The 57671-nt window shown below is 54.3% G+C and carries 48 protein-coding genes and 2 pseudogenes (1 of these 50 running past the window's edge); 15 read left to right on the top strand and 35 right to left on the bottom strand.

All coding sequences use genetic code 11. From position 1 onward, the window contains the following. Positions 1 to 521: the 5' portion of a hypothetical protein gene (locus CFLAV_RS24700; RefSeq protein WP_150107580.1), read on the bottom strand. It extends 640 nt beyond the left edge of the window; the window shows 521 of its 1161 coding nt (coding positions 1–521); the start codon lies at positions 519 to 521; the stop codon falls past the left edge of the window. A 273-nt stretch (positions 522 to 794) separates the two neighbouring features. After that, positions 795 to 1076 carry a hypothetical protein gene (locus CFLAV_RS35750; RefSeq protein WP_040550053.1) on the bottom strand — a complete coding sequence of 94 codons (282 nt, stop codon included), beginning with the start codon at positions 1074 to 1076 and terminating at the stop codon, positions 795 to 797. Positions 1077 to 1171: 95 nt separating this feature from the next. Here CFLAV_RS35750 and CFLAV_RS24690 point away from each other — a divergent pair, with 95 nt between their 5' ends. Further along, a complete protein-coding gene (locus CFLAV_RS24690) occupies positions 1172 to 1408 on the top strand; it encodes a hypothetical protein (protein ID WP_007417596.1) in 237 nt (78 codons plus the stop codon). A 122-nt stretch (positions 1409 to 1530) separates the two neighbouring features. On the opposite strand, the gene accD is transcribed toward CFLAV_RS24690, so the two are convergent. The 4 genes and pseudogenes from accD to CFLAV_RS24675 all read right to left on the bottom strand — a co-directional run bounded on the left by accD (position 1531) and on the right by CFLAV_RS24675 (position 4210). Further along, positions 1531 to 2478, bottom strand: coding sequence for an acetyl-CoA carboxylase, carboxyltransferase subunit beta (gene accD / locus CFLAV_RS24685; RefSeq protein WP_007417595.1), 948 nt, complete (start codon positions 2476 to 2478; stop codon positions 1531 to 1533). 101 nt (positions 2479 to 2579) lie between these two features. Further along, positions 2580 to 3092, bottom strand: coding sequence for a ComF family protein (locus CFLAV_RS24680; RefSeq protein ID WP_150107579.1), 513 nt, complete (start codon positions 3090 to 3092; stop codon positions 2580 to 2582). An 18-nt stretch (positions 3093 to 3110) separates the two neighbouring features. After that, a pseudogene (locus CFLAV_RS37925) lies at positions 3111 to 3323 on the bottom strand (double zinc ribbon domain-containing protein); the annotation flags it as partial. Beyond that, entirely contained in the window at positions 3320 to 4210 is an 891-nt protein-coding gene (locus CFLAV_RS24675) for a CPBP family intramembrane glutamic endopeptidase (protein ID WP_007417593.1), read from the bottom strand. The gene CFLAV_RS24675 and the pseudogene CFLAV_RS37925, both read right to left, overlap by 4 nt. Before the next feature lie 147 nt (positions 4211 to 4357). Between CFLAV_RS24675 and CFLAV_RS24670 the strand changes: the two genes are divergently transcribed. Then, positions 4358 to 5215 (top strand): serine/threonine protein kinase, encoded by an 858-nt coding sequence (locus tag CFLAV_RS24670; protein WP_040550052.1) that lies wholly within the window; start codon positions 4358 to 4360, stop codon positions 5213 to 5215. A 16-nt stretch (positions 5216 to 5231) separates the two neighbouring features. Here CFLAV_RS24670 and CFLAV_RS24665 read toward each other — a convergent pair whose 3' ends face one another. The 7 genes from CFLAV_RS24665 to CFLAV_RS24635 form a co-directional block, all read right to left on the bottom strand. Continuing rightward, positions 5232 to 5594 (bottom strand): hypothetical protein, encoded by a 363-nt coding sequence (locus CFLAV_RS24665; RefSeq protein WP_007417591.1) that lies wholly within the window; start codon positions 5592 to 5594, stop codon positions 5232 to 5234. Positions 5595 to 5699: 105 nt separating this feature from the next. Then, entirely contained in the window at positions 5700 to 6197 is a 498-nt protein-coding gene (locus tag CFLAV_RS24660; RefSeq protein ID WP_007417590.1) for a hypothetical protein, read from the bottom strand. Positions 6198 to 6255: 58 nt separating this feature from the next. Then, positions 6256 to 6528 (bottom strand): hypothetical protein, encoded by a 273-nt coding sequence (locus CFLAV_RS24655; protein ID WP_150107578.1) that lies wholly within the window; start codon positions 6526 to 6528, stop codon positions 6256 to 6258. A 212-nt stretch (positions 6529 to 6740) separates the two neighbouring features. Further along, complete coding sequence (locus tag CFLAV_RS24650; RefSeq protein ID WP_040550051.1) at positions 6741 to 7160, bottom strand: hypothetical protein; 420 nt, start codon at positions 7158 to 7160, stop codon at positions 6741 to 6743. A 65-nt stretch (positions 7161 to 7225) separates the two neighbouring features. Next, positions 7226 to 8218: an endonuclease/exonuclease/phosphatase family protein gene (locus CFLAV_RS24645; RefSeq protein ID WP_007417587.1), complete on the bottom strand. Its 993-nt coding sequence runs from the start codon at positions 8216 to 8218 to the stop codon at positions 7226 to 7228. 32 nt (positions 8219 to 8250) lie between these two features. Next, positions 8251 to 8541 carry a YceK/YidQ family lipoprotein gene (locus CFLAV_RS24640; protein WP_007417586.1) on the bottom strand — a complete coding sequence of 97 codons (291 nt, stop codon included), beginning with the start codon at positions 8539 to 8541 and terminating at the stop codon, positions 8251 to 8253. A gap of 142 nt (positions 8542 to 8683) precedes the next feature. After that, entirely contained in the window at positions 8684 to 10753 is a 2070-nt protein-coding gene (locus CFLAV_RS24635) for a CBM96 family carbohydrate-binding protein (protein ID WP_007417585.1), read from the bottom strand. A 316-nt stretch (positions 10754 to 11069) separates the two neighbouring features. Between CFLAV_RS24635 and CFLAV_RS24630 the strand changes: the two genes are divergently transcribed. Further along, positions 11070 to 11714 (top strand): hypothetical protein, encoded by a 645-nt coding sequence (locus tag CFLAV_RS24630; protein ID WP_007417584.1) that lies wholly within the window; start codon positions 11070 to 11072, stop codon positions 11712 to 11714. A 94-nt stretch (positions 11715 to 11808) separates the two neighbouring features. Here the strand turns inward: CFLAV_RS24630 and CFLAV_RS24625 are convergent, their stop codons facing one another. Further along, positions 11809 to 12222: a DUF2267 domain-containing protein gene (locus CFLAV_RS24625; RefSeq protein ID WP_007417583.1), complete on the bottom strand. Its 414-nt coding sequence runs from the start codon at positions 12220 to 12222 to the stop codon at positions 11809 to 11811. A 333-nt stretch (positions 12223 to 12555) separates the two neighbouring features. On the opposite strand from CFLAV_RS24625, the gene CFLAV_RS24620 reads away from it, so the two are divergent. Together CFLAV_RS24620 and CFLAV_RS24615 are read left to right on the top strand one after the other, a co-directional pair. Next, positions 12556 to 13812, top strand: coding sequence for an acetate/propionate family kinase (locus CFLAV_RS24620; protein ID WP_007417582.1), 1257 nt, complete (start codon positions 12556 to 12558; stop codon positions 13810 to 13812). Between the two features lie 95 nt (positions 13813 to 13907). Then, positions 13908 to 16280, top strand: a complete 2373-nt coding sequence (locus CFLAV_RS24615) for a phosphoketolase family protein (RefSeq protein WP_040550071.1) — start codon at positions 13908 to 13910, stop codon at positions 16278 to 16280. A gap of 52 nt (positions 16281 to 16332) precedes the next feature. Here CFLAV_RS24615 and CFLAV_RS24610 read toward each other — a convergent pair whose 3' ends face one another. Beyond that, complete coding sequence (locus CFLAV_RS24610; protein WP_007417580.1) at positions 16333 to 17028, bottom strand: DUF4230 domain-containing protein; 696 nt, start codon at positions 17026 to 17028, stop codon at positions 16333 to 16335. A gap of 163 nt (positions 17029 to 17191) precedes the next feature. On the opposite strand from CFLAV_RS24610, the gene CFLAV_RS24605 reads away from it, so the two are divergent. Beyond that, positions 17192 to 17629, top strand: a complete 438-nt coding sequence (locus CFLAV_RS24605; RefSeq protein WP_007417579.1) for a hypothetical protein — start codon at positions 17192 to 17194, stop codon at positions 17627 to 17629. 301 nt (positions 17630 to 17930) lie between these two features. On the opposite strand, the gene CFLAV_RS24600 is transcribed toward CFLAV_RS24605, so the two are convergent. The 3 genes from CFLAV_RS24600 to CFLAV_RS24595 all read right to left on the bottom strand — a co-directional run bounded on the left by CFLAV_RS24600 (position 17931) and on the right by CFLAV_RS24595 (position 19125). Next, positions 17931 to 18140: a hypothetical protein gene (locus CFLAV_RS24600; protein WP_007417578.1), complete on the bottom strand. Its 210-nt coding sequence runs from the start codon at positions 18138 to 18140 to the stop codon at positions 17931 to 17933. Between the two features lie 291 nt (positions 18141 to 18431). After that, the gene (locus tag CFLAV_RS35205; protein WP_007417577.1) at positions 18432 to 18635 is read right to left on the bottom strand and encodes a hypothetical protein; all 204 of its coding nucleotides are present in this window, start codon (positions 18633 to 18635) and stop codon (positions 18432 to 18434) included. A 133-nt stretch (positions 18636 to 18768) separates the two neighbouring features. After that, a complete protein-coding gene (locus CFLAV_RS24595) occupies positions 18769 to 19125 on the bottom strand; it encodes a hypothetical protein (RefSeq protein WP_007417576.1) in 357 nt (118 codons plus the stop codon). Between the two features lie 627 nt (positions 19126 to 19752). Here CFLAV_RS24595 and CFLAV_RS34655 point away from each other — a divergent pair. From CFLAV_RS34655 to CFLAV_RS33085, 3 genes are all read left to right on the top strand, one after another. Continuing rightward, a complete protein-coding gene (locus CFLAV_RS34655) occupies positions 19753 to 20826 on the top strand; it encodes a hypothetical protein (RefSeq protein ID WP_007417575.1) in 1074 nt (357 codons plus the stop codon). Continuing rightward, positions 20823 to 27164: a carboxypeptidase-like regulatory domain-containing protein gene (locus CFLAV_RS37020; RefSeq protein ID WP_007417574.1), complete on the top strand. Its 6342-nt coding sequence runs from the start codon at positions 20823 to 20825 to the stop codon at positions 27162 to 27164. The genes CFLAV_RS34655 and CFLAV_RS37020 overlap by 4 nt, the downstream gene beginning before the upstream one ends. A 412-nt stretch (positions 27165 to 27576) precedes the next feature. Beyond that, complete coding sequence (locus CFLAV_RS33085; protein ID WP_050785941.1) at positions 27577 to 30948, top strand: sulfatase-like hydrolase/transferase; 3372 nt, start codon at positions 27577 to 27579, stop codon at positions 30946 to 30948. 42 nt (positions 30949 to 30990) lie between these two features. On the opposite strand, the gene CFLAV_RS24565 is transcribed toward CFLAV_RS33085, so the two are convergent. The 7 genes from CFLAV_RS24565 to CFLAV_RS33080 form a co-directional block, all read right to left on the bottom strand. Then, entirely contained in the window at positions 30991 to 31611 is a 621-nt protein-coding gene (locus CFLAV_RS24565; RefSeq protein WP_007417571.1) for a LamG domain-containing protein, read from the bottom strand. Next, positions 31608 to 31787 (bottom strand): hypothetical protein, encoded by a 180-nt coding sequence (locus CFLAV_RS35740; RefSeq protein ID WP_007417570.1) that lies wholly within the window; start codon positions 31785 to 31787, stop codon positions 31608 to 31610. Before CFLAV_RS35740 ends, CFLAV_RS24565 begins: the two co-directional genes overlap by 4 nt. A 185-nt stretch (positions 31788 to 31972) precedes the next feature. Next, positions 31973 to 32311 (bottom strand): hypothetical protein, encoded by a 339-nt coding sequence (locus CFLAV_RS35190; protein ID WP_150107577.1) that lies wholly within the window; start codon positions 32309 to 32311, stop codon positions 31973 to 31975. A gap of 160 nt (positions 32312 to 32471) precedes the next feature. Further along, positions 32472 to 32852 (bottom strand): STAS domain-containing protein, encoded by a 381-nt coding sequence (locus tag CFLAV_RS24545; protein WP_007417568.1) that lies wholly within the window; start codon positions 32850 to 32852, stop codon positions 32472 to 32474. 18 nt (positions 32853 to 32870) lie between these two features. Then, positions 32871 to 33320, bottom strand: a complete 450-nt coding sequence (locus tag CFLAV_RS24540; RefSeq protein ID WP_007417567.1) for an ATP-binding protein — start codon at positions 33318 to 33320, stop codon at positions 32871 to 32873. After that, positions 33317 to 34474 carry a PP2C family protein-serine/threonine phosphatase gene (locus tag CFLAV_RS24535; protein ID WP_007417566.1) on the bottom strand — a complete coding sequence of 386 codons (1158 nt, stop codon included), beginning with the start codon at positions 34472 to 34474 and terminating at the stop codon, positions 33317 to 33319. The genes CFLAV_RS24540 and CFLAV_RS24535 overlap by 4 nt, the downstream gene beginning before the upstream one ends. Further along, positions 34471 to 38781, bottom strand: coding sequence for a response regulator (locus CFLAV_RS33080; RefSeq protein WP_007417565.1), 4311 nt, complete (start codon positions 38779 to 38781; stop codon positions 34471 to 34473). The genes CFLAV_RS24535 and CFLAV_RS33080 overlap by 4 nt, the downstream gene beginning before the upstream one ends. 327 nt (positions 38782 to 39108) lie before the next feature. On the opposite strand from CFLAV_RS33080, the pseudogene CFLAV_RS37920 reads away from it, so the two are divergent. Together CFLAV_RS37920 and CFLAV_RS24525 are read left to right on the top strand one after the other, a co-directional pair. Next, a pseudogene (locus CFLAV_RS37920) lies at positions 39109 to 39198 on the top strand (hypothetical protein); the annotation flags it as partial. A gap of 147 nt (positions 39199 to 39345) precedes the next feature. Further along, on the top strand, positions 39346 to 40071 hold the full coding sequence (locus tag CFLAV_RS24525; protein ID WP_007417564.1) for a DUF2459 domain-containing protein: 726 nt from the start codon (positions 39346 to 39348) through the stop codon (positions 40069 to 40071). An 85-nt stretch (positions 40072 to 40156) separates the two neighbouring features. Here CFLAV_RS24525 and CFLAV_RS33075 read toward each other — a convergent pair whose 3' ends face one another. Genes CFLAV_RS33075 through CFLAV_RS24515 form a run of 3 tightly spaced genes read right to left on the bottom strand, consistent with a single transcriptional unit; the run spans position 40157 to position 41078 of the window. Further along, a complete protein-coding gene (locus CFLAV_RS33075) occupies positions 40157 to 40465 on the bottom strand; it encodes a hypothetical protein (protein ID WP_160164654.1) in 309 nt (102 codons plus the stop codon). Positions 40466 to 40495: 30 nt separating this feature from the next. Continuing rightward, positions 40496 to 40768: a hypothetical protein gene (locus CFLAV_RS33070; protein ID WP_050785939.1), complete on the bottom strand. Its 273-nt coding sequence runs from the start codon at positions 40766 to 40768 to the stop codon at positions 40496 to 40498. 10 nt (positions 40769 to 40778) lie between these two features. Beyond that, on the bottom strand, positions 40779 to 41078 hold the full coding sequence (locus tag CFLAV_RS24515; protein WP_150107575.1) for a hypothetical protein: 300 nt from the start codon (positions 41076 to 41078) through the stop codon (positions 40779 to 40781). Between the two features lie 156 nt (positions 41079 to 41234). Here CFLAV_RS24515 and katG point away from each other — a divergent pair, with 156 nt between their 5' ends. Both katG and alr read left to right on the top strand, forming a co-directional pair. Next, complete coding sequence (katG, locus tag CFLAV_RS24510; protein WP_007417560.1) at positions 41235 to 43427, top strand: catalase/peroxidase HPI; 2193 nt, start codon at positions 41235 to 41237, stop codon at positions 43425 to 43427. Positions 43428 to 43729: 302 nt separating this feature from the next. Beyond that, a complete protein-coding gene (gene alr, locus CFLAV_RS24505; protein WP_007417559.1) occupies positions 43730 to 44932 on the top strand; it encodes an alanine racemase in 1203 nt (400 codons plus the stop codon). 151 nt (positions 44933 to 45083) lie between these two features. On the opposite strand, the gene CFLAV_RS24500 is transcribed toward alr, so the two are convergent. The 4 genes from CFLAV_RS24500 to CFLAV_RS24480 all read right to left on the bottom strand — a co-directional run bounded on the left by CFLAV_RS24500 (position 45084) and on the right by CFLAV_RS24480 (position 48032). Beyond that, positions 45084 to 45488: a hypothetical protein gene (locus CFLAV_RS24500; protein WP_150107574.1), complete on the bottom strand. Its 405-nt coding sequence runs from the start codon at positions 45486 to 45488 to the stop codon at positions 45084 to 45086. Positions 45489 to 45813: 325 nt separating this feature from the next. Then, positions 45814 to 47193 (bottom strand): hypothetical protein, encoded by a 1380-nt coding sequence (locus CFLAV_RS24490; RefSeq protein ID WP_007417556.1) that lies wholly within the window; start codon positions 47191 to 47193, stop codon positions 45814 to 45816. A 16-nt stretch (positions 47194 to 47209) separates the two neighbouring features. Next, a complete protein-coding gene (locus tag CFLAV_RS24485) occupies positions 47210 to 47458 on the bottom strand; it encodes a hypothetical protein (RefSeq protein WP_007417555.1) in 249 nt (82 codons plus the stop codon). Positions 47459 to 47477: 19 nt separating this feature from the next. Continuing rightward, a complete protein-coding gene (locus tag CFLAV_RS24480; protein WP_007417554.1) occupies positions 47478 to 48032 on the bottom strand; it encodes a redoxin domain-containing protein in 555 nt (184 codons plus the stop codon). A gap of 441 nt (positions 48033 to 48473) precedes the next feature. On the opposite strand from CFLAV_RS24480, the gene CFLAV_RS24475 reads away from it, so the two are divergent. Then, on the top strand, positions 48474 to 49853 hold the full coding sequence (locus CFLAV_RS24475) for an FAD-binding oxidoreductase (RefSeq protein WP_007417552.1): 1380 nt from the start codon (positions 48474 to 48476) through the stop codon (positions 49851 to 49853). Between the two features lie 198 nt (positions 49854 to 50051). Here CFLAV_RS24475 and CFLAV_RS34365 read toward each other — a convergent pair whose 3' ends face one another. Then, on the bottom strand, positions 50052 to 50408 hold the full coding sequence (locus CFLAV_RS34365) for a YXWGXW repeat-containing protein (protein ID WP_083809127.1): 357 nt from the start codon (positions 50406 to 50408) through the stop codon (positions 50052 to 50054). A 473-nt stretch (positions 50409 to 50881) separates the two neighbouring features. Between CFLAV_RS34365 and CFLAV_RS24470 the strand changes: the two genes are divergently transcribed. Beyond that, positions 50882 to 52486, top strand: coding sequence for a leucine-rich repeat domain-containing protein (locus tag CFLAV_RS24470; RefSeq protein ID WP_160164653.1), 1605 nt, complete (start codon positions 50882 to 50884; stop codon positions 52484 to 52486). 221 nt (positions 52487 to 52707) lie between these two features. On the opposite strand, the gene CFLAV_RS33065 is transcribed toward CFLAV_RS24470, so the two are convergent. Then, positions 52708 to 56145 carry a fibronectin type III domain-containing protein gene (locus tag CFLAV_RS33065; RefSeq protein ID WP_007417549.1) on the bottom strand — a complete coding sequence of 1146 codons (3438 nt, stop codon included), beginning with the start codon at positions 56143 to 56145 and terminating at the stop codon, positions 52708 to 52710. A 202-nt stretch (positions 56146 to 56347) separates the two neighbouring features. Next, positions 56348 to 57671, bottom strand: a 1324-nt coding sequence (locus CFLAV_RS24460; RefSeq protein ID WP_237712455.1) for an immunoglobulin domain-containing protein, incomplete at its 5' end; no start/stop codon positions are given.

Here is a 57671-nt window from a genome sequence, read left to right as displayed (position 1 = left end):
GTCGTGCCAAAAACGCTGGGACGAAGCTGGACTCCCACTTGGCCCAAGGTTGGATTTGGCGTGGCTGCGGCCGTGAGCGGGCCATTTGGTCCGGTCAATCGACCAGGTGGCGCAGTCAGGACTGGGGAAACCTGTCCTGTCGGGGAAAAAGCAACTGCACTGTTGCTTAAATTGAGGGCCAACTGGCTCAGAGTTTGACCATTACCTGAAACGAATGTCCCTGGAGTAATTACCCCTCCTGTGGCAGTAGATATCATTCCTGTGGCCGTAGACCCTTGGAGTTGTGCCAACAATGCACGAAGCTCATCCGCATCATTCTGAAGGTCCTGTAGGACGATTCCATTGGTTCCAGCAAAAATGCCATTAGTTGCAAATAAGTTTAGGTTTGAGCTTACCAGCATGCTGTTAGTTATGCTGTTGGTGGTAGTTGTCGCACGGGCGACGGAAAATGGGCTCTGGACGGTTTGAGCCCAGATAGCCAGCGAAGTCAGGGACAAAAGGGTGGTTAGCAAAGTCTTCATAAATTTCCCGTGATTTGGGTATCCATAGGCAGCAGAATTGGTTTTCAACCCCATCTAAAACAACCAACTCCATAACAGGCACTTTCTCCATGGGGTGTTTCCTGTAAACTTCCCGGAACTGGGATCGAGCGGGGTTGAACCTTGGGGTTCGATGTATATACCGAACGCCAAAGTTAATTTCCGGAATGGGAAAGAGAACCGGAATGAAAGCAGGCAATTAGTTTGGTGGTAATGGAGACTGAAAAAGCCATGGCCTTGGGATGAGGAAATTCATTAGCCATTGGGAGCAGGGTGCTTTTGATTTGAGGCGGCGTTGTCGGCCAGGGCTGGCAGGATTCCATTGGATCGGGCGCGCTGGCTTGAGCTTTTTGTCCTTCCGGACGGGCACCACGCCAGCGTCATTCCCCACTCACAGATCCACTTTGGGATATGCTCGTGGCTCACTCCTTGTCGGGAAGAAAAATCTGCTGCGCCATCGCACTCCTCCCAACGGAACGCTGCCAGCCTTGCCTCAAACCAAAATCCCTCCTGCCATTCGGAAATTTCTTTCGGCATTCGGTATAGGGATGGGGCGTGTAGGCAAAACACCGACTGGCGATTCAGCTAAAGTCGGATTGTTCCGAGACTGAACAAAAAGTATTTCAGACAGAGTGAAAAAATACCTGGTATTTACTTATTACGTTGGCCGCCCCCTGGGAGGGGTGAAGGATTTTCTGGACGCTTTCGAAACAGTCGAGGAGGCGCTGGAAAACATCCTTGATGAGCGCAACAGGTACTATCAGATTGTGGATCGAACAAACATGAAAACCGTCAAGGAGGGGTTGGCAATGTTCAAGCGGTTTTCGACTGAGGGTTTTCGGGCCGAGGACTCGGGATTTGAAAAATAAGTTCCGTCAGAAAAGGAGCGGAGGCAAATCTTGATCCTTGAGATTTGCCCGAGAGCACTTTGTGAGTGATGAAAATGTTTGGGAACTGACCAAGGGACAGTTCCCGTGTCGACTAACGAGTTTTAAGCAGCGCTTTTCTTTTGCCCTGCCAGCATAAAATCCATGTAGGTAATTAATTGATTTTTCATCTCCTTGCGCGGGACGATGGCGTCGATGAGTCCACGGTCGAGGAGGAATTCAGCGGTTTGAAAACCGGGAGGCAGCTCGGCTTGGGTTGTATCTTTGATAACACGAGGACCGGCGAAACCGATCATGGCGCCGGGTTCAGCAATGATCAGGTCGCCGACGCTGGCGTAGCTGGCCATAACTCCGGCAGTCGTGGGGTGAGTCAAAACGCTGATGTAGGGGAGCTTGCTTTTGGCATGATAAGCCAGAGCACCGCAGGTTTTGGCCATCTGCATGAGGCTGAACATGCCCTCATACATACGAGCACCACCACTAGTGGAAATGATAATAACAGGCAAACTTTTTTCCGTGCCACTCTCAATAAGCCGGGTCAACTTTTCACCCACCACTGAACCCATGGAACCGCCAAGAAAGCTGAAGTCCATAACCCCCAAGGCAACTCGATGGTTCCCGATGCGAGCAATGCCGGTAATAACGGCATCTTTCTGACCGGTCGATTTTTGGTATTCCGAAAGTTTTGAAGCGTAGGTTGCCACACCGGTGAAGCTGAGAATGTCCTTGCTGGTCATTTCAGCATCCATTTCCTCAAAGGAGCAGGTTTCCACGAGCGAGTGGACTCGTTCACGAGCACTGATGGAAAAGTGGTGTTGGCAGTGAGGGCAGACCTTCAGATTCTCGTCCAGCTCCTTATCGAAAACCATCGTGCTGCATTTCGGGCACTTGGTCCAGAGACCTTCAGGAATCTCCCTTTTCTTGGATTTTCCGGAGCCAATCTTGGGCTTCTTGGCAAAACTAGTGCTGCCGGTGGTTGCGGCAGGCGGCGTGACGGCCGGTTCGGGAGCGTCGATGCCCAGGGACTTTTTGTTAAATTGAGTGGTCGCCATTTAGGAAATCCGTGAGTTAAGGGTTGAGGGATGCGAACAGGCACGCCAGATACTTCTGAGCTGCATCATCAAAGTTGAATGACAATTGGTCATTTTAAATTCTAAAGTCCACGGGCCACGGTCCAAACACATATATCCGCAACACCCGCAGGCTTCAATAGCTTGGCACAAGCACTGGTAGTTGCGCCAGTGGTAAAAACATCGTCCAGAATCACCAGCTTTTTGCCATTTAGGCCTTGAGTGGAACGCAGGCTGAAAGCTTTTCCGACGTTGGCCATGCGCTCATTACGGCTGAGTTGGGTCTGTGTTCGAGTGGGTTCGACTCTCTGGAGGAGCTTTTTGTTCACGGGAATGCCCGTGGCGAGTGAGAGCCGGGCGGCAAGACGTTCCGCTTGATTAAACTCACGTTCATGCTGCTTGGCGGGATGCAAAGGAACTGGAATAATCATGTCCCATTGCTCCTGAGTGAGGATTTTTGCCGCCTGTCGGATGAGAAGGTCGGCCAGAAATGCCTCAAACCACATATGGCGCTGGTACTTATAACGGTGAACAATGTCGAGAACCATTCCTTCCGCAGTGACGGCAGAGCGGGCAGTTCGGAAATGAAGTTCCATTTCCTTACAGTTATGACACTCAAAGGTTGTGGTAATATCCCCTTCATACGGCAACCCGCATCGTGCGCAGAATGGTGGTTGGATAAAGCGAACCTTTTCCCAGCAAAGCGGACCAACGAAACCCTCGGAAGCGGAAGCGCGTTCAGCGCCACAAATCTGGCAAACTTCAGGGTAGACAAAACTGAGACCGGCATCAAGCCACGGTTTTAAGGATTTGAGAGTGGAGATCATGCCGGGTTCTTTGGTCGCTTTTGGGGGAGTAGCTGCTGGAGAACTAAAAATGCACCCAACAAAACGATCAATGCCAGCCAGCCAGTAGTTGGATTCTCACTACCCCAAAACCAGACGTTAGAACCTGGAAGTGGCTGGGTGAGCGTTCCGTAAAACTTCAGCCAGAATATCCATCCGGCGTGTAAGCCCATGGAAAGGTACAAATTACCTGTTTTCTGATAAGCGACACCCAGAATAATGCCGGCCAGCGTGAGATTAAAAAAGCCCGGGATTACCTGTTGAAGGTTGATGAAGCCGGAGAGCATGTGGAGGAGTTGGTTGAAGCCTGAATACCAGGTGATGGGACCGGAGATATCGTTTTTTTGGAAAAAGTGTACGATTGCGTAGATCATGCTGCTGATCAGCAAAGCGGTTCGCCAATTCCAAATTCGACGAAGAGCTCCAAATATGGCGCCTCGAAAAAGGATTTCCTCAATAATCGATACTGACAATGCTGCAATGACTGCCTCACCCACTTTTTTGCCAAGGACATTGGATGAGAGATCGTGGTTGAGGATTCTTCCATGGGATAGCAGAACAATCAGAGCAAGGCAGGCGAGAGAGCCAAAACCCAGGACAAATCCGGCAGCCCAGTTTTTCAGCTGGCCAATCGGTTTGACCAATCCCAGTTCCTTCCATGAGGTTGCCCCCAAGCTCTTGAGCAACGGCCAAATACCGATCAGGGCCAGGCAGATCAAAGAGCGGTTGATATATCGATGGAAACCAGCCGATAAAAGGTGCGATGTCGGAGCAACTTTTTGGAGGAGAAAATAAAGCTGGGGAGCCAGCAAAGCGCCGCCTACAAAGACGAACAGTATAAAAAGCAGCAATGAGCGGAGCGGTCGCATGGTAGGAAAACTAGGTAAGTCGGCAACACAAGCCAAGTCAGAATTCTCGCCAACTCAAAGGGTTGGGCATACGAGGGTGGTTGGAACCAAAAAGCAGCAACAAAATCCATTGGCAACAAAACCGCGCTCGTGGTACATAAACAAGTCGTGTTGTTTAACTCAGGAAGTCAAACAGGTTCAGGAACCTCGGCACAGCCGGGGCAGTTTGGTCCATATTTTCTCCGTGAGATGATTAATAGCGGAGGGATGGCGGATATCTGGCTCGCCACGGACAAGGAGAACCAAACCTTCGCGGTGAGATTACTGCATAAGGACTTGAAGTTCGATTTCACGGCACGAAAACGGTTTCTACAGGGATGCGAGATTCTCTCCAAGATTCATAATCATGATTGTGTTATTGGCTATTACGATCATGGTAAAATGGAGGGGACGCTCTACTGCGTGATGGAATACGTGGAAGGCGCAAATCTGAAGGAACTCTATGCCAGCCACGATCCGGTGTTGTTGGAGAACGTGGGGAATATCATCATTGATATGGCCACCGGGCTTGAGCATGTCCACGAGAGCGGCTTTATGCACCTGGACTTCAAGCCGGAGAATGTGCTGGTCACGCGGAATGCCAATGTGCGGGTGGCAGACTTTGATCTCTCGCAGCCTATTCCAGACAAGCCCAGGAAGGCGTCCAAGAATCCCGGCACTCCCTCTTACATGGCTCCAGAGCAGTTAATGCGCGAGGCATTTGATCAACGGGTGGATATTTTTGCTTTTGGCGTGGCTGCCTACGAGCTATTGACGAATGTGAAGCCGTTTCCGGGGGAAAGTCCGGCGGAGATATTAAACAAACAGGTGGATCGATCCGGGTTCCTGAAACCCCGTGAACAGAATCCTGACATTCCGCTGGCCCTGGAAAAGATTATTTTACGCTGCCTGGAACAGGACCCGGACAAGCGGTATCCTTTTATGACCGTGATGGCGCATGAGTTGAAGACGGCGTTGTACGTTTAAGTTTGTGCCCGCACATTTAGTGCGGAGACTTTTGGCGCTGTTCGGCAAAAATGCGGGCCTCGGTTTCGGTGATAATGCCATCCTGGTTGGTGTCGCACTGCTTCACGGCGTTGTTGAAGGCCACATTTTCACCTTCGACGACGTGGCTGTGATGGGAGAAGACCACCGGAATCTCGATGCTGGTGTTGCTCTCACGACGGTTGGGCGTCGGCGAGGTCTTGCTGAGTGTTTCGTAGAAGATGCGGCCAGCGGATTCGTTTTCGAATGCCACCTTCACGCGGTCCGGGTTTGTATAAACGGTTGAGTCGTGATTGATGCAACCGCAACATGCGATCAGAAAAACAGTGGCTGTCAGGTAGCTGCCAAATTTAATCTTCATAAATGGTAAAATTTCCTTCTCTGCGAATTCAGGTCTATTCAGCACAGAAATTGGATAACAACGGATGAGAAGTAAAGCCTCAAAGCAGCCGCAAATGGGAGCGGATTAGTCGGTAGATGACGGAGGCGCCACGTCTTCATTTTGTAATTCAGAAGGCGGCGGAGACTGTCGACTCAGGTTGCGCAAGAAGAAATAAAGATATAAGGGCGCCGCGATGAAATATTCCGCAAATGAAAATAGAATGAAACCAAAGCGAGAAACAAAACCTGGCCTGATACGGTCCATGACACCAGCGCGGAGAACCTCACCTTGAGAAAAGATATAAAGATAGGGCATCAAGTTATTGTAGGGACCAGTAGCAGTGCCACACTTGGGGCAGAACCAACCATTATGATCTTGCGGCGTGAAGCAACGATGGCATAGAGGCAAAGCGTCAGGAGCTTGGACAGAAGTTTCGACTTCTTCCGGCCAGGGATTGGGAGTTGGTGGGCCCTGCATTGGGCGACGCAGCCATTGAACAACCGCGTAAACTACAATGGCAAAGATCCCAAGTACTACGAGGCCCTCAATATTCACAACAGGATGATCAGGATTTTCTACCATAACTTCGCTTCGTTCGTTTGACTGCTTACAAGGCAGTGTTAAACACAGTGCCGGAAAACTAGTAAAAATTGCGCGGATTATAAGGTGGAATCGGTTTCGATAAAGGATTCTCAAGCAGAACCTTTTCCTTGCGCCAAAAATGAAAAGCAAATCCCAATAAAATGGGCATGGGAATCAACAAGAGCCAAATACCAAGGGGAAGGCTTAGGAAACTCGATTGTTCTGCCGGCGTGAGCGAAAGAGTATAAATCAGATAAACAGCGCTGCCCCATACCGTCGCCAGGCCGAGACAATACGTGGACTTCTGGCGTCGACCGAGATCCTCCTTCATGTGCCAACCTCCGCCAGCGACAAAGCGTGAATGACTCTCCTGATTTTTCGTAAAGGTTGCATGCTCCATAGTCACTGAGAACAGTGTCCTCGATCCATTGGGAGAATTCAACTGCATTTGGGGTTGGGAAAGCGATGCCGGGTGTTGATCACTTGTGCTGAGATTGACGAACGAGAGGTTATGTTCAGTGCACGTAAAGAGATGATGCTGGCCTATAGCCCTTTGTGGGAGGCATCTTGAAGCGATGCAGCAACTTTTGATCGGATCTTTCGAGTTTGAGAGAAGTAGCAAAGGCAGGATACGAGCGGAATGAACAACCCGCCTGGATAGAACCAACCATACTTCAGATTAAAGCAGTGCAACCGTTTGAGCAGGACTAATGCATCCGCTGTAGTCAGTGCCAGGTGATGAGTCTGATGCGCACCAATGACCAACAGGCCGGTATAGGTTCGAAATGTGATAACACACTCGCCAGCTGCGGGTGTTTGCAAAATGGTGATTCCTTGATACGCCTTTTTCAAACTCTGAATACCCAATGAATCTGTCCCTAAAGTAATTAGGCGGGCCAGCTTGAAGAGGCCGAGAAGCACAAAGAAAAATAATGTAAGGCTGGCTACGCAAACGACGGGCACAGTCCAAGATGGATCAGCAGCCCCAAGTATGTTTAAGTCTAGGATGTGCACTGGAGTTGGCAGGTTTACTTATCTTGCGCTGTGAAAGAAGCCACGAGTGGGCGGTGGTCAGAACCGGTGCCCCAGTTTGGAATGCTGAGGACATAAGATTCGTTGGTGTTCCATTCACGGGCAATGCCGTGGGATAGCAGGATATAGTCAACGCGGCTATAGGTATCTTCTTTGGCGTAAAAATGTGTCCAGGTGATGTTGCGAGAGGCGACTCGCCGGTCAGTGTGAGAGTGGTCATCACCATTGCGTTCGGCGGGGCGGGTGTCGATCAGCCCTTTTTTGCTGCGGCCGCCGAGAATGGTTTTGATGGGGGCGGAATCGTGGAGGTCATTGAAGTCGCCCAGCACAATAAGGTTAAGATTGGGATTGGCAGCGAGACGGGCATCGATGATTTCACGAAGGACTTTGGCTTCTTCAAGTCGAAGTTCCGATTCATCAGCGGCGGCGATCTGGCGTCGGGATTTCAAGTGAGCGGCGATCAGGGTGAATGAGTAATTGGTGGTTGGCTGGATATCGACTTCGGCAAAGCCGCGGCTGACCTGAAAGCGACGACCGTTGAGGAGAAAGGCGTCATTCGTGTGAGGATGATGGGCGGTGAAGGGGAACTTGCTCAGGACGGCGACGTGGATATTCGTATCGAAGCCGGCGACGTGTTCCCAGTAGGGAAGATCGAGGCCTTCGGATTTGAGAGAGCCTTGGAGTTCGAGCAGAGCGTTGGTGCTCCCCATTTCTTCCAGGGCGATGACATCAGGTTTTAGCGCACAAATACTTTCACGAATTTTCGCTTTGGCTGCGTCTGTTTTGAGGGGACGGGTTCCGGTTTTTTCGTCCAAATAGTTTTCAACGTTATAGCAGGCAACGCGGAAAGTATCCGCGGCGAACAAAGGGGAATGCAGAAACAGCCAGGCTGATATGATCACTATGCAACGCAGGAAAAGGCAACCCATGCCGAAAGTAATATCTGCCGGCACGGAAGCCGTCAAAGCTGAAAAGCGGATTGACGGCATGAATGTCGGCCGAAACCAAAAAGTGGGGCAGATCAGGGCGTCGGTTCAGCGCCGTCTTTCACCTCTTTGGCTGGTGAGTGCAGGGCGAGATCAATGGGCAGAGTAATGGCGTCCGAGGTGGCAGAGAACGGAACGTCCAGATAGTTCACCCATTTGTAGGAGGAGAATTTCGCATCTTCCGGATGATCGATATCGTGAAAGTTTTGCCTCACACCGGCATAGGCACCGGCATGCGGATTATTGACATGCGACGCGACAGAGGAGCAACCTGTCAGAGCCGCGACTAATAAGCTGAGAGAGATGTTGAAGGAGGATTTTTTCATAATGGTGCGTGAATCATAGGTAAAAGCGCGCGAACGGTGTTAATCGAAAAAAATTCGAGCAACATCGAAAAAATCGAAGTTCCCAGGAGACGTTTCCTGCCAGCCGCGAACTTTGAGAGAGCTTATTTGCAGCCGTGCTGGTTTATCGGACTATTGTTAAACTTGGCAGATATTCGGATTTGCTGGATATGGCCAAGGCAGAGGCATCGGCATCGTCACCTTGAAAACCATTTTGGCGGACGAGCAGGAAAGTGAGATTGGTATTGGTGGTGTGGCGCACGTAATCGGTCAAATCGATCAGCTGCTGACGCGGCTTGTGGATGGCAACCAACTGGCCGATGAGATGAGCTGAGTCGCCTGCGCCCATAATAAAATTATTGGTATAAGTGTTTCCGCCTGGAACATTTTGCAAGAGATTGGGTGAAGTCGACCACGAGAGAGAGGAGGTGAAGAGCACAGAATTCCCATCAATGGCATAGATGTGGGCATAGGCGAGTGGGGCGTTGTTGACGGTGTGAGCCGTCAGATCAAGAAATGCGGATTGAATGTTGGTGCGGTCTTTGGAAGGAAGGTGGAATTTTAAGTAAGTGACAGCGCGATAATCTGCATTGGTGGAGTTGTTCTGGATTCGGAGCATAGAACCGGAAAGGTATGCAGTGTTTTTATATTTGCCGTCACGAATTGAGGCGAATTCCGAAACAGGAATGGTGACGGATTGAGTCTCAGGACGGGTTGAAACGGTGATGAGCCAGACGGAATCGGGCGGTTGGATTTCTGAAAGTGCGCGGTTGGATTTGAGCGGTTTCCACGATTTGACGCCGCCGTAACAGGCTTCGCTGACTTCTTCGATAAGCAGGTGGTTGGTTGAAGGAATATTCCAGGCAGCGAGGTCAAGTGTGAGAGCCATGCTTTTGTTGGTCGTGTTTGCGCTTAGAATGTAATGGCGGTCGTTGCTGGGATCATAACAGGCCGCTGCATAGAAGCTGGGAGAACTGGAGGAATATGTGAGTTCGAGTCGGGTGCGCCCGGCCTTAAAACCTTTGTTGATCAGACGCCAGACTTCACCCGCTTTCGTGATGGTGCCAATATTGTAAGGGGCGTTGGTGTTATCCACGTAGTGAGTGCCGTTCTTTTTTATGCCGAGGCGATAGTCGGTCTGACTGAATTTGAAGCAGTAGAGTTCGTCGGCCGAGTTATCAAACAGGTTGATGACCTTCGCTGCAAGTTGTGGGTATTGCGATGGCGAATCGAGCGTCTCGCTCAGCTCGAGGAATTTGCCGGCGGTGTGAACGTTGAACTCGGTGAGCGTCAGTGGAGGAGCTTTTTCGGGTGAGGTATCCCGCGCAATCAGCATGTTCAGGTTCGAAGCGGTGACGCCAAAGCGTTCCGGGGCAGAATTGTACTGATGATAGTCGTATTTATGGAGGAGGGAGAAATTTGAATTCGTCAGGCCGAGGAAATTGAGGTGGCGATTTTGAACGAGGGGACGGCCCCATGCAGGATAGATGCCATCAGGGGAACCGGCGGAGACAGGAGCCAGGATGATGGGTATCAGAGATTTGCCCTGGAGCCGGTTTACGTCAACTATCGCGGACTGGAATGCATCGGAGGCAAGTTGGAAGCGGCGAAAGTAATCAGGAACAGTAATTCCTCCGGCGTTGGAATGATTGGGCTCATTGAAATATTGAAAACGTTGCACGTCAAATTGACGGGCGAGGTAGAAGGCTTGAGCGTAACAATGCAACCAAAATTTCCATTGGCCGGACCAGTCGTTGGAGCCGGCAATTGGAAAGGCAAATTGAGTTCCAGTAATCTGGGCGCAGACTTGGAGATTTAAGTGGCGAACCTCGCGCAGGGCGTAACCAAAGACCATGCCACCAAGCGGTTCGTGTTCAAAGCGGTTGGTAAATGCGGGCCAGTCAATCCAGGGAGATCTAGCAGGATCAACGCGCAATGCATCACGCTGAGCGAGAAAGGAAGTTTGATTGGTGACGGCAGCAGGCGGTGAGGAAGAGAAAGGTTCAAACTCCTTCGTGGGTAGAAAAAAGCGGGCGCCATTAACACCAGAATATCTCCACCAATCCCTGGTATTACTGCCGGGATAAAAATGGCCGGAGTTATAGCCGAGGATGGTGGGCGTGGGACCGAGTTGGTTGGTGGTCGCGATCAAGGAAATTGTGCCAGCAAAGACGGGCTGTATAACAGCGAGCATCAAGCAGAACAGGAAAAAGTATCGGCGAGATTGGTGCATTTTGGGCCAAAGGATGAGCGAACCGTCGCTTTTTTACAACCGGTGAATAGAGGTGGTTGCTGAAGAAGACTTCGAAGAATTGGACGAGAAGAAGAGGGCCGGCACATACCCCGATTCACAACCAGGGTGAAGGTCTTATTATGGTCGCGCTTAAAGGAGTCTCGCCGTGTTGCAGGGGACTATTTACCCGCAAGAAGGCGGAACCAGACTTCTGACAAGCAACGGCATTTGCATCGACAGGAGGCGGAGAGTGGTTTAAACAAATCCGTATCGAACGATGAAAGAACTAACCATCGGCCCGGATACGGTGCATGTGACGCCGGAGGCAGTTTGGATTCTTGCGGTGCGTGAGATGCCGGGGTGGACCGTGCGGGAGTTTTGTCGAAAGCCGATTTATTTTCAGCAAAGAAAATATTTTCTGTTGAAAAAGGAGAAGGGACCTCCTCCTTATGCCATGACGTATGTGCTGGCACCCTGGTCGGAGAACGAGGCTGAGCAATCCCAAGACTTCATTGTGTATGATGAAGATTATGTGGCTCATAGAGAAGGGGGCTCCCGTTCACACCGCCGAAATGATCGCCTGTATCATGCCTTGATCTGGTTTTATCCGTTTATTGGATTCTTTTGGTCATCGACGAAAGAGCGGTTTTTTATGCCGGTTGGATTTGAAGCGAAGGAAGCTACGGGAGTCTCCATCATGTTGGAATTCTGCCTGGCAATGGTGCAAGCAATCCTGATTTTTTTCCTTGGTTCGGGAATATTTAACTTGTGTTTTGGGCGCGAGATTTGGGGGTTGAAGGTGTTTTGGCTGGATTTTGCGGTGTTCCTGATTTTGCCGGTGGATTGTTTGGTGCGTTATGGCCGGCTACTCAAAGGGGATGAGGTGCAGATCGGATTTTTGGAATGGGTTTTCAGAAGGTAGGCAATAGGATCAAGCAGGAGATGCATAAAATTATTGCCATAAGCGAAACCCCGCTTACGGTTCACAGGCGTTGGCTGAATCCAGACTCGCAGATTCAATGCGCAGTCAGTTCGGGCAGATGCAAATGGCCCTGACTGCCGGAGTCGATCAATGCGCGCCAGTCCTCAGGCAGTTGTGCCTTAATGTCGGATACCTCTCCCTCGGAGACAGCTTCCTTCAAGACTTCAAGAACCACACGCGCATGATAGACGGCATCGGGAAGGTGCGTTTGTTCCTGGGCGCTTACCAGTTGAAAAAAATCGTGCAACTTCAAGGGGACACTGTGCTCGCTCACCTGTAAATAGAAGGCGATTTCCCGTGGCAGTTGGGAAGCGAGGTCCTTGGTTTCCTCGGCTGTAAGTCGTGCAGCGAAAGCTGGCAGTGTGGCCTGGATGGCGCGAACAGCAGCTCCTAGTGAGCTGAGGCGAGCGCGATGTTGAACCTGTCCTACGAAATGATCGAATGTCATAAATACCTCCAAACGAATGTGTTGAACTAAAGATATTCAGGCGGGAAAATGGTTACTTCCCGTAAGAAGCGGGCTCTAATACAACCTGCTAAGGCAATAAACCCCCATAGTTACGCACGTTCAAGAGGGGACCTTATATTTTTGTCATCCAAGCCACGTGATCGAAAGGCGCGATCGCTAGAGGTTCATCCTGTCCAAAAGGTTGCGGGTGATTGTGAGGTTTACATTTAGCTTTTCTGCTTTAGCGTGCATGATTGAGGATGTGCTTTTGCCAGGGAAACAAGTCGGTCTGGGAGAAAGGCAGGCAAATGGACGATAAAGGCAGCAGGATAAATGGAGAGAGGTAAAATGACCATACCAAGGGAACCAGACAGGGTATTAACCATTAACGCCGGATCGTCCAGCCTCAAGTTCGCGCTTTTTGAGGGGCAAGATTTACTGGCCCGGAGATTGATTGGAAAGTTTGAGCGAATTGGTTTTTCAGACGCGCTGTTTACCGCGACGGACTTGAAGACAAAGAGGAGCTGGGAGAAGCACATGGCATTAAAAGATCATGCTGCATGTCTGCCATTGCTGCGCGAAGTGCTTGGTGAAGCGGATATGCTTTCTGTCCACGTGATCAGCCACCGCATAGTTCATGGGGGCATGCATTTGCGAGAGCCGCGAGTAGTCACCGAGGAGTTGATAAGGGAGTTGCGCAGTTTGCGCTTGTTTGCGCCGGAGCATTTGCCGGCGGAGATTGCCTTACTGTCAGAGTTCAGCCGATATTACCCTGAGACACCGCAAGTGGCTTGTTTCGACACGGCATTTCATCGGGATATGCCACGCGTGAGCCAGTTGCTGCCGATTCCGCGGCGCTATGATGAAAAGGGAGTGCGGCGTTATGGGTTTCATGGGCTGTCCTATTCCTACCTGATGCGGGAGTTGCAGAGAATTGACCGGGAGGCAGCGAGGGGCAAGATAATCCTGGCGCATTTGGGTAATGGCGCGAGCATGGCGGCGGTGAAGGAGGGCAGGGGCATCGACACCACGATGGCCTTTACCCCGGCTGCCGGTCTGGTGATGAGCACGCGGACGGGAGATCTGGATCCCGGGTTGATGGCCTACTTTGCGCGCGCCGAGGATATGACGGCAACTCAGTTCAATGAAATGGTGAACAAGCAGTCGGGATTGTTGGGGGTTTCTGAACTGAGTTCCGACATCCGTGATTTGCTGGCCAGGGAAAGCAATGATGTTCGTGCGGCTGAAGCTATTGCACTCTTTTGTCACCAGGCCCGAAAATGGATCGGGGCGCTGAGCGCGGCCTTGGGCGGGTTGGACACATTGATTTTTTCAGGGGGCATTGGGGAGAATTCCGTGGTGATCAGGAAGCGCATTTGCGAAGGGCTTGAGTTTCTGGGCATTGAAGTGGATCAGCGCGCGAACGAAACCAATGCGCCAATCATTAGCAAAGCTGAGGCGAGGGCAATTGTGAGAGTCATCCCGACGGATGAGGAATTAAGCCTTGCTGAAGCTGCAGTTGAAGTGCTGGGCCAGAGAAGTGAGGCTGGCTCATTCAAACCAAAAATTAAAATAGAAGGAATGGTATGACTTCGATGAGAATTAAATCGCCGAGACTTCCACGTTTGCGGAAACGCCATCTCGTCAAACAAACAGCCGGGATGGAACCAGCCATTCAAGGGCGCATGGAAGGTGCGGAAGAGACGGCGCTGCTTCGCAAGATGGATGCCTATTGGCGGGCGGCAAACTACCTTTCAGTGGGGCAGATTTACCTGATGAAGAATCCGCTGTTAAGGCGTCCCCTAAAACGAGACGATATCAAGCCGCGTTTACTGGGGCATTGGGGAACAACGCCGGGATTAAACTTCATCTATGTTCATCTGAACCGGGTCATCAAGGAGCATGATTTGAGCATGATTTACCTTGCGGGTCCGGGGCACGGGGGACCGGGAGTGGTGGCCAATGCCTATCTCGAAGGAACATATAGCGAAGTCTATCATGAAATTTCACAGAGCGAGCGAGGCATGCAGCGGTTGTTCAAGCAGTTTTCCTTTCCTGGCGGGATTCCCAGTCATGCGGCACCTGAAACGCCGGGCTCCATCAATGAAGGGGGCGAGCTGGGCTACGTTTTGACACATGCCTTTGGTGCGGTGTTTGATAATCCCGAACTGATCGCTGCCGCAGTGATTGGCGATGGAGAGGCGGAGACCGGGCCGTTGGCAACGAGCTGGCATTCGAACAAATTTTTAAATCCGGTTCATGACGGGGCAGTGCTGCCGATATTGCATCTGAACGGGTATAAAATTGCTGGTCCGACGGTGCTGGCACGATTGCCGCATCATGAATTGAGATCGTTGCTCGAAGGATACGGTTACAAACCGTATTTCGTTGAGGGGGTTGAGCCGTTGGCCACGCATCGATTGATGGCTTCGGTGTTGGATGTGGTGATAGCTGAAATCACAGGGATTCAACAAAAGGCACGGGCTGAAGGGTTCAAGACACGGCCCATGTGGCCGATGATTGTGCTGCGTTCGCCAAAAGGCTGGACCGGGCCAAAGGTAGTGGACAGCGTTCAGATTGAAGGCACTTTTCGCGCGCACCAGGTTCCGATGGCCGATATGGATAAACCGGAACACATCAGGATTCTGGAGCGCTGGATGAAAAGTTATCAGCCGGAGAAACTCTTCGATCAAAAGGGATCCTTGCGACCGGAATTGGCTGAGTTGGCACCGAAGGGCGATCGACGGATGAGTGCGAATCCGAATGCGAATGGCGGACAATTGTTGCGGGATTTGCAACTGCCTGATTTTTACGATTACGCCGTAAAAGTTTTGCGACCGGGGGCGGCGCAGGTGTCAGCCACGACCGTGCAGGGACAGTTCATCCGGGATGTTTTGAGGCTGAATGAGGAGAGGAAAAACTTTAGAGTGTTTAGTCCGGATGAAACGGCATCCAACCGCTGGAGCGCGGTGTTCGAAGTCACAGAACGTTGCTCGACAGCTGAAATTCTACCGAGCGATTACAAAGTGTCACCGGATGGCCGCGTGATGGAAGTCTTGAGCGAGCATATGTGCCAGGGCTGGCTCGAGGGTTATTTGTTGACGGGGCGACATGGTTTCTTTTCCTGCTACGAAGCGTTTATTCACATCGTCGATTCCATGTTCAATCAGCATGCGAAATGGTTGGAGGCGACGCGTCACATTCCGTGGCGAAAGCCGGTGGCATCGCTGAATTATCTTTTGACGTCGCATGTGTGGAGACAGGATCACAATGGCTTCAGTCATCAGGACCCGGGTTTCATCGATGTGGTGGCGAATAAACGGTCCGAGGTGATACGGATTTATCTGCCGCCGGATGCGAATACACTGTTATCAGTCACGGATCATTGTTTGCGCAGCCGTAATTATGTGAATGTGATTGTCGCCGGAAAACAGCTCGCACCGCAATGGCTCGATATGGATGCGGCCGTGAAGCATTGCACGTTGGGGATCGGCATCTGGGACTGGGCAAGCAATGATAAGGGATTTGAACCCGATGTGGTAATGGCCTGCGCGGGTGATGTTCCAACGATGGAGACGCTGGCCGCAGTGGATTTAATGCGCTTGAACTTTCCAGATTTGAAGATTCGAATGGTGAACGTGGTCGATTTGATGCGTCTGCAGCCGGCCAGCGAGCATCCACATGGAATGACTGATAAAAACTTTGACGTTCTTTTTACGAAGGACAAGCCGGTCATTTTTGCATTTCATGGGTATCCGATGTTGATCCACAAATTGACGTATCGCCGTGCCAACCACTCCAACATCCATGTCCGTGGGTACAAGGAGAGGGGGACGACTACGACGCCCTTCGACATGGTAGTTTTAAATGACCTTGATCGTTTTCACCTGGTGATGGATGTCATTGATCGGGTGCCAAAGCTGGGTTCCAGGGCGGCCTACGTTAAACAGGCGCTCCTGCGCAAGTTAATCGACCATAAGCGATATATCCGCGAGCACGGAGAGGATATGCCTGAGGTGAGAAATTGGAAGTGGAGCGGAGAGAAATTTGGTGATTGAGTTGGGATGAAAGTGGAGCAAAAAACCCAGGAAAAAGGCTGTGGGGATTTTGTTAATCCTTTTTCTCGAGGCTGTAGCTGAAGGTAATGTCGGCGTTTTTTGTGCGGGCGATTTCCTTCAGCTTATCCTCGAGATTTTTTTTGGCGTCGTCGCGGACGGTTTTGCCTAGTTCGAGCCTGGCCGTGTTCATCATGCCACGAATGGCTTCCTGCTGGTCGGCGGGCTGGATCTTGTTCCAGTAGCCGTTCTCGCTTTGTTCAATTTCGTAGTTTATCAATTCGACGGAAAGCAGTTTTGGGGGAGGGAATTTGGCGTCGATGCGGAGTGGATTGGAGCGAATGTTAACTGAGCAATTTTGTTTGAGATCGAATCCGCCTTTGACGCGGAAGTTGCCTTTCAGAACCAGGATTTTTGTACTGCCAGCCCATTGGTTGGTATAGGAGTAATAAATGACACTGTTGCGGGAGACGGTGGCGAGTTCGAGAATGGGGATGGATTCCTCGACAAAGATGGTTTTATCGATGCTGACCTTGGGGGTGAAATTGAAGGCATTGCGAATGCCGTTGACGATGGTTTGTGCGGTTTCGACGGCGGCATTTTTTGGGGCGCTCCAAAGCTGATGGTAGGCGAAAACCAGGGCCAGGATAATCGCGACCATGGTGATGCCGAAGGCCAGAATGGTAAGCGGTATGGTGTACCTGCCGCTGGCGCGAGGTGGCTGCCCGGATTTTTCGGTTTCGCTATTCATCGAAAGGCAGGAGGAACTTATAGGAGATGGGATTAGATGGGAAGGCCCGATACCGAATGCCAAAAGTAGTTTCTAAAATGGAAAAGCGGGAAATAGGGGTTAGAGTATTAATTGATTTACGTCATTTACGTGAAAACCTGGTCTTTTCAAATTTGATTAATTTATGGAAACGGATTCCAAGACTCAGCAGGGATTATACAAGTTGGTGACTTATTCAACGGCCGTGGCGTTAGGCGTCATGGTCGCTTCGCTTGAGGCTTTGCGGCCAACTCCTTCGGGATTTTCATTTCAGATTTCGTTTAGAACATTGATTGCCTTTGTGTTGGGTGGAGCAGTGGCATTTCCTTTCTGGAGATTTATTTTCAATGGCGCCAGTTGGAGCAACAAAAGATTAACTTTCGCCTGGATCTGTTTTCTGGCGCTCCTGTTGGCGTTGGGTGTTGGAGCGTTTCTTTATCCTTTGAGATATGTGCCGCGAGAGAAGTTGCCCGATATTCTAATTGGCTTGTTGGCGGCGGTTTTGGCGCTTTCGGCAATTGGTTTCCTATTATGGCGAGTGAAACGTTTTTTGGATCGGGATTCGAATCGGGAAAAATTGTAGGAAAAAGGGAGCGATGATTCAAACCAGGGTTCATGAAGCGAATGATATCGGGTCGAGGTACGATTAGTTTATGGCGGCGGTCCATTCGCAGGATGCTTGGTCCTTTGAGAGGTGGATGGTGGTGGGGATCTATTTGGAAGCGGGGTAGTGGCTTTATCTTCGACATCACAAAGATTGGGACTCAGGCGATGCGCAAAATATAAGACGGTGGTTTGGCACGCCAGTTAGCATGTTCCATTTAAGGCATCTTATAAATTGAGATGCCTTAACCCTACGGTCTTGGCCGAAGCCGATAATTTGGTCAAGGAGTGCTCTTGAAAAGCCAACTCTGCTGCCCGTCACCGGCCGGGGTCAGAAGAATGGGGTTGGCACTAGGGGACGCACCTTGTCCTTGTACCTCGCCGCTGCTGGTTTGATAGCTGGCAGGGGGAGCGCCGGAGCTGGTCTTCTTAGTACTGCAGCAACCCACCACCACAAACGACAAAAGCGCGGTCAGTATTGCAATTTTCATTTTATGTTCCTCTTTCTAGTACAGTACTGGTTCAACATCGTCGGGGCTGGTATGGGGTCAAAACCTCCCTTGGGGGTTTGCCAACGACCTACGTATTATTTTGGGGAACAATGATAGTGGCATCCACGATGACGACTTTGTTGATCTCAGTCGTCCAGCAAGGAGGCTTACCGTTTTGGCACAGGCGCTGGCCTGCCGGTTCCTGTTGACGATGGTAGTGCCGCCGGAGTTGCTGAGGGCAGCGTCTTCGCGATCCCGAAATCGGCCGAGTTGCTCGACACTTACCGCTGTTCAGGGGGTGCTCGGTGTAATACCACGGTAGCGCCACTGCTGCCATTGGCCACTCGAAGCATCGGAGGGGGAGCGGGGATAGGTAGTGTAATTTGGGCCTTGTCCGCTGCGGGTGTCATAGGAAGCTGGCGGAGCGCCGGAATTGGAGGTGGAGCAACCTGCCACCCCGAGAGCTAGAAGTGTCATCAGAATTGCGGTTTTCATTTCCTGTTCCTTTGTTGCCGCAAGTAATAAGAAAATCCTGCTTCGGTGGGTATGGGGTTTAGGCCTGCCCTGAGCGGGGCGAAAGTTCAGAATTCGGTCTTCAGAGTTCTACGGATGAAGGCGAGACAGATGGTTATTGGTTCGCGGGCCAGTTGAGCTGGGGTTGAGCAGGGCCATTGTCGTAAACGACGGTGGCGACTGGCTTGGGAGCAACGGGCCTTTGGTTCTGGCGGGTGGCCATGAATATGGCAATGGTCCAGGTAGGAACAAGGTCGGCCACGGGTAACACCTTCACGACAAAGCTGGGTAGAAAAGAAAAATGCCAGCCGACGAGCCAGGTTAAGAGCACGCAGACCAAAACATCAAGGGCGTCGCTGAGGGGGGAAATGAACCCTTCACCAAAGAGTGGGAACAAGCCTATCTGCAGGATGTCGGCGCCGATGGCGATGAAACGAGCTGTCCGGATGCGGGCTGGATTGGTGGTCTTCACAAGCGTGATGCAAGTTTTGATTCTTTTACCCAAAATGCTTCGAGAAGGTGTTGTCGTCAAATGGTATTGAGGGGTGAAAAATCCACCTCAGCAGGCCTCTTTTGGTCGAAATAGCATCCAGATTTTGAATCTTCCCTCATCTTTGCTTTCCACCCGGCCACGGACGCTGACTATGGGTCAAGAGAATTTGCTGGCTGATGGCGCAGCCTGCTTAAATGTATCCGGTTGAAAGGGACTTCTTGCAAATTGGTTTTCAACTGTCGCCATCGTGTGTGCCAAAGGATTTCAAAAGAAACGCAAAAAAGCCTTTTTTCCGCAAAACACAGGGTGTGCGTCCAAAAACACATTTACATTCAAAGCCTTTTTAATAGACTCGCGGTGGATGAAAAAACCCGTTAACTCTTCAGAGGCGATCTATTCGTCAACTTTGTTCCCTTTGTCCATTACAAAGGTAATTCTCTCTCTGGGATTTTAATTGGCTTAATTTTTTTGATCAGCGACATGAGAGCCAACAGGACGGAAAAGGGCCATCCAAGAGACGTTTTGCGCACTCCGGCAAGGGCGTGGTTGCGCAGGAACTCAATTTATTTTTGTCCCGTTAAGAAAAATCAGAAGGTGGAATCAATTATGAGAACAAATCAACTCGGCGTTCTTTTTTCCCGCTGCAGCAAGATAGTTGTTACGGGCATCATTGCCCTAATCTGCATCCCGGCTTTCGCGACTACGTTTACCAACAATACAACCATCGGGGTGGGTAACACAAATTATGACGGGGCGGACGTCGTCGTTACCAATTGCACGTTGACGGTGGATGGCCCGCACACTTTTTCGAGCTTGCTCGTGGCGGGAGGAGGCGTTCTGACGCACTCGTTTTCTCCAAACGGCAGCGTTTCAAATCTGCTCAATGTGGCAAATGAAAACCAGGTCTTGAGCGGGACCAACCTGGTGACGTTGCTCAATTCCAATGTCATCGCCACGACCGTTTCCGTGACCGATTTCAGCGGAACAAATTTTTACACCAACGGGCTGGATTATTTATTGACCAGCCCGGATGGCATTGTGACCCAATTACAGCTGACCACGAACTCAGCCATTGCGGATGGCTCGACTATCCTGGTGAGTTACGAGACGTTGCTGGGAACGGTATCGGCGGGACTCAATCTTTCGGTCAGTAACAGTGTCCAGGTGGATGTTGGGGGAGTGATCAATGCGAATGGAGCCGGTTACGGTGGTGGAATGGGACCGGGTTCCGGCCGTAACTCCGGATCACCGCCTTACGACGGCAGTGGTGGCGGCTACGGCGGCATGGGGGGAACAAGCACCAGCAACGCGCCAACCGGCATCACTTACGGCTCCTTTACGCAACCGGCCAGTTTGGGAAGCGGTGGCGGCAGCTCATATACGGGCATAGGCGGCTCCGGCGGTGGGATGATTGAAATCAATGCTGGCGGCGCCGTGATTGTGAATGGTTCCATTTCAGCCAATGGCGGGAATGGCACGAACAACCGTTGCGGGGGCGGATCGGGAGGCGGCATCTGGATTACCGGGCAGACATTTTCCCGGGGCGGGCGCGATTGCAGCAAATGGCGGCGCGGTGAATCACCTTACGGCGGCGGTGGCGGCGGCGGTCGAATCTCGATTCAATATAATTCCACGACATTCACTGGCTCGATTACAGCAATGGCGGCGCGGGTGCGATGATCGGCGGCGCGGGCACGGTCTATACGAAGGTGAACGGGCAGCATGGTCTTTTGGTTCTCAATAACGGAGGGCAATCAGGAACCAACACGACGGTTTCCATTTCGGACAGCACGATTGACGTGCTTGTCAAAGGGCATGCAAATGTCGCGCCAGGCGGCACGTGGAGCATCGGAAACCTTACGGTTGCTTCTGACGGACAGCTCCTGGCCAATCCGAACATTACGCTGGCCGTCACGTCATCCGGCGCCATTGTTGTGGAGGCTGGAGGCAGAGTGCTTGCCGATGGCAAGGGCGCAGCCCCGGGCTCCGGCGCCGGCCGCTCTTACAATGACAGTTTGTATCGGCCTTGCGGCGGGGGTGGGTACGGTGGCAACGGCGCTGCGGGTTTTCTTACTAATGCCTTTGGTGGCACAAGCTATGGTACTCAGTGGTCTCCCACAGGTGGTGGCAGTGCGGGCGGGTCGTTAGTGCCGTACTCATTTGGCGGCAACGGCGGTGGCGCCATTCAATTCATCAGTCAAAACGGCATCGTGCAAATAGATGGCACCATTTCAGCCAAAGGTGCCAACGGTTCCGGCTCCGGCGGCGGCGGCGGTTCTGGCGGGACCATCTCGGTGACAGGCGGGATACTACTTGGTTCGGGCTCCATCACGGCTGCTGGCGGGGCTGGTGTGGACTCCATTGGCGGCGGCGGTGGTGGTGGTCGCATTTACCTCACTCCAACGTCAAACCTCTTTACCGGATCTATTTCCACGGCTGGCGGCGGCGGCGGCAATTGGGGCGGGGCAGGCACGGTTCTTATCCAAGTGTCGGGCCAGAATTCCCAACTCATTTTGGACAACAGCGGGCACACGGGAACAAATACACTGGTGCAATCACAAAATGGCCCGACAGATTTGATTATTCGCGGAGGCGCAACCGGATGCGCATCTTCCCCGGTTACCTTTGCCAACCTTAATGTGAGCTCCAATGGATGGCTGACGCCGTTCCCTGGTTACCAAGGTTCGGCGGACAGCAGTGTGAATTTCTCGTTTACTGGAAATGCGACGATTCAGGCTGGAGGCGGAATTATTGCGGACCTTGCGGGATACCCAGCAGGGCAGGGTTCGGGTTTTGGACACTATTATACTCTCGGCTCAACCAATTTTTGCAGCGGTGCGGGTCACGGGGGCGGCGGCGGTAGCAGCGCTGGCAAATACGCCCTAGGCGGAAACACTTATGATTCTCCTACCTCTCCGACCATCGCAGGCAGCGGTGGCGGATCATCTTCATCTTATTCGCCATATGCGTTTGGCGGCGCTGGGGGCGGGGTTATCCGGCTTAATGTGACCGGCACATTGGAGGTGGACGGGATCATTTCTGCAGGAGGCGGAAATGGCTCAGGGCTGGCCGGCGGCGGCGGTTCGGGCGGAAGCATCTGGCTGGCGGTTGGCACGCTTTCGGGTGCCGGTTCCATTGCAGCAAACGGCGGCAATGGAGCGGCTGGACTGGGAGGCGGTGGTGGTGGCGGCATGATTTATATGCCCTGCAACAACAATTCATTCTCCGGGACCGTGACTGCCTATGGCGGCGGCGGAGCCAATTGGGGCGGAGCTGGAACGACAATCATTCAATTGCCCGGCAAGAATTCCCAATTAATTGTGGACGGTGGCGGAAATCCGGGAGCTCCCACACCGCTGCCAAACTCCACTACCACAGACGTCGTTTTGCGCAATGGCGCGGTGGGCGTGGCTACCTCATCGTTGACGCTGGGCAATCTGCTGATCAGCTCCAATGCCTGGTTGATCGTCACCAATTTCCCCTCATCCTCCGCGACGATCTCCTGTTTGAGCGCAACGATTCAGGCGGGAGGCAGCATCATCGCCGACTCTCAAGGTTACGCGGCGGGTCAGGGCTCCAGTGCCGGTCGTTCGTCCGGGAATTCGCCCAATTATCCGTGCGGCGGTGCGGGAAAGGGCGGAGTCGGCGGCAACAGCATTTCGAACCTGGCATTGGGTGGTAACGTTGATCCGAATAAGGTGTCGGCCGGCAGCGGCGGTGGAAACTTTCCTCCTTACTCGCTGGGCGGTACCGGCGGTGGTTCGATATCGCTCACGATATCCGGCCTCCTGCAGGTTGATGGAATCATTTCCGCCAATGGCGGCAATGGTGGAGGCTTCGGGGGTGGTGGTGGCGCTGGCGGGAGTATTACGCTCACTTCCGGCTCACTGTCCGGAAGTGGCGTGATCAGGGCCAATGGCGGCGGTGGAGCAGGCTCGATTGGCGGCGGTGGAGCAGGAGGCTGGGTCACAGTTACCGTAAACTCCACAGCAAATCAATTTACAGGAGCAGTTTCCGCCTATGGCGGCGGCGGAGCCAATTGGGGTGGCACGGGGGTATTAACCATCCAGACAAACTCACCGATAGCAACAATCGTTCAAGTTATTTTGGACGCCGGGGGAAACCCGGGCCCAGCCACACCCCTGACAGGCTCCAGTTCGTCGACCAGCCTGACCTTGCGCAATGGAGCGGTGGGCCTGATCAATTCTCAATTGAGCCTGGGCAGTCTGTTAATCACTTCCAACGCCTGGTTGGTAGTCAGCAATCTCCCCGGCAATGCGACGACCATCACACTTTCGAGCGCAACCATTCAGGCCGGGGGTGGCATCACGGCCGACTCCCAGGGCTATGCGGCGGGTCAGGGCTCCAGTGCCGGTCGTTCGTCCGGGATTTCGCCCAATTATCCGTGCGGCGGTGCGGGAAAGGGCGGATTCGGCGGCAACAGCATTTCGAACCTGGCGTTGGGTGGTAACGTTGATCCGAATAAGGTGTCGGCCGGCAGCGGCGGTGGAACCTACTCACCTTACTCGCTCGGCGGTACCGGCGGTGGTTCGATCTCGCTCACGATATCCGGTCTCCTGCAGGTTGATGGAATCATTTCCGCCAATGGCGGCAACGGCAGTGGCATTGGGGGAGGGGGCGGCGCTGGCGGGAGTATTACGCTCACTTCCGGCTCACTGTCCGGAAGTGGCGTGATCAGGGCCAATGGCGGCGGTGGAGCAGGCTCGATTGGCGGCGGTGGAGCAGGAGGCTGGGTCACAGTTACCGTAAACTCCACAGCAAATCAATTTACAGGAGCAGTTTCCGCCTATGGCGGCGGCGGAGCCAATTGGGGTGGCACGGGGCCAGTATCCATACAGACAAACCCACTGCCAGGAGGACAAAATGTTCAACTTATTTTGGACGCCGGGGGAAACCCGGGCCCAGCCACACCCCTGACAGGCTCCAGTTCGTCGACCAGCCTGACCTTGCGCAATGGAGCGGTGGGCCTGATCAATTCTCAATTGAGCCTGAGCAGTCTGTTAATCACTTCCAACACCTGGTTGGTAGTCAGCAATTTCCCGGGCAATTCGACGACCATCTCACTTTCGAGCGCAACCATTCAGGCGGGAGGTGGCATCACGGCCGACTTCCAGGGCTACGCAGCGGGATTGGGCAATGGGGCTGGGCATGGTTTCGGAGTTTCGCCCAATTTCCCGTGCAGCGGGGCAGGTCATGGTGGAAATGGTGGAAACACTGGAAGTGGTTCGAAGGAGTCCGTTGTGGGCGGAACAGCGTATGATAATCAGACGTCGCCCAGCATCGCTGGCAGCGGAGGCGGAGCTTATTCGCCCTATTCATTTGGCGGCGTTGGGGGCGGTCAGTTCGCGATCACGGTAACCGGCCAGCTGCAGGTTGATGGAATCATTTCCGCAAATGGCGGTAATGGTTCGGGCATCGGGGGAGGCGGTGGCTCTGGCGGGGGCATCAAGCTCACTGCAGGCACTCTATCCGGCTCGGGAGCAATCAGGGCGAATGGTGGCAGTGGTGCAGGTGTGAACGGGGGAGGCGGGGCCGGAGGTTGCATCGCCATCTATCCCACCGCGAATTTTTTTGCCGGAACAATTTCCGCGGGCGGAGGCGGAGGAGCCAATTGGGGCGGGGCCGGAACCATATATACGCAAACCGGGGGACAGCAGAGCACCCAATTGATTCTGGACAACGGTGGACAGACAGGTGCCAGCACACAAATTCAACCCCTTCAAACCACCACCGCTTTGATTTTGCGCAACGGTGCGATTGGGTACCAACAGGTCTCGTCGCAAACTTTTGGCAGCCTTTTGATCAGTTCCAACGCCTGGCTGATAGCCAACAGTAATAGCGGCACCCTGAACCTCACGTTCAATGGAAACGCGACAATTCAGGCAGGTGGCGGAATCGTGACGGATGGTCAGGGTTATCTTGCCGGTTCGGGCACTGGTGCGGGGCATTATGTGGGGACGACCTACTATCCATGCAGCGGCGGCAGTTATGGTGGTTATGGCGGGATTGGGAACGCGGCTTCAGTGTATGGCGGCTCGGTGTATGGTTCAATCACTTCACCTACGAGCTTTGGCAGTGGTGGTGGCAATATATACCCCTATTCGCCTGGCGGCGCGGGCGGCGGTGCGATTCGCCTCACGGTGAACGGCACTTTGGCCGCCTCCGGAAAGATTTCTGCCAACGGCGGCGATGGTTCCGGTCTCGGGGGCGGTGGCGGCTCGGGTGGAAGTATCTTTATCACTGTCGGCACACTTGCTGGGAATGGCTTGATTACGGCCAACGGCGGCGACGGGGTAGAAGCCCAGGGCGGTGGCGGTGGCGGCGGAAGAATTTCCATCGGCTACAATGCAAATAGTTTTGCGGGGCTCACGACCGCCTATGGCGGTGACGGCTATGTAGCAGGTGGGGCGGGCACTATTTATACGAAAGCCAATTCCCAATCAGTGGGGCCAGTGCTGGTCGATAATGGCGGTGTGGCCGGCGCCCTCACGCCAGTATCCGGTACACTCGGACTCCCCTCGCTCCCAGTCAGCCTAACCATTCAGAATGGCGCAGTGGTTAGCCCACAAGCGAGTTTCCTGCAATTGAACAATCTCACCGTTGGCTCTGGCGGTTTGTTCACGGTTTCATCCAGACCAACGAAGCTCGATCTACTGGTCTTCAACAACGTTGATGTCGCGCCCGGCGGCGCCATTGCCGTGGATGGAGCTGGATATGGTCAGGCAGCAGGCCAGGGAGGCGGACAATCCAACGGCGGGTTCGGCAGCGGCGCAGGTTATGGCGGCGTGGGCGGAGCTTCCTCTACCTCCCCGGGTGGTGCCAGCTACGGGTCGGCAATCCAACCGGTGGATTCTGGCAGTGGCGGCGGCTTCGGATCGGGACCGCAGGCTGGCGGCTCCGTTGGTGGCGGCGCTATTCGATTGAATATCGGTGGCGTCCTTACCGTGGATGGCCAGCTGAGTGCCGGAGGGCAAATGGGATTGCAGGACAACTCAGGTGGGGGATCCGGCGGGAGCATTTGGGTGGATGCCGGCATGCTGGCCGGCAATGGCAGCATCGCCGCTGATGGCGGCGAAGGGGAACTCTATGGTGGCGGTGGCGGGGCGGGCGGACGTATAGCCCTCTACTCGCGCGCAAACCATTTCCTGGGCCTTACCTCCGCAGCCGGTGGCCTCGGTGATGTTTCAGGGGCCAATGGCACGATCTTCACATCAAACAACTTTCCTGCGCTGATAGTCCTTACGAATTCACCGAGCGGCATTGTCAGCAACGCCGTGGGTTTAGTGACCTTGTATTTCAATGGCGCGCCCAATCCGAGTTCAGTTACCTCAGCCGCGATATTGCTGATGACTCCAAATGGGGCTGTGCCTTCCAGTTCGATCTCGATCTCTGCTTTGAGTTCTGACACCTACCAGCTCAGCTTCCCGCTGCAAACCACCATCGGTAATTACACACTAACCGTGGGGAACGGTGTCACGGACCTGTACGGGCAGTCTTTGGCGCAGGTTTATAACGGTGGGTTCAGCATTTCACTCCCGGTCATTCAAGGCACCATCACGGACTCAAGTGGCAACCCGGTTGCGGGTGTCACCCTCCAGCCCTCCAGTGGATTCTCTTCAGCTACGACGGACACGAATGGAAATTATGTCCTCGGTTTCGTGCCGGGATCGAGTTTCACGGTCACGCCATCGCAGGGCACACTTGTTTTCGTGCCAGGTTCGATGTCCTATACCAATGTCTCCACCTCCGTCTCCAATCAGAATTACCTCGCCGTCTCCACCCTTGCGCCACGATTGGCCGCTGGAGTCAATAGCACCAACTTCGTCCTGAGTTGGCAGGCAATTCCCGGGGTGAATTACCAGGTTTATTCCTCCACGAACCTTATCAACTGGCTGCCCTACGGCAGCGCCTTAACCGGCAGCAATGGACCAGTCCAGTTCCCCGTGCCAATCGGAGACGGCCCGCAACAGTTCTTCCGCGTGCAGCCGACGGATTAATCACGGTGTTTCAAAAAGCCGAATTTTTTTCGCGCACGATTCACCTGACGAATGAAAGGCTCAGTGGTGACACGGTTACAGTTGTCAGATGTTGGCACAAGCCATGAGCCTGCCCTGCTTGTTAGGCGGACTTCACAGGGGCCCATTGACCCGTTCGCAACCGGCTCTTCCAGTCGAGGCAATAGTTCAATGGACCAGACGGCCAACCTAGGCTCACTGCGATTCCGCGAAGGTTCATAGGCTGAACCGACAGGCAGTTGTGCACTTGAGCGCTGAGCAGCTCTCAGAAGGGTTGGTCTTGGTCGAGTGCGCAAAAACTGATTTGCGACCACAACCTCCGTTCCGGCAAATAATTGCTTTTCCGTGCCATCAGGGGTGTTAAACTCTTTGCGAGAAATCCCCATAACGGAATATGAATCATCTCGCTTCGCGTCTTCCTTTTGCCGTGCTGACTGCATTGGTGTCCCTGCTGTGGATGGCCGTCCCGGTAGCGCACGGAGCTTCCACGAAGCCGAACATCATCTTCATCCTGGCCGATGACCTGGGCTATGGCGACGTGGGTTGCTTTTATCAGAATTCGAGGCCCTCACCCCAGCCGAGGATGTACACGCCGCAATTGGATGCAATGGCGGGGCAAGGAATGATGTTCCTCCAGCATTATTCGGCCAGCCCGGTTTGCGCGCCGGCGCGGGCCTCGCTGCTGCTGGGGCAAAACCAGGGGAATTGCGTCATCCGCGACAATCAGTTCGACAAAGCCCTGCCGAATAACCACACGCTGGCGACCGTTCTCAAACAATCGGGCTATTACTGCGAAGCAATCGGCAAGTGGGGTCTCGCCGGGCAAGCCAACGTGCCTCCAGACTTTTATTCCGACGTCACCAATACCGTGCCCGGATACCCACTGCAGCACGGGTTCGACGAGTTCTTTGGGTTTGTCGATCATGCCGCGGGTCACGTCTATTATCATGACGCGGCCCATGCTCTCTTTTACAACTACACCAACGTCACGACCGATTACGCGAACGTTTATTCGACAGACCTTTTTTTCGCGCGGGCAAAGAAGTTCATTTCCGACCATGAAGCGAGCAATCCGGGACAGCCGTTTTTCCTTTATCTCGCTCCGACGGCCGTGCATTCGGGATTGCAGGTGCCAGGCGGGCCGTATCCGCCCGGCAGCGGGGCCAGCGGAGGCTTGCAGTGGCCGCTCACGCCCACACCGGCGACCAGGGACACCTGGATTCACCCGGATTACACCAACGCTGTGACCACCACCAATTACTTCAACGACGTCATCACCAGCACCAATTGGAATGATACGATGAAGCGTTATGCCACGATCGACCGGCGGCTGGATGATGGCGTCGGTGATTTGCTTCAATTGCTGCGCGACTTGAACATTGGCACCAACACGCTGGTCATCTTCAGTTCGGACAATGGCCCGGCTAATGAGAACGATTTCGGATCTTACACCTCTGACCCGCGTTATTTTGATTCCTGGGCCAACATGGACGGGATCAAGCGCGATCTCTGGGAAGCCGGGGTGCGCGAACCGACCATTGCCTGGTGGCCGGGCACCGTCGCAGCGAACACCACAAATAACGCCGTCTCGGCGTTTTGGGACTGGCTGCCTACTTTTGCGGACCTTGTCGGCGAGCCGACGCCCGGAGAATCGGATGGCGTCTCGCTGGTACCGACGTTGACGAGAAGCGGCACGCAACGCACGCGTGGCATTTGGTACTTCGAGTATAATTACAACGGCTCGTTCGGCGTGGATGGCGGCAGCAATGGATTATTCGCGCGCAAAGGCGTTACCGCGCGCAGTCAATTGCAATCCGTTCGCTCAAACAATTTTGTCGCCGTGCGATATGACATCAAGACGCCGACGGACCCTTTCCGCCTGTATGACGTTGTGCATGATCCCCACCAAGACACCAACATCGCGGCCTTCGCGACCAATGCGCCGCTGCTCACGACGTTAAGCAACTATGTGGCGCAGGCGCGCATGCCCAATGCCAGCGCGCCGCGGCCCTATGATTCCGAGCTGATGCCAGCGGTCACCAACGTCCTGGTTAATCCGGGCCTGGCTTACGCTGTTTATTCGGGTTCCTGGCCGTGGGTTCCGGACCTCGACGCCCTGACGCCCATCTCCACAGGAACTGCGACGGGACTGGACCTGTCGGTCGCCTCGCTGCCGACCAATTATGGAATCAGCTTTGAAGGATTCATCACCATCCCGGCTGACGGCTCCTACACTTTTTATGTGACCGATGATTCGGGCGCGGAAATGTGGATCCACGATGCCCATGTGATTGACGATGACTTCGACCGGACCGGTGCGACGGTTCACAATAGCATTCTGCTCAAGGCCGGGTTGCATCCGTTCCGGCTTTATTACCGGCATGGCAGCGGAGCGGCGTCGCTGCAACTTCAATATTCCGGCCCTGGAATCATCACTCAGACGGTGCCCACCGCCATGTTTTCCCGTAACTCCACCAACGGCACGGCTGAGAGCATCGCGCTGAACGATTCGGCATCCACGCCGCAAAATACGCCGGTGACGATCAACATCCTCGCCAATGACATCGCCGGATCCGGTCCGGGGCCATTGACCATCGTCAGCGTCGGGTCGCCGCTGGCCGGCACCGCGCTCACCAATGCCATCGGACAAATTATTTATACACCCAACGCTTCGTTCCTCGGCAATGACACATTTACGTACACCATGACCGATGGTGCAAGCGTCTCCACCGCCACGGTGCAGGTGGGTGTCTATTATTCCGATGGCATGGTTTGGTTTCCGTTCGACCAGACGTCCGGGTTGACGACCATCGATGCCAATGGAGGCTACACCGGAAGCCTGATCGGCTTTGACAATGATCCCGCGGAATGGGTGCCCGGCAAATGGAACCGGGCGCTTGAGTTTGACGGCAATAATTATGTCGATATCGCCGGGTTCAGCGGCATTCTCGGCTCCTCTCCACGGACTGTGGCCGCGTGGGTGAACACGACCAGTACGGCGCAGCAGCCGGTCATTGCCTGGGGGCCAAACGCCAACGGCAACAAGTGGTCGTTCCTGGTAGAGAACGGCCATGCGCGCATCGAGATCACCTCCGGCTATCTGGAAGGCACCCGCATCGTCAACGATGGCCTATGGCATTTCATCGCCTGCTCCTACAACAACAACTTCACGAGCATTACAAATGCAAAGTTATACGTGGACGGGACGCCCGAAACCAGCTTCACCACCAAAAAAACTTTTGCCGTCAATACGACCTCCAATGGCGATGTCACAATCGGCCTGGACACACAGGGCCGCAATTTCATCGGCATGATTGATGAGCCGCGAATTTACAACACCGCGTTGACCGACGCGCAGATTTTGTCCCTCTGCAACGCCACCGACCAATCGGCGGCTGCCTGGCACCGCCGCTACTACGGCAACGCGGCAATCAACTGGAGCGCGCCGGACAGCGCAGGCCATCCTCGTTTGCTGGACTACGCGCTGGGCGTCGAGCCATGGGAATCCTCCGGCGCGCAACTGGGCATCCAGCTTTCCGTCGTGAACAACACAGTGTTGGTGCGTTTTCAGAGTTGGACGCCGGGAACTTCGGAATTGACCTATCAACTCCTATCCTCGACCGACCTGGTGCATTGGGCTCCCTGGAACGGCACGCGCATGGCGCCGGAGCCTTCGATCAAAACGGGAATGGAAACAACCCTCTATCAGGGTCCGATTTCGACCACTAACGCCACCTTCATTCGGCTGCAGGTCGCACTACCTTGAGCCGGGAAGCGGAGTTCGGCTTGCTTACAGGCTGCAGAATGGTCATGGGTTTCGCAAGCGGAAGAATTCATGGCCCTGCGGCGCCTGCGTCGCAGTGTACGGGCTGGTTGCGTTGTTCACATCCTGCCAGCACGAAGGGCAACCCAAATCGTAGGAATGCTGCAAGACCCAGGAACCGCTCCAGGACAGGGAAATGTTGGCTCCGTTTTGCTGGATGGTGATGGATGGCGGCTGGGCCATCCCGTAAAGCCCCATGTTGTAATGGTTGAGAACCTGTGCCTGCGTCAACGGTTGCCAATAAATTGCCGGCTCGTCGATCCAGCCGGTCAAATGATTACCGGCGCTGGCCTGGAAGGTGTTGTCCGCACCGATGCGCCAGAGGGACGTGGACGCGAAAACATTGGTTGTCTCAGTGCCAGCCAACACGCCGTCGATATAAAGACGCTTCACGGAACCGTCGAACGTAGCGACGACATGGGTCCAAACACCGTTTGTGACCGTGCCCGCATTCAGATCGTCGTAAATCGTTGCGCTGCTGACGGTGGAGGAGCCGGTGCGGAAATCCCAGGCTTGGCCGTTGATTCCGAGTTCGGCGCCACTGACGGCCGTCCTGGTATGCGAGCCGATAATGGTTTGGTAAATGTTGGAACCGGCGTAGTTCAAGTCGGGCCATTGATGAAGGTGCCGATGTTGGTCGAAACCGTGGAATAAACCGTCGTCGCACCGGAATTGGTAGCCCCCTCGTTGAGCGGGAATTCCTCGACCAACGCAGCGGAGGCGCTGGTCACAATTGAAACAAGAAAAAACAGAAGTAATGGTTTGGGAAGCATTCCTTTCATATACGTATTATTTAATCGAAATATTCCTTTCAACCCGGGCACAACGGCGAGACAAAGCCGCGCGACGCCATTCCTGCGGTTCCGAGAACAGTTTGGTGGTTCGGACAATTGGGCGGCAGGCGGAGCAATTTGTCAAACGCTGTTTTTGCAAAAAAATTTACTCGATTCCATATCGAATGGACCCTTCACTCGCTCCAAATGCCGTTCGTGCGAAACTGTAAGTCGCTCGTCGGGATGGAATGCGCGGGGAGTTTGATAATCAACCAGAGTGAAATGGACGAAGTGCTCCGGGGCTTGATCGAGGAGTTTGCGGGCGAGTGCGAGGCCGAGCGTACCATCCCCGCCGCCGAAGCCGAGCAACCGAGGCAGTTGGGACAGCTGAAAAAGTAGGCAGGCGGCGCTTGCTGGATGACCGCAGCGGGGCGCCGCGGGGCCGGGCTGCGGCAGATCGGACAACACTCGTCAGCGGCGATCAGTTTCGCCGGATCGAGATGCATTGCGGGTTGGCAGAGAGTGGCCTTCATGCGCCGTACTCAGGACTATGGGGGCGGCAACCCAGAAGTCGTAAGCGTCAGCAAAGTTGCCGCAATCCTAAGAGGCTCTAGGAAGATACGTTTTCCCCATACTCGCCGTGAATGGCTTCAAGCGAGAGATAACTGAAGCAAGAACCGTAGAGATAGCTGGCTAGCTGGCGTGCGAGTGTTGCCTCGCGGCCAGATATTGGTCCAATTCAGCTTCGTCCTGGAAAACAGCCACGCCTGGCAACGACCGGATGATTTCGAATACTTCCTGGATTTGCGGCTGCATATGAACAAAGGATGCCTGTCCGTGGTGCTCCCTGAGCGTTTTGCGGGCCGCCGCAAATATGCGCAGACCGGCGCTGCTGATAAATTTCAATTGCGCCAGATCAAATATCATGTCCTTGACCGAGCCACTTAAAACGGGCGCAAGCTGGCGTTCAAGGTCGGGAGCCGTTGCCGTGTCCAGGCTTCCGGCAAGGTTTACTGTCACTGCGTCCGAATTTTGCGCGCCGATATTTTTATGAATTTGAATTTCCAATGACATATAATTTTACCTTTTGGTTTACGACTGTTTTGTTTGTGACTTCTGAAATTCTGTGGTGCCGCCTTCAGGACTCAGCCGCTTGCTGAGGCGCAGGACATTCTCTCCAGCTTCGCGTTCGTAGCGAATTTCATCCATATACCGGCGAACAAGTTGAATACCCCAACCGCCAATGGCCTCCTCGCTTTCCGTTCCCGAATCGGGTCCCTTCCACGCGGTCGGATCAAATTCGGGACCATGATCGCGCAGCTCGATGAATATTTCATCTCTCGCACGTCCAAAGCTAACCCGGAACTTCTCCTGCGCGACGCTCCCCAACGCGTAATTGACAATGTTGCTGCCGCATTCCTCCAGTGCCAGTGCCAGCCCGAAGGCGTTTTTTTCGGGGATCTGCTGCGTCCGTGCAAAATCCTGAAATGCCCCCACGGCTCGCATGACTTCTTCCGGCGTGGCACACAGCTCGAGGGTCATGTTCGGCCTCCTGTTCCGTTTACCTGCAACGTCAAAATGGCAATGTCATCCGACTGCGGGGCGCCTCGGGCAAATGCCCGGACCTTCTCGAGCAGGCCGGCCGTAATCACGGGGGCCGAACTGCCGTTGAATGCGCCAGCGTCAGCGAGGAGGCGATCGTTGCCATAACATTCTTCCTGCGGATTAAACGCCTCAGTAACACCGTCGGAATACAAAATCAGAGAGTCGCCGGGGCGCAGGTTTAATTCGGCACGTTCAAATTCCATGCCCGGTTCGAAGCCAAGGGCCGTGCCGAGATTTTTCATCGCCCAACGCGGCGGTGCATCGGCCGGTCGCAAAACCGGGCGACAGTGGCCCGCGTTGGCCAGGGTCAGTCGGCCTGATTTCGGCTCGAACACCGCGCAAAGAAAAGTGACAAACATTCCCGAAGGGTTGTCAGTTGCGAGTTCATCATTCAGCCGCGCAAGGATGTGTTCAGGCTCGGCCATGTCCCGCGCCAGCAAACGTGCCAGGCTGATGGCACGCACCATGAACATGGAAGCGGGAATTCCTTTGCCCGAAACGTCACCGAAAAAAATTACGAGCCGTTCCGCCCCGGCGGCGCAAATTCCGTAAAGATCGCCACCCACTTCGCGCGCTGGCTCCAATACGGCGCCGAATTGGACACCGTAATCGCGTTCCACCGGGATGAAATCGTGCGGCAACATGCCCATCTGGATTTCCCGGGCAAAACGCAGTTCGGTGGCAATCTGCTCTTTTACTTCGTCGCTATAGGCTTTGGCCTTGAGCAATGACCGCACACGCGCCTTCACTTCCAACATATCGAAAGGCTTGGTGAGATAATCGTTGGCCCCAGCCTCGAAACCGAGCGTCTTGTTCTGTATTTCCTCAAGCGAAGAAAGAAACATGATGGGCACTTCGGCTGTCTCCGGTATCTGGCGCATGCGGCGGCAGACTTCATAGCCGTCCATGCCTGGCATCACAATATCGAGCAGAACCAAATCCGGTGGCGTACGCGAGGCGATCTGCAACGCCGTCTCCCCGGTCAGCGCCAGGCTCAGCTTGTGATCCGACTTTAAACCCTCCACCAGAATGTCCAGGTTCACCTTGGCATCATCCACCAGCAATATGCGGCAGTCGGATAGTTTTTTCATTCTGCAAAAAAGTTTTCTGATGTGCGTTCCAATTGCTCCTCCGCTTCAGAAAAAGCGTAGTTTTGCACGGCTTTTTCAAACTCCACCAGCGCTCCGTCCCGAAATAAGTGGTGCAACACCGTCCGGTGTGCCTGAATAAAATCGGCAGCGCCGGGGTCAGATTCCGCAAGCAAACTCTTCAGTTGTGCCACCGCTTCGCTTATCTGATCCGGACTAGCCACTCCGTCCGGTTGTGCGGTCGGCTGAGGTACCGTGTTATTCAATGCGGTTTGCAATCGGGTCAATAACGGGTCGAGCAAGGCGGACACATTTAGCCTTCCCGTTTCTATATCTGCGTCATGAGCTCGTTCCTTGATGAGCTTTTCCAAATCACCGGATGCAACCTGGAGCGATTTGGCACCAATGTTGCCGGCCACGCCTTTTAGAGTATGGGCAAGACGCCCGGCCAACCCGACGTCACCTTGCGACAGCGCCGCGGCGATCTGCCCAGCCACCGGGCCCTGTTGCTCGGCAAATTGACGGAGGAGTTTCAAATATAATTTCTCATTGCCCATGACCCGGTTCAGGCCGTCTTTGACATCGAGTCCTTCGATATCCGGGAGACCGTCGCCGGTTGGTGAACCTGTGCTTTCAGCTGGTTTCACGGGAATTACCACGTCCTTTGGTTTATAAAACCTCCCCACGGTCTCGAACAAGTTGGCCGGATCAATCGGTTTGGAAATATGATCGTTCATTCCAGCCGCGATGCAACGCTGGCGTTCCTCAATCGTCGCGTGTGCGGTCATGGCAATAATGGGCAATGTGGCGAATCGTGGGTCGGCGCGGAGTTTGGCTGTCGCCTGATAACCATCCATTTCCGGCATCTGCAAATCCATCAGCACCACGTCAAAGGGCGGCGGCTGCGGGCCGTTGAACACAATCCCGACGGCTTCGAGCCCGTTATTCGCAACGTTTACTGTGGCGCCAGCGCCCTCGAGCAGCTCCACGGCGATTTGCTGATTGATGTCGTTGTCCTCGGCCAGGAGAATGCGTGCGCCTCGCAACTTCGCTGCCTGCTCTTCCTCCACAGAGACAGAAATCTCCTGGCTGGCTTCGGAGAAAACATTGACGAGCATGTCCACCGTCATGGACCGCGTAACCGGTTTGACGAGGAAACCATCAAGCTGCAGGCGCTCGGCCTCTTCGCGGACTTCTTCACGGCCGAACGCGGTGACCAGCACGATGTGCGGCTGATGACGCAAGGTTTCGTCACTCTTGATAAATCGGCTGGTCTGCAAGCCATCCATGCCCGGCATGCGCCAGTCCATGAACAGGATGTCATAAGGTTCGGAGGCATCCTTTTGTTTGACCGCAGTGATGGCGTCTTTACCAGAGGCCACCACGTCTACTCGTTTGACGATATTGGCCAATGGCTCCTCCAAAATTTCACAGGCAGCAGGATTATCGTCCACCACCAGCACACGGAGTTCCGCCAGCTTTTCCGGAATAATTTTACCTGTGCCTTGCCTGTTCCCGATGCTCAGCCAAACGGTGAAATAAAAGGTGCTTCCAGCGCCTGGTTCGCTTTCGAGCCAGATGCGTCCGCCCATCAACTCGACCAATCGACGGCAGATAGTAAGGCCCAGGCCTGTGCCGCCGTGCTTGCGGGTAGTGGACATGTCCGCCTGTGTGAACGGCTGGAACAATTTCGCCGCCTGTTCCGTGGTCATGCCGATACCTGTATCGCGCACGGAAAACTTGAGCTGGAGTTTTTCCCCGGTGCGTTCGATGAGTTCGATGTTGAGCCGGATTTCACCGCGCTCGGTGAATTTGACGGCGTTGTTGACGAAATTTGTGAGGATTTGACCAAGCCGCAGCGGGTCGCCCAGGAGAAATTCCGGGATACCGGGAGTGACGTGCGCGAGGAATTCGAGTCCCTTTTCATGCGCTTTTTGCGCTGTCAAGGTGGTGACAGAAGTGATGACCTCATCAAGTTTGAAATCGACCACCTCAAGATCGAGTTTGCCGGCTTCGATCTTGGAAAAGTCGAGGATATCGTTGATAACGGCCAGCAGCGAGGTGCCGGCGTTATGCACTTTTCCGATGTAGTCGCGCTGCTTGGGCGTGAGCTGGGTTTTGAGCGCCAGGTGCGAGAGGCCAATGATGGCATTCATCGGGGTGCGGATTTCGTGGCTCATGTTGGCGAGGAACATGGATTTCATCTGGGTGGCTTCCTCGGCCTTCGCCTTGGCCAAACGCAATTCCTCCGCTACGCGCTTCTGATCGCTGATATCCACCAGCAGGCCAATCAATCCGCCGGGGCTGCCGTCGCAAAGTTTGAAACCGTCAACGGAATAAAGCGTGGTGTGTGTCCGGCCGTCGGCGTATTGAATCGGTAATTCATAACTGCGTCGGCTGGCTTCGCGGATGACGGCGGTATCCTCGTCGTGGAATTTGCGCCGGTCGACTTCGGGCAGATATTCCAGGTCGAGAACTGTTTTGCCTTTGAGGAAATCGGCCATGGTGTTGAAAACCCGTTCGTAAGCCTTGTTGCAGCTGATAAAACGCGCGTGGGCGTCCTTGACGAACATCGGATACGGAATGCTTTCGAGCAGTGCGCGCTGGAACGTGAGGCGATACGCCAGTTCCTCCTGAGCGCGCTTGCGCTCGGTGATGTCGGTGAAACTGACAACGGCCCCGAGGATTTTACCGTCTTTGACAATAGGCGTGGTTGCATACTCGACGGGAAAACCGGTGCCATCCTTGCGCCAGAGAAATTCATCGTCCACGCGTCGCACTTCGCCGGCCTGGCAGGCGGCGCGCATCGGACATTCTTCGATTGGATAAGGGCTGCCGTCGGGCCGGTGGTGATGGATGAGGGGATGGGCTTTTTGGCCGATCATTTCTTCCGGCGCGAATCCCAACATTCTACAAGTGGCGGTATTCACAAATGTGATCTGCCCATCCGTGGCCATTCCGTAAATACCTTCATCGGCGGAATCGAGAATGAGGCGCGTGCGTTCCTCGGTGGTCTTGACTTGTTCGAGCAGTTCCTGCGTGTGGAGGTTGCGCTGCAAAATTTCCAAATTCATCGTTGCAACCGGCAGCAATTCTTTCAGCAAGGACTGTTCTTGCGTACTGAAGGAGTGAAACGAGGCGAATTCAATCACGCCCAACAGAGCTTCAGCCGAGATGAGTGGAAAGGCCGAAGACTGCGTCGCCACCGACGTCCCCAGTCCCGAGACAATACGTAGGTAGCCCGGCGGTAAATCAGTCAGTGTAATCGGCTTGCGTTCCTGCGCGCATTGGCCAACCAAGCCTTCGCCCGGTTTGAACGAGTCAACACCAGACCCCGCCTCGGTAAGACCGTAAGCCGCTATGCGCCGAAGACACGCGGGATGTTCTTCGAAAGAGTAAACCGCCGCCACGCCGCCGCCCAGCAATGGCACCAGCCCGGAAACCAATCGTTGCCCAAAATCAGCAAATGAGTCCGCGCCTTGTAAATCCGCTGTGATTTTGGCGGCATTGGCTTTGACCCAGCGCTGTTCCTCCATCGCTGCCGAGCCCTGCTTGAGCACGTCAATCGCGCGCGCGAGGTCGCCGGTTTCATCCGCCGCCTTCGTGAAAGGAATTTCCTGCGCATAATCGCCGCGGGCGATGGCATTGACCCCTTTCTGTAACCCTCGAATCGGGCCCACAATCCGCTGAAATGTTACCAAACCCACCAGCGCCGAAAATATCAGCGCCACGCAGGCGGCGATGGCCATGTTACGGCGGTAAACTTCAATGGAATTAATTGCCGAATTGCCAGCGGTGTCTGCCAACTGCCGGTTGTATTGAATCCATGAACTGGTCGCCTCGTTGACCCTGTCGCCGAGGGGCAAAACTTGGTTGTGGAGATATGCGCGCGCTTCCTCGTGGCGGCCTTGAGAAGAAAAAGCCATGACCTGCCTGGCCCCGGCCATCCAATTCCGCATTGCGTCCTGGAAATCGTTCATCATGCGGCGATCGCGATCGTCCGAAACCAGGTTATCCGCGTATTCCTGTAACAGGGCATTCAAATTTACTTCCTCCCGATTGAACGCCGCTGCGATAACGGCGCGCCCCGCATCGTTGGTTGCCAGGATTACATCGCGCTCGTCCGCCCGCATTTCGGCAAAACTCCGCATCACGTTTCCCAGTGTTGCAAGACTGGGAATTTGCACCTGGGTGACAAACCGTGTCCTGGTCTTGACGTTCTCCACCTCCATCCAGTTAAAAATGCCCAGCGCGATAAACGCCAGGAGCGGCGCTACCAGTAAAATAATCAATCGCCTGGCGATCGTCATAGCTTCCTCATGGTGGGGTGGGCCTGCGGGATGCCACAACTTAGGGCCACTTGGATTTTCTGGCTGGTTCCCTGGATTTGCATGACGATAAAGTTTATCAATGTAACGCAATTACCGCTAAAAGCGATATGGATTGATTGAGATGTGTCAATGCGGGTTGCGGAGGTGTTGCGTTTTTGCCGAAGTATTTTAAAAACTAACAATCGAAGGAGCGGTTCGAATCTCTTAAGTTCTTGCCGCGCAAGGGGCGGATTTCCGCGTTGAGGTGGAGGATGGGCTCAAAGGTAAACGCGGTGCTGCGTCCAGGCTCGCTGCAATCGCGCGAAGGTTTATGGGCCGAACCGAATTGCGGTCAGGAAGGGTGAACAAGGAATCGAATTATTTTTCCGCCAGCATTTGAAATTTGTGGTTGTGTAAGTAACGAGGGCCGCCCCTTTTGTTTCGATAGTCATTGGCGTTTCCAATAAAAGCTCCGATTCAGCGACGACTTTTCGAACTTATTTTGGACAGTGATGCACGATCCGTTTAGGTTGCGTTGATGCTTGAGCGAACCAAGGATTCAGCATGAACCTCATCCGTAAAGGCAATTTACTTTGCGTTTTGGTAATCCTTGCGCTTTCAAGTCTCGGCTGCGTTTGGCCGGTCAACGGTTCGTCTGCGGCACCATCTCAGTCGGGGCAAATTCCAAGAACAGTATACGTGATACACCGCGGCCTGCACGCGGGAATCATCATTCGTACAGCGGACATCCCTTCGGGCCTCTGGCCGGAGCACAAGGAGTTTCCACAGGCGGAGTATCTCGAAGTGGGCTGGGGCGACAGCGAGGGTTACCGCTATCCCTGGACGATGCGGGTTGTGTTCCGAGCAATGTTTGACTCGAAGGGCAGCGTGCTGTTTGCTCATGCCTTCAGTGGCCCGATCATCGACGAATATGCAGACGTCGGAAAAGAGATTGTTGCCGTGCCAGTTTCCCAATCCGGCCTGGCACACCTCTGTGCGTATATTCAGGACTACTACGCCTTGAACGCCCAGGGCAGGCCAGTTCCACTCCCGACAGTCTATCACAGGGAGAACTTCTTCCTGGCAACCGGCCATTACTCGATGCTCAACAATTGCAACAACTGGACGGCCCGGGCGCTTGTTGCAACCGGCTGTCCGATGTCACCGCGCCGTTGCGTGCTACCAGGGATCGTCATGTCCGAAGCCCGCCGCTCCGGCTGCGTCATTTGGCATCGTGGCCAGGCGAGGCGAATGGACAAGAATCAGGTCACGAATGCCGGCAAAGGCTGAACGAGAGATCGAATTATTTTTCCGCCAGTATTTGCAATACGTGCTTGTTTAAAGTAACCAGGACCAATCTCCTGTTCGCGCGATTTTAAATTGGTTCGTCAGCGGGCAACTTTGGTTTTCTTTGCAACCAGGCATTGCGCCACTTCCGCAGCACACCGACAAACACCCGGTCTGCACGGCGATTGAAAACACCCACGACCGAATCCTCGCGTTCTGACGCAAGCCAAAGAGCCCAAACAAATAGCGTCACGGCAATGATCCGGTTTTGCCAGCCGTCCAGCGGCCATTGTCCTTGCCAGACGATCATCCCATGAAATGAGAATGGGCCGAGATAATAGATTCGCCACACATCGGCGGGCGAAGGGCCGCGCGAACCGATCAGGTCGCACAGCAAATGAAGGTGAAAGACAAGCAGGCACAGCAACTAGACCCGCCAGCGTTGGCGGGCGAAGCAGGCGAGCAACATGGCTGTCAGAATCGCGCCGAAGGCACCATGCCAAAGCCAGTGGTGATATTTTCCGTAGTAAAAGAAGTCTTCCGTGTGTCGGACTGCATTGTTGACGACATCCACAATCATTCCAAGCCCATCTGCGTCAGGCAAAATGCCGGCCAAGGTCACAAGCCGGCAGTCACGGGGATTATTTGTCGTTTTGGCAGCGATGATCCAACTGGCAAGCAGGTGAGTAACAGGCGACATTTGTGATTCGTTAATTTTGCCCGACCATTTTTGCACTTAATCCAATACAAGACAAACCAAGAAAGAAATTTTTGGCAGCAGAAAACGATGAACACTCAGAATGGGAATAAGAAGGGCGTGCCAAAGGGGAGTGCGATTGGAATAATATTACAATATCAAGAACTGGTGGCTTTTCGGGTTCGCGCGAAGCAAAGGGTGTCAGCCGTGTGAACCTTTTTAATTTTGGCACACATGCCCGGGCAATGAGACCTCCGTGTGCGCGATCAAAAGTAAGGGCAATCCTCTTGAGTTCATCGAAACCTGCTTGCATATCATTAGTGTTTGGTACAACTATTCCTGTCCGAAACACGAGTTTGGCCGGTCGCGTGCTCCATGCAGGTTGCATAGCCGCATGCGTCAACGCGCCCACGTTCAACATTGACAACAGTTCCAGAGAATTTAATTCAACGATCCAATAGAGAAAATTATGTCAACCGAATCCTCAACCGAATCCAAATGTCCTTTTCACCACGCCGTGGGCGGTGGCACCGTGAACCATACCTGGTGGCCGAACCAGTTGAAGGTCGACCTGCTGCACCAGCATTCCTCCAAGTCCAATCCGATGGGCAAGGAATTCGACTACAAGAAAGAATTCAAGAGCCTCGACCTGGCAGCGTTGAAGAAGGATCTCGCAAAGCTCATGACTGACTCGCAGGATTGGTGGCCGGCGGATTTCGGCCATTACGGACCTTTGTTCATCCGCATGGCATGGCACAGCGCGGGCACCTACCGCACTGGTGACGGTCGCGGCGGCGGTGGCCGTGGTCAGCAACGCTTTGCGCCGCTCAACAGCTGGCCGGACAACGCGAGCCTCGACAAGGCGCGCCGCCTGCTCTGGCCGATCAAGCAAAAGTATGGGCAAAAGATTTCCTGGGCCGACTTGATGATCCTGACTGGGAATGTCGCACTCGAAACGATGGGCTTCAAGACATTCGGTTTCGCTGGCGGACGTGAGGACACTTGGGAGCCGGATCACGATGTTTATTGGGGCATGGAGACGACCTGGCTGGCTGACAAGCGTTACACTGGCGACCGGCAGCTTGAGAACCCACTCGCGGCCGTGCAGATGGGACTCATTTACGTGAACCCGGAAGGCCCGAACGGCAATCCTGATCCGGTTGCCGCGGCGCGGGACATTCGTGAAACCTTCGCCCGCATGGCGATGAACGACGAAGAGACAGTGGCACTGATCGCGGGTGGCCACACCTTCGGCAAAACCCACGGCGCCGGTCCGGCGTCCCATGTGGGAGCTGAGCCGGAAGGGGCCGGAATCGAAGAGATGGGCCTTGGTTGGAGAGGCAGCTTCGGCACTGGCCATGCAGGTGACGCGATCACCAGCGGCCTGGAAGTCACCTGGACCACGACACCCACGAGGTGGAGCAACAACTTTTTCCAGAACCTTTTCGGCTACGAGTGGGAATTGACGAAGAGCCCGGCCGGCGCACAACAATGGAAACCGAAGAATGGCGCGGGCACCGGCACGGTGCCTCATGCGCACGACGCGTCGAAAAAGATCGCACCAGCCATGCTGACGACGGACCTTGCCCTGCGGTTCGACCCTGCTTACGAAAAAATCTCGCGGCGTTTCCTGGAGCATCCCGAGCAGTTCGCCGATGCGTTCGCCCGGGCATGGTTCAAGCTGACACACCGCGACATGGGCCCGCGCGCACGTTACCTCGGCTCGGAAGTCCCCGCGGAAGTACTCATCTGGCAGGACCCGATTCCCGCAGTGAATCACAAATTAATCGATGCGCAGGACGTCGCCTCCTTGAAAGCCAAGATCCTGGCTTCCGGCCTGTCCGTTTCGGAACTGGTTTCCACGGCTTGGGCGTCGGCCTCGACGTTCCGTGGCTCAGACAAGCGCGGTGGAGCGAACGGTGCTCGCGTTCGTCTGGCACCGCAGAAGGATTGGGAAGTCAACAATCCCGCCCAATTGGCCAAGGTGCTCAAAACCCTGGAAGGCATCCAGAGCGCGTTCAACAGCGCAGTAACCAACGGCAAGAAGGTCTCGCTGGCGGACTTGATCGTGCTGGGCGGCTGTGCAGGCGTTGAGCAGGCAGCGAAAAACGCCGGGCACACGGTGACAGTTCCCTTCACACCAGGTCGCATGGACGCTACCGCGGAGCAAACTGACGCAGCCTCTTTCGCCGCGCTCGAACCCGTCGCGGACGGCTTCCGGAATTACTTGAAGGGCAAATACACCGTGCCAGCCGAGGCGTTGCTGATCGACAAGGCGCAATTGCTGACCCTGACCGCGCCCGAAATGACAGTGCTCGTGGGGGGCATGCGCGTTTTGAAGACGAACGCCGGTGGCACGCAGCATGGTGTCTTCACCAAGTGTCCGGAATCGCTGACCAACGACTTCTTTGTGAACCTCCTCGACATGTGCACAGAATGGAAGCCAACCTCGAAGGACGCGGACGTGTTTGAAGGCCGCGATCGCAAAACAGGCGCAGTCAAGTGGACCGGCACACGTGCCGACCTCATCTTCGGTTCGAACTCCCTGCTACGGGCGCTCGCTGAAGTCTACGGAAGTTCCGATGCGGAGAAGCAGTTCGTCCACGAGTTTGTCGCGGCGTGGAGCAAAGTGATGAACCTGGATCGCTTCGATCTTGCGTAATCGCTGACGTTTTTCAACCGGTTATCAGTGGCCTGCCGTTTCAACTCGAGCTTATGAGATGGGTTGATTCGGCAGGTCGCGGGACCGGAGATATTCTCCAGATAGCGCCTGCGTCTCCGCCTTGCCTCAAATTAAAATTCCTCCTGCCAGTCGGAAATTTCTTCCGGCATTCGGTATAATTATTTTTCCCGCCACCGTTTGAAATTTGTGGTTGTGTAAATAGTTAGGACCCTTTTTTGGGTGACCCCTTTTAGAGAAAACAGAGATTGCGGTTCGACGAAAACTGTTTGATAGTCCGGCCCATGAATTTCAAACGCACCGCCTCAGGCTTCCTCGCGTTGCTGCTGCTCACCGCCTGCCACACCACCACCCCGCTGCCAACGCCGACCGCGCAGAACGCCCACGCCTGGCTCGAGATCTCCCAGCCCGCGTTCGAACACAATCTTGCGGAAATGAAGAAACTGGTCGGCCCGAACACGCAGGTTTGTGCGGTGATGAAGGCCGATGCCTACGGGCACGGAATCGCAATGCTGATCCCGGCGATTAGCCGAGCCGCGATCCCCTATGTTGGCGTCACCTCGAATGAAGAAGCGGCTAAAGCACGGGCCGCCGGGTACAAAGGGAAACTCATGCGCCTGCGGACGGCTACCCCGGCGGAAATTGAAGCGGCACTGCCTTACGACATCGAAGAGCTGCTGGGAAGCCTCACGCTGGCGGAGGACGTATCCGTGCTCGCGCACCGGCATCACATCATCCTCCGCTATCACCTGGCGCTGAACTCCGCCGGCATGAGCCGCAACGGCATCGAACTCAAGGCCGATGCCGGCAAAGCCGACGCGTTGGCTCTGCTCCGCCTGCCCAACCTGCGGATTGTGGGCATCATGACCCATTTCCCGGTCGAGGAAGTCGCCGATGTCCGGGCCGGGTTGGCGGCTTTCAACACCGAATCCGCCTGGGTCATTCACGAAGGCCACCTCGACCGCTCCAAGCTACTGCTCCACACCGCGAACTCCTTCGCCACCCTCGAAGTTCCGGAAGCCCGCCTTGATCTCGTTCGGCCCGGCGGCGCACTGTACGGCGACACGGTTCCCTCGCACACTGAATATCAGCGTGTGCTCTCCTTCAAATCCCGGGTCGCGGCCATCAACGCCTACCCAAAAGGCAACACCATCTGTTATGACCGCACGTTCACCCTGACACGCGACTCACGCCTGGCGAACATCCCGGTAGGTTACTCCGATGGCTATCGTCGTGTGTTCTCCAACAAGGCAAACGTCCTCATCCATGGCCATCGGTGCCCCATTGTCGGCCGGGTCACCATGAACACGGTGATGGTGGACGTCACGGATTTGGCCGACGTTCAAAAGGGCGATGAGGTGGTGCTCTTCGGGAAGCAGGGCGCGGCGGAGATTACGCAAACGGAGCTCGAGGATATCTCTGGGACGATTCTGGTTGAGCTTTACGCCGTGTGGGGGCGGGTGAATCCGACATTCCTTGTGAAGTGAAGTTCGGGAATCACGCGCTCGGAAATTTCTTTCGGCATTCGGTATAGGAAGGGTGAAAAAGGGATCGAATTATTTTTCCGCCAGCGTTTGAAATTTGTGGTTGTGGAATAATTAGGACCGCCCCGTTAGGCTGCTCCTGATTCCTCTGCGGCTAAACAAGGCGTTCCAGTCCACCAGTTCTAGCGAGATCAGCAATCGCACGTTCAATGGTTTCCCGGGTCACCTGCTGGATGACAATCAGAAAGGATTCAACGAAGAAACCAGCGCTTGAGATTTCTTCGAGGATATCTTGCGATAGCCTTGCTGGATCATAAAAGATTGGCTTGAGTGTTTTTCCATCAATAATAATTTCCAAGCCAACGAACCATCCCTTGGATTCGATCTGCCACGCATAATCCTCAAAATCGTCCGGCCATTTGAGTGTATACTGCTTCATAATTTGACTCGAATTTGGTTTCATTTCTCCGCGAACTGCTCGGGGCAGCATTTGAGATTTGTGGTTGTGTAAATAATTAGGACCGACGCCTTTTCGACCCCTTTTGGGCGGTTTATTCATTTCGCCAACTTAGAGGCAACAAAGCAACAAGCGGTGCCTGCAAAAAATCCAAGCATCGCGCCTAACAGACCAAGCAGTGGCAAAAAAAGAGGACCTCCTAGATCGGCGGCCGAATTGGCGCGAATGAATATAATCACTGGTGGTAAACATCCGAATAAAGTGGCTCCAACGATTCGAGCCACCCAAAGCGCTGTGCGCCTCCCGGGTGGTGCCTGGAATGCCCACGACACAGCGAAACCGAAAAGGATTAGAAGTAATGAAACGTTTATGATTGTCTGGAGCATGGCTAAATCACCTAACGATTGTTGAACTGCAACTCAGAATATCAGTCGGCCAGGAGGCGCATTACTTTTTTGGCCAATTCGGGATTCGCGGCCATTTTGTCGCGTGCAAGTTTTCGGCCGCGGGTGGCGAGTTCACTATTTAAAGTTCCAAGGTCGGACTCAACGTGCGGCACGGCGATGAGACTGATGCTCCCCATCTCGTCTTTGGATTCTTCGCCCCACTGGACATGGATAGGCGGGTTCGACGGGTTGTGCGGATTGTCCGCCGAGTTGTCCCAATGAATTTCCGCCGACAGCATGGTTCCTTTGGGCAGCGGAACGAAGTCTTTAAAATAATACCGGTCCTGCCAGGCGAAATCCCAATCCTTGATGAGTAGAAGCGTCTTAACCTGGCCGTCCGGGAGTGTGGCCGTCATTTTCATTTGCGTGGCGAGGTAATGTGCGTGCGCGCTGACGCCGACTCCATCCACCGCGACCGGCAAGGTATAGGAATCGCGCAGGACAAAATCCTTTTCACCGGCGGGAATATCGAGTCCCGAAAAGAGCGAGTAGTGCGGAGGCAATTGAATGCGTGTGATGTTTCTTTCGGGCGCTTTTTTGGCGAAGTAAAATCCAATCTTCGATTTTTCAACCTCCGGCTTGCCGGTGGGATGGAAATGATATTGGACGATGAAGTCCGATCCCGCCGGTACTTTGAGCGCGAGGCCGTCCGGATAGAAATGCGGTTGCGCGCCAACTGCCCAACCGCCGAGCGGAATCACCTGGCGCCCGGCGCGCATGCCGCTGTAGCCGGGTTCGGCGCCTTGGGACGGGCGTTCGTGGGCGTGGCCGCTGCCATCAGCGAAATACAGGACGTGATGGACGACGGCACGAGCCGAAGGCTTCATGTCAATGGCCGTGACCCATTTGTCCTCCGTCAAACCAAGCTGAACCGGAATGTTGCGATAAATGTCCGGCCCGTCGGCGGGAACATGAAACCCCGCAGGCATCTCAATCACAAGGTCGGGCTCGCCCAATTGCCAGCCAGAGGCGAATTTCGGCGGAGCGGGTTTTTGTGAGGAATCGCCCTCGGCCATGCCTCCGGCGACCCAGGACTGAATCTCGGCGATTTGCTGATCAGTGAGGCGGCGTTCATCGCGATAGGCGTAGGAGGCTGGTTCGGCTTTCCACGGCGGCATGCTATGTGACACGGTGGCCTTGCCGATCGTTTTGCCCTTTCGGCGCACGTCCTCATACGACAACAAGGAAAACGGGGCCGCTTCGCCCGGGCGATGGCACGAGGAACAATTTTGGTAAATGATGGGGGCGACCTGGTTGTTGAACGTGACGGCGTCGCCCGCCTGAGCGACTCGTGCCGCGAATGTCAGCGCGAGGATCATTGCCAGCAGGATTGAACGGTTTTGAGTAAAATGAGCTTTCATATCGTTTCAGTTAGTATCATGACTCTTCTCTCTTCCAAACGCGGATGATATTCCAGCTTTCGTCGAAATGAATCCAAAGAGCTGTGTTTGGGACACGCAATTCGGGCGGAATCTGAGCGACAGGAACATCTCGCGGCACACCACCGCTGGCGAGTCCAGCGCCGGGATGCAAGATGAGTCGAATCTCTCCAGGTTGAAGGCTGGAGAAAACAACTGCCGGGACGCGCTCAAGCCACTCCCGAGGATATTTTAGATCGCGTGACATGCTCGAATGCTAACTTATTTTATTGGATAACGCAGCCAATGGCTTTGGTTTCCTTGAATTTTACAGGCTGGCCTGTGGTGATGGCGTCCAAGGCGTCAATTAAATCATGTTGCCGGGCCGAGGCACGTTTTTTGCCAAACGCGGCATAGTTGTCATCGATGCGTCCCCGATATAACACGTCACCGTTTTTTCCGAAGACGACGGCTTCCGGCGTTACGGTGGCGCGCGCGAGTTTTACGAGTTGATGTTTGGGATCAAGCAAAACTGGCATGGAAAGACGATACTGTGTGGCGTGTTCCCGGGCGGCGGCAGGCGTGAGATCCGGATCAACCTGTACGATATAAAACGCGCAGTTGGTATGGCTGGCGGCGATGCGATTCAACTCGGGAGCGTAGCCATTTGAGACGGGACAATCCTGCCAGAAAAAAACCAGCACCGAAGCGTCCTTCTCCGCTGGCTCCAACGGGTGGCGAGGCACATCGGTCAAATCGCGGAAGACCACGTCAGGCAAGTGGTCCGGCACCGCAAGGCACACACTCGCTGCGAAACAAAGGATGGCGCAAAGATATCGCATGATTGTCCTGCCATTAGGATTTGGCAATTAGGGGCATGTTACGCGGACGTTCATGGGTCGCAATGTTAAATGCGCAGGAATGCGCTTCCGCCATTTGGTCGGTCGGGTTTTTATTGCGTTGCCGAACGCGATTTCTCCTAAATTATTCAACCACAAAGGCTGAACTTTGGAGGCGAGGGTCGGAATCGGACTGTGGCCTTGGTGGTGAAGCATTTTCGTTCCAAAGAAGTTGTTATATGCCAACAACACAGCATTTCGGAGGCTCAGGAATGAAGCAAACGGTGGATTTCCGCGTTGAGTTGGAGGATGGGGTCAAAGCTAAACGCAGTGCAGAATTATTTTTTCCGCCAGCATTTGAAATTTGTGCTAATTGTAAACAACGAGGAAGGACCCCTTTTCGAATCACAAGCATTGAATGCATAGAACTGCCAGGAGACTATTATGTTAAACACCACAACGATTGATAAATTCAAGGCTGGGCTGCTCGGCGAACTAATCCAGCGTAGCGACCCGCAGTACGAGGAAGCCCGCAGGCTCTACAATGGCATGATTGACAAACGGCCGCTGCTGATCGTCCGCTGCGCGGATGTAGCTGATGTTATTTCCGCCGTGAGGTTTGCTCGCGAGAATGATCTCCTAACGGCGCTGCGGGGCGGAGGCCACAACGGGCCTGGACTCGGGAGCTGCAATGACGGGCTGGTAATTGACCTTTCCCTGATGAAGGGTGTGCGCGTTGATCCGCAAAACCGGACTGTACGGGCCGAAGCCGGATGCACGCAGGGCGACGTGGAACACGCCGCGCACGCGTTCGGATTAGCCGTGCCCGCGGGCATCGTCTCAACGACCGGCATTGCAGGCCTTACGCTTGGCGGCGGCCATGGGTACCTCACGCGAAAATACGGATTGACGATTGACAACCTGCTGGAGGCGGATGTCGTGCTGGCCGACGGGAGGCTGGTGACCGCCAGCGCGAAGGAGCACGAAGATCTCTTCTGGGCATTGCGGGGCGGAGGGGGAAATTTCGGCGTCGTGACGAGCTTCCTCTACAGAGCTCATCCTGTCAGCATAGTCTATGGGGGCCCCATCTTCTGGGAACTGAAAGACGCGCCGCGGGTGATGAAGTGGTACCGGCAGTTTCTGCCGCAGACTCCTTTGGACCTGAGCGTGTTCGTGAATTTGGGAACTATGCCCTCGGTGGACCCGTTCCCCAAGGCCAACTGGGGAAAGAAGACCTGTGGCCTGGTTGGTTGCTACACTGGGCCGATGGAGAAGGCGGAAGAGGCAGTCAAACCCATTCGCCAAGAGCTGCCGCCACCCATGCTCGACTTGATGGGGCCCATGCCGTTCCCGGCCCTGCAAAGCCTGTTTGACCCCCTGCTCCCGAAGGGCATGCAGTGGTACTGGAAAGGTGACTTCATCAAGGAGTTGTCTGACCGCGCCATCGAGCTGCACATCGAGCACACCACCAAGGCGCCGACGGAGGCTTCGCTCGCGCATATCTATCCGATAGACGGCGCGGTCCACGAGGTGAAACGACATGAAACCGCGTGGAACTGCAGGGACGCGACCTGGTCCATGGTCATTTGTGGCATCGATCCCAACCCTGCGAATGCGCAGGCGCTCAAGGCCTGGGCCAAAGGATACTGGGAGGCCCTGCATCCATACAATCTAAAGGGCGCCTATCTCAATTTCATGATGGAAGAGGGCGAGGACCGCATCCGCGCCACCTACGGCGATAACTACGACCGGCTGGTCGCGATCAAGAAGAATTACGATCCGACCAACTTCTTCCGCGTGAACCAGAACATCAAGCCCGCCTGATGCGAGGCTAAACGCGGTGTAGCGTCCGGGTTCGCTGCGATCTCGCGAAGAATTGTGAACCGAAGCGAATTGAGGTCAGGAAAGGTGAGCAAGGGATCGAATTATTTTTCCGCCAGCGTTTGCAATTTGTGATTGTGTAAATAACCAGGACCGACCGTTTTCAAACTCGGACGAAACCCGGCACACACGGCCTGATTCTTATCGCCAACGTCCGCCAACCCACTGAGAGCCCCCACGCCGGCGGTCCCAGTGGCCGGGAGCCCACCTGGCCCTGGGAAACGGCGGTCGCGCCCAGGTTCCGGGAACCCACACCCATGCGCTTCCGTTCCATGCCCAAGTACCGTCCACCCACACGAACCCCGGCCCGGGGGCCATCGGATGTGGCTGTCTCCAGAGAGGCGGCGGCATAGTGGGTGCTACTAACATTGTATTGGGCGCGAAAGGCGAGCCGGGATTTCCAAAGTTGAGTTGTACCGATGGCTGGGCCTCTGTGCCGACAATCCCTGCGGCCATCACGCAGGCAGCAGCCAGAGCAATCAGTTTTTCCTTTCTCATACATCCTCCAAATGTTTGACGGTGCTTCCTTTCCGGCAACTTTATAACCTAACGCCGATCGCTAAAATCGTCTAATGTGTTACGAGCCCAAATCAGCTTGTCCTCGGCGAAAAATTCTGGATGGAAAATCGTTGAGGATCGAGGAGTCACCACGAAGATACAAAGTCAAAGGGATTCTATCCTCGGCTCTCAACTGCTTATGGTATGAAAAGTCTGCTCCCTGGCAGGAGTAAGAGACAGAAAGAAATCTTGACCCAATGCCTTTTTCGTAAATACATTGCACTGTTTAGCGCGAAGGAGTTGGAATTGCCCGTTTAATTCCATATGCTCGACGTCAGTGAGGAACAATGAGAAATATTTCGATATTAGGAACCAACGCGGGAACCGACCCCCGTTTGAACAAAAATGAACCAAGGTGTGGGTTGATCAAATGGAGGGTTTCATTCCGATACCGAACTCAATTAGTCGCACTTGTGACCGGCCTAATGATCTTCACGTGTTCAAGAGTGACCAACGCCGACCAATCCGGGGACTGGCTGTTTTCAACGGACGGGTCCACCGTGTCGATTACAGGCTATGTCGGATCAGGCGGGCTTGTGACCGTTCCGGGTTCAATCAACAGCCTGCCAGTGACGAGCCTCGCTGATCGTGCATTCTACGGGAACACCGCCGTGAAAAACGTGGTGATACCCGACACTGTTGCTTCGATTGGGACATCGGCATTCACCGACTGCACCGGCATCACAAATATCGGTCTGGGCAATGGCGTTCGCGACATAGGCGTTTGGTGTTTTCAGAACTGCACTAATCTTCCGAGTATCAACATTCCCGACACAGTCACAAATATTGGAGCAATCGCATTTGGGTACTGCTATCGGCTCACGAATATCAATATTGGCACGGGCGTCAGCACTTTGGGAGTTCAACCGTTCTATCTTTGCACCAATCTCACAACCATCACGGTTGATCTGCTGAATGGATCGTTTTCTACTTTGAATGGCGCTCTGTTTGATCATGATCAAACGACACTTATTGTTTGGCCCGCCGGAAAATCCGGCAACTACACGGTGCCAGTGACTGTGACAAACATTGGGAACGATGCATTCCAGTATTGCTACAAGCTCACCAATGTCGTGTTTCCCGATGGTCTGGTTCGAATCGGTAACGGCGCGTTTTACAATTGCACAAACCTGTCGAGTCCGGCGTTTCCAACGAATCTTGCATTCATCGGCGATTATGCGTTTCAATTTTCCAGCAAGTTAACGAACATCGTCCTGCCGGCGAGCGTCATAAACATAGGTGTTGCAACTTTCGGGCAATGCGCTGCGCTGGCATCGTTCACAGTCGATCCGCTCAACAGCAGTTTCAGTAGCGTGGATGGGGTTTTGCTCGACAAAAGCGAAAAAACGCTTCTGCAATTCCCTGCGGCGAAATTGGGCAGTTACGTCATCCCGCAGACAGTGACCTCCATTGGAAACTCGGCGTTTTCCGGCGCGCGCGGACTCACTAGAGTAAGTATACCTGCCGGTGTCACGAACATCGGCAACAACGCATTTTACGGCTGCAGCACGTTGTCCGGCGTCGTGCTTCCCCGGCTCACAACGATTCAGTCGGGCACCTTTTCGTTTTGTAACAACCTTCAAAATATTTTTATCCCGGCAAGCGTCACCAACATTGACTTGGCGGCTTTTTCTTCCTGCGGCAACTTGAAGGGCGTATTCTTCGAAGGCGGTCCTCCCACTCTTGGCAGCAGCGTCTTCGTCGGAGCGAATGTCGCAACCGTGTATTTCACGCCGGGAACAACTGGGTGGGGTGTAACATTCGGCGCGCGGCCGACACTACTCTGGAATCCATCGGCAGATACCGCCGACTCGACTTTCGGAGTGCAGAGTAATTCTTTCGGTTTTACCATCAAAGGGACGATGAACATCCCAGTTGTTGTCGAGGTGTGTACTAACCTATCGAGTCCGGCGTGGATCGGCCTGAAAAGCTTCAACCTTACCAACGGATCTGTTTACATTAGCGATGCCCAGTGGACAAATTATTCCATTCGTTACTTCCGATTCCGTTCGCCCTAAAGCACGTTAAATTAAGGCGTCGGCTGCATGGTAGTTTACCCGTTGTCCGATGATAAATCGATGTTCCTGGGGCGGGTTTCGGAGACGTCGTTGCGGCGCTTTTGCATAACGCGTCCTATGTATTGCTCGCTCCAGCGCTCGGGGTATCCGTATCGGGGGGTGCTGTCGATGAGATTGACGCCGAGGTCGAGGGCTCGCTCGACTGACCAGCGAGTGGAGGTTCATTGTAATCGGAAGTAACCCTCGGACCCGGTGTCTGTGGGCAGAGTCAAAATCCATTGACCATTGGAGCTCGTCGGCATATTGGTCACGATCATCCAAGAGTTAGGTGTGGCGAGATTGGTTGTTGAATAAAGGGTCAACGGCAGGTTGGTTGCCCAGGAAAGAGTCACGCTCCCACTTGCCGATGAAATGGCCGTCAACGCGGTGGAATATGGCCGGGAGGCAACTTCGACAGAAGGCGTCCCTGCACCGAGCGAATTAATAGGAACCACAACCAAATAATATAGCGTGCCATTGGTGAGATTGTAGTTCGTATAGGCGAGCGAAGTGATGTTTGTGGCAGTTACGGCGTAAGGACCGCCGCTGGTTGTGGATTGCTGGACATTGTAACCGGTGGCCCCAAAACTGGAATTCCAAGTCAAAGTGACGAGCCCATCGCCGGGAATTGCCGCAACTGCCCCTGGCGCCGCAGGCAGGGCTCCGGGGACACCATACGCGTTAAATTCAGCAATACTCCACCAATTTGCCGAAGCGCTGCCGGTCTGAGTCACGCGGATGAACCGGGCTGGCTGTGCTGTGAATGTAACTCGCATTACAGCTGAGCCTGCACCCGTGGCAACGACGCTACTCCAATGCGTTCCGTCCAGAGAAACAACGACTTGATAACCGCGGGGATAATCGTTCAAAGAACTGCCGCAATCCATAACGATCGTGTTGCAAATGTTGGTGGTTCCCATGTCCACTTGGAACCATTGACCGGGCGTTTGAACCGCGCCGGTTGACCAACGCGTGCCGATGTCGCCATCAATCGCATTTGTCGGAGGGTCAATGACGTTGCTCGATGAAGCAGCAGCCCCCCATCCCGCGCGATTCAACTTTCCAAGCGTGACGGAGGCTTCCGATGAATTGGCGCTCTCACCGGCTGTGTTGGTTGACGAGACCACAAAATAATAAGTCGCGCCAATGGCCAGGTTGCTATTTGTAAACAATACGCCCGGAACATTGGCGCCGATAATCGTATAAGGCCCGCCACTGTTGGTCGCCTGCTTCACATTGTAACCGTCAGCCCAACCGCACCCGTTCCAAGTCAAAACAACCTGCCCATTGCTCGAGCTAACAATATTCAATCCAACCGGAGGCGCTGGGACTGGCAACGCCTGGGTTGCGGCGCCGGCCGCGACGCTATTGCCGCCCTCCCCGTTGCCGTTCACGGCTGACACTTCGTAATAATAAGTTGTGTTCGCAGCCAATTCACTATCCCAGTACGCCGAACCGGTAATATTCGTGGCAATGGTCGTGTAGGGACCACCACTGGAAGTTGCGCGTTTCAATTTGTAACTGTCCGCGGTAGCGGAAGTGGTCCAGCTCAACATGATCTGGCTGCTGGAAACAGTCGTCGCCCCCAAACCGGATGGAACCGGAGGCAGTGCGGTGTCTATTGGCAAAACTTCAATGCCGCTGGATTTGGCGTTATCTTTCCCGGCAATGCTGACGTATTGAATGATAATTTGTCCGCTGCCATTGGCGGGGATGGTATATCCCTTGATGACCGCTTTGTAGTTGGTTCCGGCGGCAGCAAAGATATCGTAGTTGGCAAGGACTTCGATGCCATTGATAAAGACATTGAACTGACGTATCCCGGCTGCGGTGTAAAAGATTTCCGCGAAATGCAGTCTTACTTTGTAGTTGGTTCCCGGGAGCAAACCGGAAAACGTATAAATATTGTTTCCCCATCGTTCCGTTTGATAAACCGCTTGTGGCGCTGGATTCGTGACCGCGCTCGTATCAATCGCTGTGCCCGTACCGCCACTATTGCCGCCGGAGTAGTTGGTGTCTGCCGTAAACGAACCTGCCGCTCCACTGCCGGAATTGATTTTATAAAAAGCCGTGGGCGTCACTGAAGCCTGAATGGAGTCCGCACTTTCCCCAAGTGAATTTACTGCGCTGACAACATAGTAATAGGTTGCACCGTTACTGAGGCCTGAATCGACGTAACTGACGTTTCCCACGTTGGTCGCCACCGCCGTGTAAGGACCTCCGCTCACCGTCGCCCGTTTAACATTGTAACTTAAAACATCCGCCGGGCCGGTCACTGCGTTCCAGCTCAGGACGGCCTGGCCATTTCTACTCTTCCCAATCAAATTCAATGGCGCAGCAGGATATACCACCGGTAGCACCGGGACTGTTGGCCTGACGGAGGTCAATGATGTTATTCCCTTAAACATCCGATTGCCGTCGCCGGTAAGTCTTAAATAGTAATCGGACGAGCAGGCAGTGCCATCCTGATCCAGTGTCGGGTAAAGTGAGGAATATCCGGACGGAGACATGGAGGCATTTTCGGCCGTGCAGGCAATTTGATTTCCCTCATTGAATTCGTCGAACATGGAAATGTAAATGCCCTGACAAGCCAGTCTGGTCGCATTGTAAAACATTTCCCATTCGAGGTTCCCATGCACCCTCTGGCCCGCTGCCAGCACATCTCCGGGCAACACGCAAGGCTGGTAATCGATACCATTCGCGTTGCAGTAAGCCTGGTCCGGCACCCAAAAGTTCGCATACGCGCCGTCAGCTCCCGATACGCTGCCGATGTAACCAATCATCCACGGGGATATCATGTTCAATGCGTTATAAAATGGCAGATAGGTTGGATCCACTGTCCGCCAGTCGCGTCTTGTGCCGCCGATCACATAGCATCCCTGGCTCTTGAACCAATTAACAATATCCAGACATACATCCGGCGTGAACGGGTGATTTTGGTCATTCATGCCCAGCCCCCAAATACACACCACGGGCTTGCCGCTTTGGCGTGCGTAAGCTGGCGACGCTGTCAGTGCCGCCATCTTGTTCGTCCAGTCGGTTTTGATTTCGGTATCAACGTTGAGCCAGCCGGTGGCGTCATACATGATGTAAAATTTCCGACCGTAGCTTTCTGCAGCGATTTTTACTTTGACCGCCATCGCGTCCCGCGTCAGGCCTTCTCCACTAAAGGGATTGAACCGCTGCAGAGCAGCCGTATTGATTCCATTCTCTGCCATCCATCGGAAATGGGTGTTGACCGTTTGTTGGTCGTAGGAAGAAAACAACGTTGCCGGTTGGCCGTTTCCAAAATTGGTAAAACCGGTTTGATACACGTTTTCAAACTGCCGCACATCCGGCCAACAATGAATACCATTGCTCAGGGTGTTCGGTGTCGGATAGGCGCCTCCGCTGTAATGCCACCATCCGCCGATGGGCGCACCATCGCCGGCGCACGAAAACCAACCCTGGTAGCCAACGGTTACTTTGCCGACGACATCACCGGGTGGACTGGCCGCTTTCAATGTTTGAACAGTGCTGCTGATTCCGAGAAGAGCGCTCAGCATGACGGCAATGCAAAATAGTCTGCGCGACAAAGTGACACGTTGGCGGAGGTCAGCGGGATATCTATCGTACGTCATAAGAAGAGCTCAGTGTTTCGCTCAGGAAGAGGCAACGCAATTTCAGCCGCGTCAATTTTTGGAGGCGAAGGTCGGCGGCAAAAGCGCCCTTCGGTGGCGCACAAACGGCAATTCACCCGGCCCCGCCGGGCTTCCTGCTCGTTTGGGACGGGCGACGAGGGAATTAAGAACCTTATCCCTCGTCGCCCCAACGCTCGCGTAATTATTGCAGAATCACCCGATAAAACCGCTTGATGCCCATCGGCGTCGCGGGATCGACAATGTACGCCGGGCCGGTACCGACCGTGGTCGTCGATAACGTAGTCCAAGTCACTGGCGGCGTCAGGGAGGTGGTATATTGAACTGCATACGTGTTGCCGTTAATGCCGTTAATTGTGATGACGGGATATAGGCTGAACGACTCGGCAGACACTGAGACTCCCTGGCTCGAGGCATAATTACGATCGTTCTGACTGACAGGACTCCCGTTGGTAGCCACCACGGAATAGACCCCAGCCTGGGCAGCATTGAAATTTGAAATGGTCAGAGTGGCGGAATGCGAGCCGGAAACCCCGCCGCTGTCCGCGAGGGGCGCGGAATTAAACATCCATTGATAGCCGGTTGCGGGCGAGGCAGCCGCTCTTAAAGTGGCCGTGCCGCCTAACAAAACAATCGAATTTGTAGGTTGAACGCTGAATACTGGCGTATCGCTGCCAGAGGGTGCAAGACCTGTAAGGACAGTGATGTTAGCCGACGGATTATAGACCGCAGAGATTGTGCCCAGACCGCCGAAAGCGATGAGCTGGCCATTCGTTATCAAGGTATTCATAAAACCTAATTGATTGTTTGTGATCACCACCTGGGAGTTGGCTCCGATGTCCATGATACCAATGTTTGCGGCGCCACTGCCAGGCGCGCCAAGCGTTTGGGGAGACCATTGCGACATGTATAATGCACCGCCGTTGGTGATGGTAATATAGTTGGTGCCACCGATTCCATTCCAACTCACGCCCAACTGCCCACTTGGAATATGAATCGTGCCGCCGTTAATGATCACCGTGCCTTGGTTGGCGGTTCCCTGTCCCACCCAGAGATGTGAAGCGCAAGTGAAGTCGCTGCCCGGACCAATAATCAGAGTCCCAGGTCCATGCACAAAGCCTATTCCAGTCCACTGTCCTCCATACGAAAACCCCGCCCGAAAGTGGGCACCATTGGTGATCACCAGCGTTCCGCCTCCTCCGAAGCCTGCCATCAGCTGGCCGACTTCAGCGTTGTTGGTTACGAGACAAGTAACAATTTCACTGTCAAATGCGGCATTGTAATAAGTGTTGACCTGATTTGTGTCATAAACGCTGGGCACGACAAAGCCGCCCCAGTTGTTCGGATCATCCCAATAAGCGTATTGGTTGCCGCTGTCGTCACTGTAGACGTCCAGCGGGCCCCAATGGATGTCTTCCCGAGACTGGGCCATGGTGTTAAGGGCCAGCAGCGGCCCGGCGAGCAGGCCGGCCAGAAGCAGGGATTTGAACATTCGAGAGGATTTTATC

The organism is Pedosphaera parvula Ellin514 (assembly GCF_000172555.1).
In the GTDB taxonomy this organism is placed as follows: domain Bacteria; phylum Verrucomicrobiota; class Verrucomicrobiia; order Limisphaerales; family Pedosphaeraceae; genus Pedosphaera.
The sequence above is the reverse complement of the archived record's forward strand: the minus strand, read 5'-3'. Positions and strand labels throughout refer to the sequence as shown.

What these genes read in the sequence shown, in the direction of transcription:
- CFLAV_RS35750 (WP_040550053.1), bottom strand. Translation starts at nt 1,076, where the DNA reads ATGCCGAAAGAAATTTCCGAATGGCAGGAGGGATTTTGGTTTGAGGCA.
- accD (WP_007417595.1), bottom strand. Translation starts at nt 2,478, where the DNA reads ATGGCGACCACTCAATTTAACAAAAAGTCCCTGGGCATCGACGCTCCC.
- CFLAV_RS24680 (WP_150107579.1), bottom strand. Translation starts at nt 3,092, where the DNA reads ATGGAACTTCATTTCCGAACTGCCCGCTCTGCCGTCACTGCGGAAGGA.
- CFLAV_RS24675 (WP_007417593.1), bottom strand. Translation starts at nt 4,210, where the DNA reads ATGCGACCGCTCCGCTCATTGCTGCTTTTTATACTGTTCGTCTTTGTA.
- CFLAV_RS24665 (WP_007417591.1), bottom strand. Translation starts at nt 5,594, where the DNA reads ATGAAGATTAAATTTGGCAGCTACCTGACAGCCACTGTTTTTCTGATC.
- CFLAV_RS24660 (WP_007417590.1), bottom strand. Translation starts at nt 6,197, where the DNA reads ATGGTAGAAAATCCTGATCATCCTGTTGTGAATATTGAGGGCCTCGTA.
- CFLAV_RS24655 (WP_150107578.1), bottom strand. Translation starts at nt 6,528, where the DNA reads ATGAAGGAGGATCTCGGTCGACGCCAGAAGTCCACGTATTGTCTCGGC.
- CFLAV_RS24645 (WP_007417587.1), bottom strand. Translation starts at nt 8,218, where the DNA reads ATGCCGTCAATCCGCTTTTCAGCTTTGACGGCTTCCGTGCCGGCAGAT.
- CFLAV_RS24640 (WP_007417586.1), bottom strand. Translation starts at nt 8,541, where the DNA reads ATGAAAAAATCCTCCTTCAACATCTCTCTCAGCTTATTAGTCGCGGCT.
- CFLAV_RS24635 (WP_007417585.1), bottom strand. Translation starts at nt 10,753, where the DNA reads ATGCTCGCTGTTATACAGCCCGTCTTTGCTGGCACAATTTCCTTGATC.
- CFLAV_RS24630 (WP_007417584.1), top strand. Translation starts at nt 11,070, where the DNA reads ATGAAAGAACTAACCATCGGCCCGGATACGGTGCATGTGACGCCGGAG.
- CFLAV_RS24625 (WP_007417583.1), bottom strand. Translation starts at nt 12,222, where the DNA reads ATGACATTCGATCATTTCGTAGGACAGGTTCAACATCGCGCTCGCCTC.
- CFLAV_RS24620 (WP_007417582.1), top strand. Translation starts at nt 12,556, where the DNA reads ATGGAGAGAGGTAAAATGACCATACCAAGGGAACCAGACAGGGTATTA.
- CFLAV_RS24615 (WP_040550071.1), top strand. Translation starts at nt 13,908, where the DNA reads ATGGAAGGTGCGGAAGAGACGGCGCTGCTTCGCAAGATGGATGCCTAT.
- CFLAV_RS24610 (WP_007417580.1), bottom strand. Translation starts at nt 17,028, where the DNA reads ATGAATAGCGAAACCGAAAAATCCGGGCAGCCACCTCGCGCCAGCGGC.
- CFLAV_RS24605 (WP_007417579.1), top strand. Translation starts at nt 17,192, where the DNA reads ATGGAAACGGATTCCAAGACTCAGCAGGGATTATACAAGTTGGTGACT.
- CFLAV_RS24600 (WP_007417578.1), bottom strand. Translation starts at nt 18,140, where the DNA reads ATGAAAATTGCAATACTGACCGCGCTTTTGTCGTTTGTGGTGGTGGGT.
- CFLAV_RS35205 (WP_007417577.1), bottom strand. Translation starts at nt 18,635, where the DNA reads ATGAAAACCGCAATTCTGATGACACTTCTAGCTCTCGGGGTGGCAGGT.
- CFLAV_RS34655 (WP_007417575.1), top strand. Translation starts at nt 19,753, where the DNA reads ATGAGAACAAATCAACTCGGCGTTCTTTTTTCCCGCTGCAGCAAGATA.
- CFLAV_RS37020 (WP_007417574.1), top strand. Translation starts at nt 20,823, where the DNA reads ATGATCGGCGGCGCGGGCACGGTCTATACGAAGGTGAACGGGCAGCAT.
- CFLAV_RS33085 (WP_050785941.1), top strand. Translation starts at nt 27,577, where the DNA reads ATGAATCATCTCGCTTCGCGTCTTCCTTTTGCCGTGCTGACTGCATTG.
- CFLAV_RS35740 (WP_007417570.1), bottom strand. Translation starts at nt 31,787, where the DNA reads ATGAAAGGAATGCTTCCCAAACCATTACTTCTGTTTTTTCTTGTTTCA.
- CFLAV_RS35190 (WP_150107577.1), bottom strand. Translation starts at nt 32,311, where the DNA reads ATGAAGGCCACTCTCTGCCAACCCGCAATGCATCTCGATCCGGCGAAA.
- CFLAV_RS24545 (WP_007417568.1), bottom strand. Translation starts at nt 32,852, where the DNA reads ATGTCATTGGAAATTCAAATTCATAAAAATATCGGCGCGCAAAATTCG.
- CFLAV_RS24540 (WP_007417567.1), bottom strand. Translation starts at nt 33,320, where the DNA reads ATGACCCTCGAGCTGTGTGCCACGCCGGAAGAAGTCATGCGAGCCGTG.
- CFLAV_RS24535 (WP_007417566.1), bottom strand. Translation starts at nt 34,474, where the DNA reads ATGAAAAAACTATCCGACTGCCGCATATTGCTGGTGGATGATGCCAAG.
- CFLAV_RS33080 (WP_007417565.1), bottom strand. Translation starts at nt 38,781, where the DNA reads ATGACGATCGCCAGGCGATTGATTATTTTACTGGTAGCGCCGCTCCTG.
- CFLAV_RS24525 (WP_007417564.1), top strand. Translation starts at nt 39,346, where the DNA reads ATGAACCTCATCCGTAAAGGCAATTTACTTTGCGTTTTGGTAATCCTT.
- CFLAV_RS33070 (WP_050785939.1), bottom strand. Translation starts at nt 40,768, where the DNA reads ATGTCGCCTGTTACTCACCTGCTTGCCAGTTGGATCATCGCTGCCAAA.
- CFLAV_RS24515 (WP_150107575.1), bottom strand. Translation starts at nt 41,078, where the DNA reads ATGCAAGCAGGTTTCGATGAACTCAAGAGGATTGCCCTTACTTTTGAT.
- katG (WP_007417560.1), top strand. Translation starts at nt 41,235, where the DNA reads ATGTCAACCGAATCCTCAACCGAATCCAAATGTCCTTTTCACCACGCC.
- alr (WP_007417559.1), top strand. Translation starts at nt 43,730, where the DNA reads ATGAATTTCAAACGCACCGCCTCAGGCTTCCTCGCGTTGCTGCTGCTC.
- CFLAV_RS24500 (WP_150107574.1), bottom strand. Translation starts at nt 45,488, where the DNA reads ATGAATAAACCGCCCAAAAGGGGTCGAAAAGGCGTCGGTCCTAATTAT.
- CFLAV_RS24490 (WP_007417556.1), bottom strand. Translation starts at nt 47,193, where the DNA reads ATGAAAGCTCATTTTACTCAAAACCGTTCAATCCTGCTGGCAATGATC.
- CFLAV_RS24485 (WP_007417555.1), bottom strand. Translation starts at nt 47,458, where the DNA reads ATGTCACGCGATCTAAAATATCCTCGGGAGTGGCTTGAGCGCGTCCCG.
- CFLAV_RS24480 (WP_007417554.1), bottom strand. Translation starts at nt 48,032, where the DNA reads ATGCGATATCTTTGCGCCATCCTTTGTTTCGCAGCGAGTGTGTGCCTT.
- CFLAV_RS24475 (WP_007417552.1), top strand. Translation starts at nt 48,474, where the DNA reads ATGTTAAACACCACAACGATTGATAAATTCAAGGCTGGGCTGCTCGGC.
- CFLAV_RS34365 (WP_083809127.1), bottom strand. Translation starts at nt 50,408, where the DNA reads ATGAGAAAGGAAAAACTGATTGCTCTGGCTGCTGCCTGCGTGATGGCC.
- CFLAV_RS33065 (WP_007417549.1), bottom strand. Translation starts at nt 56,145, where the DNA reads ATGACGTACGATAGATATCCCGCTGACCTCCGCCAACGTGTCACTTTG.